The 57671-nt window shown below is 57.9% G+C and carries 45 protein-coding genes (2 of these 45 running past the window's edge); 14 read left to right on the forward strand and 31 right to left on the reverse strand.

Annotated elements, in window-relative coordinates; genetic code table 11:
- Positions 1 to 553, forward strand: the 3' portion of a protein-coding gene (locus RB2501_RS05130) for a solute:sodium symporter family transporter (protein ID WP_015753694.1). It extends 1100 nt beyond the left edge of the window; 553 of the gene's 1653 nt are visible here — the last part of the coding sequence; its start codon lies off the left edge, out of view; the stop codon is at positions 551 to 553.
- Positions 554 to 628: 75 nt separating this feature from the next.
- Here the strand turns inward: RB2501_RS05130 and RB2501_RS05135 are convergent, their stop codons facing one another.
- From RB2501_RS05135 to RB2501_RS05165, 7 genes are all read right to left on the reverse strand, one after another.
- A complete protein-coding gene (locus RB2501_RS05135) occupies positions 629 to 1543 on the reverse strand; it encodes a hypothetical protein (RefSeq protein ID WP_015753695.1) in 915 nt (304 codons plus the stop codon).
- Between the two features lie 24 nt (positions 1544 to 1567).
- Positions 1568 to 3028, reverse strand: a complete 1461-nt coding sequence (locus RB2501_RS05140; protein WP_015753696.1) for a vanadium-dependent haloperoxidase — start codon at positions 3026 to 3028, stop codon at positions 1568 to 1570.
- Positions 3025 to 6291, reverse strand: a complete 3267-nt coding sequence (locus tag RB2501_RS05145) for a VCBS repeat-containing protein (protein ID WP_015753697.1) — start codon at positions 6289 to 6291, stop codon at positions 3025 to 3027. The genes RB2501_RS05140 and RB2501_RS05145 overlap by 4 nt, the downstream gene beginning before the upstream one ends.
- Positions 6284 to 9631, reverse strand: coding sequence for a VCBS repeat-containing protein (locus RB2501_RS05150; protein WP_041327517.1), 3348 nt, complete (start codon positions 9629 to 9631; stop codon positions 6284 to 6286). Before RB2501_RS05150 ends, RB2501_RS05145 begins: the two co-directional genes overlap by 8 nt.
- Before the next feature lie 8 nt (positions 9632 to 9639).
- Entirely contained in the window at positions 9640 to 12930 is a 3291-nt protein-coding gene (locus RB2501_RS05155; RefSeq protein WP_015753699.1) for a VCBS repeat-containing protein, read from the reverse strand.
- A gap of 184 nt (positions 12931 to 13114) precedes the next feature.
- Positions 13115 to 14749, reverse strand: a complete 1635-nt coding sequence (locus RB2501_RS05160; protein WP_015753700.1) for a RagB/SusD family nutrient uptake outer membrane protein — start codon at positions 14747 to 14749, stop codon at positions 13115 to 13117.
- A 19-nt stretch (positions 14750 to 14768) separates the two neighbouring features.
- Positions 14769 to 17894 carry a SusC/RagA family TonB-linked outer membrane protein gene (locus RB2501_RS05165; protein ID WP_015753701.1) on the reverse strand — a complete coding sequence of 1042 codons (3126 nt, stop codon included), beginning with the start codon at positions 17892 to 17894 and terminating at the stop codon, positions 14769 to 14771.
- Between the two features lie 342 nt (positions 17895 to 18236).
- Between RB2501_RS05165 and RB2501_RS05170 the strand changes: the two genes are divergently transcribed.
- From RB2501_RS05170 to RB2501_RS05190, 5 genes are all read left to right on the forward strand, one after another.
- Positions 18237 to 19289 (forward strand): LacI family DNA-binding transcriptional regulator, encoded by a 1053-nt coding sequence (locus tag RB2501_RS05170; RefSeq protein ID WP_015753702.1) that lies wholly within the window; start codon positions 18237 to 18239, stop codon positions 19287 to 19289.
- A gap of 111 nt (positions 19290 to 19400) precedes the next feature.
- Positions 19401 to 20057, forward strand: coding sequence for a beta-phosphoglucomutase (gene pgmB / locus RB2501_RS05175; protein WP_015753703.1), 657 nt, complete (start codon positions 19401 to 19403; stop codon positions 20055 to 20057).
- A 17-nt stretch (positions 20058 to 20074) separates the two neighbouring features.
- Entirely contained in the window at positions 20075 to 22381 is a 2307-nt protein-coding gene (locus RB2501_RS05180) for a glycoside hydrolase family 65 protein (protein WP_015753704.1), read from the forward strand.
- A 3-nt stretch (positions 22382 to 22384) separates the two neighbouring features.
- Positions 22385 to 24274 carry a glycoside hydrolase family 13 protein gene (locus RB2501_RS05185; RefSeq protein WP_238528107.1) on the forward strand — a complete coding sequence of 630 codons (1890 nt, stop codon included), beginning with the start codon at positions 22385 to 22387 and terminating at the stop codon, positions 24272 to 24274.
- A gap of 36 nt (positions 24275 to 24310) precedes the next feature.
- Positions 24311 to 26191: an alpha-amylase family glycosyl hydrolase gene (locus RB2501_RS05190; protein WP_015753706.1), complete on the forward strand. Its 1881-nt coding sequence runs from the start codon at positions 24311 to 24313 to the stop codon at positions 26189 to 26191.
- A 58-nt stretch (positions 26192 to 26249) separates the two neighbouring features.
- Here RB2501_RS05190 and RB2501_RS05195 read toward each other — a convergent pair whose 3' ends face one another.
- Positions 26250 to 26681 (reverse strand): hypothetical protein, encoded by a 432-nt coding sequence (locus RB2501_RS05195; RefSeq protein ID WP_015753707.1) that lies wholly within the window; start codon positions 26679 to 26681, stop codon positions 26250 to 26252.
- A 143-nt stretch (positions 26682 to 26824) separates the two neighbouring features.
- Between RB2501_RS05195 and RB2501_RS05200 the strand changes: the two genes are divergently transcribed.
- Together RB2501_RS05200 and RB2501_RS05205 are read left to right on the forward strand one after the other, a co-directional pair.
- Entirely contained in the window at positions 26825 to 27571 is a 747-nt protein-coding gene (locus tag RB2501_RS05200) for a glycerophosphodiester phosphodiesterase (RefSeq protein WP_015753708.1), read from the forward strand.
- Positions 27571 to 28866 (forward strand): BaiN/RdsA family NAD(P)/FAD-dependent oxidoreductase, encoded by a 1296-nt coding sequence (locus RB2501_RS05205; protein WP_015753709.1) that lies wholly within the window; start codon positions 27571 to 27573, stop codon positions 28864 to 28866. Before RB2501_RS05200 ends, RB2501_RS05205 begins: the two co-directional genes overlap by 1 nt.
- On the opposite strand, the gene RB2501_RS05210 is transcribed toward RB2501_RS05205, so the two are convergent.
- The 3 genes from RB2501_RS05210 to RB2501_RS05220 form a co-directional block, all read right to left on the reverse strand.
- Complete coding sequence (locus RB2501_RS05210) at positions 28848 to 29576, reverse strand: MIP/aquaporin family protein (RefSeq protein ID WP_015753710.1); 729 nt, start codon at positions 29574 to 29576, stop codon at positions 28848 to 28850. The two genes, RB2501_RS05205 and RB2501_RS05210, sit on opposite strands and share 19 nt — an antisense overlap.
- A gap of 9 nt (positions 29577 to 29585) precedes the next feature.
- Positions 29586 to 31085, reverse strand: a complete 1500-nt coding sequence (gene glpK / locus RB2501_RS05215) for a glycerol kinase GlpK (protein WP_015753711.1) — start codon at positions 31083 to 31085, stop codon at positions 29586 to 29588.
- Positions 31086 to 31151: 66 nt separating this feature from the next.
- Positions 31152 to 31694, reverse strand: coding sequence for a TspO/MBR family protein (locus RB2501_RS05220; RefSeq protein WP_015753712.1), 543 nt, complete (start codon positions 31692 to 31694; stop codon positions 31152 to 31154).
- A 10-nt stretch (positions 31695 to 31704) separates the two neighbouring features.
- Between RB2501_RS05220 and RB2501_RS05225 the strand changes: the two genes are divergently transcribed.
- The 4 genes from RB2501_RS05225 (at position 31705) to RB2501_RS05240 (ending at position 35698) form a co-directional block, all read left to right on the forward strand.
- Positions 31705 to 32826: a diphosphomevalonate/mevalonate 3,5-bisphosphate decarboxylase family protein gene (locus RB2501_RS05225; protein WP_015753713.1), complete on the forward strand. Its 1122-nt coding sequence runs from the start codon at positions 31705 to 31707 to the stop codon at positions 32824 to 32826.
- Between the two features lie 35 nt (positions 32827 to 32861).
- Positions 32862 to 33797, forward strand: coding sequence for a mevalonate kinase family protein (locus RB2501_RS05230; protein WP_015753714.1), 936 nt, complete (start codon positions 32862 to 32864; stop codon positions 33795 to 33797).
- A 10-nt stretch (positions 33798 to 33807) separates the two neighbouring features.
- Positions 33808 to 34713 (forward strand): geranylgeranylglycerol-phosphate geranylgeranyltransferase, encoded by a 906-nt coding sequence (locus RB2501_RS05235; protein WP_015753715.1) that lies wholly within the window; start codon positions 33808 to 33810, stop codon positions 34711 to 34713.
- Positions 34714 to 34786: 73 nt separating this feature from the next.
- A complete protein-coding gene (locus RB2501_RS05240; RefSeq protein ID WP_015753716.1) occupies positions 34787 to 35698 on the forward strand; it encodes a pseudouridine synthase in 912 nt (303 codons plus the stop codon).
- Positions 35699 to 35745: 47 nt separating this feature from the next.
- Here RB2501_RS05240 and RB2501_RS05245 read toward each other — a convergent pair whose 3' ends face one another.
- The 15 genes from RB2501_RS05245 to RB2501_RS05315 all read right to left on the reverse strand — a co-directional run bounded on the left by RB2501_RS05245 (position 35746) and on the right by RB2501_RS05315 (position 51772).
- Positions 35746 to 35985 (reverse strand): hypothetical protein, encoded by a 240-nt coding sequence (locus RB2501_RS05245; RefSeq protein WP_015753717.1) that lies wholly within the window; start codon positions 35983 to 35985, stop codon positions 35746 to 35748.
- A 109-nt stretch (positions 35986 to 36094) separates the two neighbouring features.
- Positions 36095 to 37387 carry an argininosuccinate lyase gene (argH, locus tag RB2501_RS05250; protein WP_015753718.1) on the reverse strand — a complete coding sequence of 431 codons (1293 nt, stop codon included), beginning with the start codon at positions 37385 to 37387 and terminating at the stop codon, positions 36095 to 36097.
- A gap of 12 nt (positions 37388 to 37399) precedes the next feature.
- Complete coding sequence (locus RB2501_RS05255) at positions 37400 to 38488, reverse strand: M20 family metallo-hydrolase (protein ID WP_015753719.1); 1089 nt, start codon at positions 38486 to 38488, stop codon at positions 37400 to 37402.
- A complete protein-coding gene (argB, locus tag RB2501_RS05260) occupies positions 38485 to 39264 on the reverse strand; it encodes an acetylglutamate kinase (RefSeq protein WP_015753720.1) in 780 nt (259 codons plus the stop codon). The genes RB2501_RS05255 and argB overlap by 4 nt, the downstream gene beginning before the upstream one ends.
- Before the next feature lie 11 nt (positions 39265 to 39275).
- On the reverse strand, positions 39276 to 40217 hold the full coding sequence (locus RB2501_RS05265; RefSeq protein WP_015753721.1) for a Rossmann-fold NAD(P)-binding domain-containing protein: 942 nt from the start codon (positions 40215 to 40217) through the stop codon (positions 39276 to 39278).
- Complete coding sequence (locus RB2501_RS05270; RefSeq protein WP_015753722.1) at positions 40214 to 41341, reverse strand: aspartate aminotransferase family protein; 1128 nt, start codon at positions 41339 to 41341, stop codon at positions 40214 to 40216. The genes RB2501_RS05265 and RB2501_RS05270 overlap by 4 nt, the downstream gene beginning before the upstream one ends.
- 3 nt (positions 41342 to 41344) lie before the next feature.
- On the reverse strand, positions 41345 to 42139 hold the full coding sequence (gene proC / locus RB2501_RS05275; RefSeq protein ID WP_015753723.1) for a pyrroline-5-carboxylate reductase: 795 nt from the start codon (positions 42137 to 42139) through the stop codon (positions 41345 to 41347).
- A 47-nt stretch (positions 42140 to 42186) separates the two neighbouring features.
- Positions 42187 to 43161, reverse strand: a complete 975-nt coding sequence (gene argC / locus RB2501_RS05280) for an N-acetyl-gamma-glutamyl-phosphate reductase (protein ID WP_015753724.1) — start codon at positions 43159 to 43161, stop codon at positions 42187 to 42189.
- Positions 43158 to 44342, reverse strand: coding sequence for an argininosuccinate synthase (locus tag RB2501_RS05285; RefSeq protein WP_015753725.1), 1185 nt, complete (start codon positions 44340 to 44342; stop codon positions 43158 to 43160). The genes argC and RB2501_RS05285 overlap by 4 nt, the downstream gene beginning before the upstream one ends.
- Entirely contained in the window at positions 44339 to 44956 is a 618-nt protein-coding gene (locus RB2501_RS05290) for a GNAT family N-acetyltransferase (protein ID WP_015753726.1), read from the reverse strand. Before RB2501_RS05290 ends, RB2501_RS05285 begins: the two co-directional genes overlap by 4 nt.
- 194 nt (positions 44957 to 45150) lie before the next feature.
- Complete coding sequence (locus RB2501_RS05295; protein ID WP_015753727.1) at positions 45151 to 46536, reverse strand: mannosyltransferase; 1386 nt, start codon at positions 46534 to 46536, stop codon at positions 45151 to 45153.
- Between the two features lie 142 nt (positions 46537 to 46678).
- Positions 46679 to 48163 carry a cellulose synthase family protein gene (locus RB2501_RS05300; RefSeq protein ID WP_015753728.1) on the reverse strand — a complete coding sequence of 495 codons (1485 nt, stop codon included), beginning with the start codon at positions 48161 to 48163 and terminating at the stop codon, positions 46679 to 46681.
- Positions 48163 to 48906 carry a glycosyltransferase family 2 protein gene (locus RB2501_RS05305; RefSeq protein ID WP_015753729.1) on the reverse strand — a complete coding sequence of 248 codons (744 nt, stop codon included), beginning with the start codon at positions 48904 to 48906 and terminating at the stop codon, positions 48163 to 48165. Before RB2501_RS05305 ends, RB2501_RS05300 begins: the two co-directional genes overlap by 1 nt.
- The gene (locus tag RB2501_RS05310; protein WP_015753730.1) at positions 48896 to 50458 is read right to left on the reverse strand and encodes a 4Fe-4S binding protein; all 1563 of its coding nucleotides are present in this window, start codon (positions 50456 to 50458) and stop codon (positions 48896 to 48898) included. Before RB2501_RS05310 ends, RB2501_RS05305 begins: the two co-directional genes overlap by 11 nt.
- A 12-nt stretch (positions 50459 to 50470) precedes the next feature.
- Positions 50471 to 51772, reverse strand: a complete 1302-nt coding sequence (locus RB2501_RS05315) for an NAD(P)/FAD-dependent oxidoreductase (RefSeq protein WP_015753731.1) — start codon at positions 51770 to 51772, stop codon at positions 50471 to 50473.
- 112 nt (positions 51773 to 51884) lie between these two features.
- On the opposite strand from RB2501_RS05315, the gene RB2501_RS05320 reads away from it, so the two are divergent.
- Together RB2501_RS05320 and RB2501_RS05325 are read left to right on the forward strand one after the other, a co-directional pair.
- The gene (locus RB2501_RS05320; RefSeq protein WP_041327003.1) at positions 51885 to 52886 is read left to right on the forward strand and encodes a glycoside hydrolase family 113; all 1002 of its coding nucleotides are present in this window, start codon (positions 51885 to 51887) and stop codon (positions 52884 to 52886) included.
- A gap of 130 nt (positions 52887 to 53016) precedes the next feature.
- Positions 53017 to 53997 carry an N-acetylmuramoyl-L-alanine amidase family protein gene (locus tag RB2501_RS05325; RefSeq protein WP_238528109.1) on the forward strand — a complete coding sequence of 327 codons (981 nt, stop codon included), beginning with the start codon at positions 53017 to 53019 and terminating at the stop codon, positions 53995 to 53997.
- 43 nt (positions 53998 to 54040) lie between these two features.
- Here the strand turns inward: RB2501_RS05325 and RB2501_RS05330 are convergent, their stop codons facing one another.
- From RB2501_RS05330 to RB2501_RS16435, 5 genes are all read right to left on the reverse strand, one after another.
- Entirely contained in the window at positions 54041 to 54781 is a 741-nt protein-coding gene (locus tag RB2501_RS05330) for a DUF547 domain-containing protein (protein ID WP_015753734.1), read from the reverse strand.
- An 87-nt stretch (positions 54782 to 54868) separates the two neighbouring features.
- Entirely contained in the window at positions 54869 to 55834 is a 966-nt protein-coding gene (gene arsM, locus RB2501_RS05335) for an arsenosugar biosynthesis arsenite methyltransferase ArsM (RefSeq protein ID WP_015753735.1), read from the reverse strand.
- Between the two features lie 154 nt (positions 55835 to 55988).
- Positions 55989 to 56804, reverse strand: a complete 816-nt coding sequence (locus RB2501_RS05340; protein WP_015753736.1) for a purine-nucleoside phosphorylase — start codon at positions 56802 to 56804, stop codon at positions 55989 to 55991.
- Positions 56782 to 57429: a TIGR04282 family arsenosugar biosynthesis glycosyltransferase gene (locus RB2501_RS05345; RefSeq protein ID WP_015753737.1), complete on the reverse strand. Its 648-nt coding sequence runs from the start codon at positions 57427 to 57429 to the stop codon at positions 56782 to 56784. Before RB2501_RS05345 ends, RB2501_RS05340 begins: the two co-directional genes overlap by 23 nt.
- 145 nt (positions 57430 to 57574) lie before the next feature.
- Positions 57575 to 57671, reverse strand: partial view of a hypothetical protein gene (locus RB2501_RS16435; protein WP_262500409.1) — the 3' portion only. It continues 35 nt past the right edge of the window; the window shows 97 of its 132 coding nt (coding positions 36-132); its start codon lies off the right edge, out of view — the gene reads right to left on this strand; the stop codon is at positions 57575 to 57577.

A 57671-nucleotide genomic window follows, 5' to 3' on the forward strand; every position in this document is an offset into this window, starting at 1 on the left:
GGCTTCAGAGGCCACTACGGTGAAGTACGGGAAGATCTTCGGGATTGTGCTGGCCCTGGCCGCCATGCTGGTGGCCCCGGTTATCGAAAAGGCCGGCAGTATCTTTGATTACCTGCAGGAAGTGAACGGGATATACAACATCCCGATCCTGACCATTATCGTCGTGGGGTACCTCACCCAACGCGTACCGGCCATTGCGGCTAAAATCGCCATCTTCCTCGGGTCCGGTCTCTATATCCTGAGCCAGTTCATCATCGGCCCCGGCATGGTGGAAGCTGCCCTCGAGGCGGCCCGGGAATCCGGGATCACGGATGTGACGGCCCTTCGCAAGGTAGAGGCAGAAGCCTATCCGCATTACCTGCATATCATGGCCATCCTCTTCCTGCTGAATGTGGGGATCATGCTGCTGATCGGGAAATTGCGGCCCAAAGCCGAACCCTATGTCCTGGAATATACCAACCAGGTGGAGATTACCCCTTACCGGTATGTGAAGCAGGTCGGGCTTGCGGTGGTCGTTATCGTCATCCTGATCTATATCGCCTTTGCCAAGTAGGCGAAACGCCGTCAACCAAGCGCAGCGACGCCCGTCGGCCCCCCTGGTCATCGCAGGGGTACGGATGCCTGGGGTCTAGGGTCCGGTACCGGATTCCTCCTCGCGGATCGGCAGGTAAATTTCTGCCGTCCAGTTCAGTGCATCCCCGCCCATGTTCGGGTTGTTGAAGAAGACTTCCACCGGTTCGGGAACCACCTCAATACCGTTTTTTTCAGCGTAGTCCATCAAGGCGTACCAGGCCCGGTCCGAGGTGATGTAATTGCCGTGGTAGATGGCCTTCAGCGCCTTTTTCGGATAGAGGCGGTCATAGCTCACCAGCGGCGATTCCGGCAACTGGGTGGAGCGGATGATCGGGAAGCAGAATTCATAGGCCAGGCTGTCGGCCTCCCGGTTCCAGCGGTTTACCACAATCATCGGCGGCCCGTTCAGGGTGACGCCTGCCGTGTTCAGCACGCTGCCCAACAGTTCGTAGTTGTCCATCATCCCGGCGGCCTTCCCGTGCTGGGAAGTCTCCAGGGGGACGTAGGCGTAGAAGGTGGACGGCAGTTCCGCTTCGCCCACAACTTGCACTTCAAAGGCTTCCGTATGTGCCTTCAGGCCTTCGGCGAATTCCCCGATCAGGCGTACTCCCACCCGTTCGATGGTACTGTTTCCAAAGAGTACCTCCCATTTGTTTGCCAGGCTGTGGTCCCGGTCCCGGAGTTTGGCGCTTACCAATGAGGTAGAATCCGTCAGCGGCTGGATTTCCCACTGGCAGATTAGCACGGAATCCCCGGCGCGCAGCTGCTGCCTGAGACTCAACAAATCGTCCTGGGTCACCGGGGCGTCCTCAGCCGCTACGTCCCGGTTCCAGATCTTGATGGACTGGTTGATGGCGCCCGGAAAGGTAGGGGCCTCAAAACGCACGATGTAGTCATAAGGGTATATCAGGAAGTACCCCGCGGCCCCCAGCACGAGCAGGAGGCCTGCTGCCCATAGTATTTTTTTCATGGTTGCTACAAAAATTTCCCTGTATTACTCTTCGTTTGCTGTCGTGTTTGCTGCTGCTGTCGTGTTTGCTGTTGCTGTCGTGTTCGCTGTTGCTGTCGTGTTTGCTGCTGCTGTCGTGTTCGCCGTTCCGCCAGCGGTTGCTGCCATGGCCGTCTGTCGCTGGTTCATCTCCAGTTGGTCCACGACATAGCCGCCAAGGGAACGCCCCTGGTCCAGGCCCACTTCGATTGCCATGCGATAGTGGATTCCGCCGTACATCCTGCTGATCGCGGCTTCGGCAGAGGCCTCGTTGAAGGAATTAAACGAACGGACGGGTAACCCGTAAGGCAGTTCCGTATCGTCGTCAAAAGCAAAATTGTCCCCGAAAATACTGGTCAGGGCTGTGGCTGCCGCGCCGGAGACCACACTGTGACCGCTGGTGTATTCGGGGAAGGGAGGGGTCTGCAGGACCGGCTTCCAGCTGTCGTCGATATGCTGGTTAATGAGCGTTTCCGGGCGGATCAGGTTGCTCCGGTACTTCTCGTCCCAGCAACTGATGAATCCGTCAAACAGGGCGATGGATGTCTTCGTATAGGCGAAAACCGTTTTGTCGAAATCGCTGCCGTCCTTCCGGCAGGCAATCTTGGCAATCCCGATCCAGTGGGCCCCCGGGCTGATCTTCTTCGTGGCGAACATCAGGTGGCCGCGGGTAACGGACACGTAGGGGTTGCAATCCCAGAACCGCGCAATGGCCACCTCCTCGGATTCATCCCCTTTTTCGGTGATGGCATTGCCCACTTCGTAGACCTCCATGAGTTCCCGGTGGAAGTCGGATCCTTCCTCCATGGAGAAAGGTACGGGCGGTGCCGGTTTAAACTGGGCAGCCGAATCGATGACCAGCGTGCGGATTTTGTTCCAATGGGGTTCGATGCCTTCCATATATGCGGGCGGGGTGGGTTGCCAGCGGGACGGTTCGTCCGTGTTTACGGTGAATTTCGACATCGTCCGCGTCTGCTTGTAATTGTCCTTGTCCATCCACTCCGAGATAAAAGCGGCGACTTCCAGGCCGTAGTCCCGGGAGGCCTCAAATTCCTCCTCGTTGATTTCGGACCAACGGGAATACAGACTGTCGCGGAACTCCGTCACCCGTTCTTCCGAGAAGATGAGCTGCCGGCTCAGATCCATATGTGCCACCAGGGCAGCCAGCGGGTAGTTCACCCCGGAACCCGCTTCAGGGGAGGGGATGGGTTCCAGATCGGTGACCTGCCCGGCCAGGGACTTATACGCCGGGTTGTGCAGGGCCATGATTTCATAGGCCGCGATATTCGGGTATACATAAATCCGGCTGGCCACTGGCGGGCTGAAGATATCGTGCACCATGACTTCGGTGACCTTATCCACGGAGGCGTGGTAATCTTCCGGGCTGATGGTAATGGGCTCAGACTCCCCGGAACAGGAGAGCAGCAGGAAGCTCAGGGCCGCTACAATGGCAATATTCGTTTTCATGGGTATGCTATTTTGGTATTTGTCAATTCGTAAACTGCTGCCGGCGCATCGTTGAAGACCACCAGCAGATAGGGTTTCTGGCCCATGCGGATCACCTCCAGCCTCCGCACGGATTGGTGCATGAGGTCCAGGCCGGTCCGGTTGGCCAAAAGTATTTTATTTTCTCCGCCTATCAAGGCCCCCGGGAATGAATCGAGGCGCCCCTGGTAGGGTTTTACCCCGAAGTAGTTGCCGGCTGCCAGGATTTCTTCCCGCCCGTCTCCGTCAAAATCGTGGGGCAGCAATTCCAGGATGGGGGCCACCTGCAGCATCGGTGCAAACGGGACGAACTCAAAGCGGCCGTTTTCATTTCTGAGGAAGCCCGAACGCAATTCGGAAACTTCCAGTACCTCCGCTTCCCGGAGGGCTTCCGGACCAAAGATTTCTTCCACCGACCGGCCTGCAAAATCTCTGTAATTCGGGTATTTCTTCCGGAGCGATACCATTTGGGAAGCCAGCTCATCCAATCCGACCAGCGGGTAATAACGGCCTTCCCTGGCCGTGGCGATCACCGGGTCCGTGCTGCCGGATTGGTCAAAATCCGACAGATAGAGACGCATCGGGAAATTTTCCGGGGCACTGAATTTGGAATTGGTCCCCCAATTCCCCAGTACGTAGTCCGTATCCCCATCCTGGTCCATATCGAACGGGGCGATGGCTTGCCACAACCCCGTAACGCGGGACGCGTCTTCTTCTGTAAACCGACCCTGCCGGTTGGCGTAGAACCGCGGGGCCATCCATTCCCCAACTACGATCAGGTCTGTCTGACCGTCCCCGTTAAAATCCGTCCAAAGGGCATCCGTCACCATGCCCAGGCCTGTCCCGTCAAAATCCGGGGAGGGGTTGAAGAAGCCGTTTTCGTTCAGCAGCAGGTGGGAATCCGGCCGCTTCCCAAACGACCCGGTGACCGACTGGTTGCCGACAAACAGGTCCAGATCCCCGTCCTGATCAAAATCGAAAGGCCGGATGACCGATGAGTTGGCAAAATCCTCTGGAAGGGGTTGCGCCTTGAGGCTGTCGCCCGCTTTCGTATAATACGTGTTGGCGAGGTACTGGGAGGCGCCAAAGTAATCCGATCCCCCGTTGGCCACTACCAGGTCGTTGGCCCCGTCACCGTTGAGGTCCCGGATAACCGCGTAGATGTTTTCCTGTACGCTGTCCCGGGTGGCGGGCGGCATGGCAGAACGGACAAAGGCCGTATCCCGCTGGAGGTAGACCCGGGCGGGCTCCCGCTTGGACCCCCCGAAATAAATATCCTCCCTGCCGTCTCCGTCCAGGTCGCCGGCTGCAACGGCCGGCCCCCGGTCCGCCAGGCTGTAGGGCAGTAGTTTTTCCCGGTTGAAATCCGTATACCGGTCTTCCCGGTGGGTAAAGTCCAGCCCCAGGTTTCCGGCTACCCGACGGAAAAGTGTCTGCTGCGGCTGCCGGTCCGGACTGGAATCGTACCGATAGGGCCGCACCTGCTCCGGGCGGACGGTTAGCGTCTGGTCAAGGCCCGGCTGCAGCAGGGTTTGAAAGGTATTGTCCGGCCAGACGATTTGGAGGGAATCCACCCGGGTGCCCGCCGGAAATCCAAAATGGATGACGGGCTCGGAGGAAGCCTGGAACCCCCGTACCGGGAAGAGCTCCCGATACCGGACCGTACCCCCGGAATAGGCCAGCGCCTTGGTCCCGATCCCGAAGGGGTTGGACGCCCCGTGCTGCAGCCGCAGTTTCAGGAAGTGGTTGTCGCCTCCGCCCCGGTTGACCAACACAGTGGCCTCCTGGTTGATGTTGCTGATTACCAGGTCCAGGTCGCCGTCGTTGTCGAGGTCGGCGGTTGCGGTGGCGCCGGAGAGCGTGGTGTCCCGGCCAATCCAGTCCCCGGACCGGTCGGTAAACCGCAGGTCGCTGCCCCCCTGGAAAATATAGTTGTGGACATTCCCGGAGGGCATCATGTCCAGCGCCTTCTGGTCTACCAGGCGCGTGTTGTCCATTTTGCTGCTGATCTGCTCGTTGGAGATAAACCGGACAAAATCCAGGTCATTCGGGCGTTTGGGGATGCCGTTGGAGATAAACAGGTCCTGGTGGCCATCCAGGTCGTAGTCGGCAAACAGGGCGCTCCAACTCCAGTCCGTGGCCGCCACCCCGCTCATCAGGGCGGTCTCCATAAACCGGCCGTCCGGCTGGTTTACATAGAGCATGTTCCGCGTAAACTGGTAGTAGTAGCCGAAGTCTTCCGTTCGCAATTGCTGGGTTTGCCACTTGTCGTCCCCTTCCGACGACTTCAGGGGGACCTCGTCTTCCGGCAGCATATCGAGGGATATCAGGTCGGGCCGCCCGTCGTTGTTGATGTCCGCCACGTCGCTCCCCATCGAAAAGCGGCTCGTGTGCCCGAAATACGCGCGCAGGCTTTCGGTAAACGTACCATCCCCGTTGTTCAGGTAGAAGTAATCGTCCTCGTGGAAGTCGTTGCCCACGTACAGGTCCGGGTACCCGTCCTGGTTGAAATCGGAGACTGCCAGGCCCAGGCCGTAGCCGTTGATCCCCCCGTAGATGCCCGCCGCCTCGCTGACCTCGGTAAACCGGCCGTTGTCGTTTCGCATCAGTTTGTCGCCCGTGTCGTAGTTCCGCTGATATCGGAGGGAAGCCTTCCCGTAGGAGTCCTGGGTATGGACGGCGTGGTTCAGCAGGTACATGTCCAGGTCGCCGTCCCCGTCGTAATCGAAGAAGGCGGCATTGGAACTGAAGGTGTCAAAATCCAGGCCGTACTCCGATGCCCGTTCGGTAAAGGTGTTGTCCCCGTTGTTGATAAACAATTCGTTGTGGCCGGAGAACCCGTTGATCCCCACCACGGCGCAGACATAGATGTCCAGGAGGCCGTCCGCATTTACGTCGGCCATGACCACCCCGGTGTTCCAGGTGCTGTTGCCGGCTACCCCGGCCGATTCCGTGATATCCCGGAATTTCATATCCCCCTCATTCAGGTACAGGCGGTTGGGCACCTGGTTCCCGGAAAAGTAGATATCCGGCAGGTCGTCCCCGTTGATGTCGCCCACGGCCACGCCTCCCCCATTGTAAAAATAGAGGTAGTCCAGGATGTTCAGTTCGTTGGATTCCTGCAGCCGGTTCACAAAATCGATCCCGGTATCCGACGCCGGCGGGGCGGCAAACTGGTTACCCCCGTCCTGGCAGGATGCCAGAATGATGCCGATACATGCCAATATGCCCGTACGCTTAATCATTGATGGCAAATAATTTGGGTTGGTTTTCATTCAGCGCGGCCAACAGGTAGCGCCTGCCCGAGGCATCCCGGAGGGTGCGGAGGTATTTAACCTCCTCCCGCAGGACAAAGCCACTGGTTTCGTAGGGTTGCCATTCAAAGTCCAGGTCTCCGTTGCCCAGCAATACATTGCCGTACCCCGCGTCGAGACGGGAGAATTGCGGCTTGAATTCAAAATTGTTGCCGGCCATGATCAGGTCCAGGTTCCCGTCCCCGTTCACGTCTTCGCAGCTGATGCCGCAAATGCAGGAAAGTTGCACGCGGTAGGGGAGCGGTTGAATGCGGAACGACCCATTCCCCTCGTTGATTGCGATCACGGATTCCGAAACCCGCGAGGTCTTGACGATGGAACGGCTTACCAGTTCGGGCGGGAAAAGCTCCTGTATGGTCCGGCGCGCATAGACGGAAGCCTTCAAGTTTTCCTTTTTCAGAGAAACCACCTGGGCCGTCAACTCCTTTTTCTGGTGGAGCGGGTAGTCCCCGGATTCCGTAGTCAGGGTTACCACCTGTTCCAGGGTCCCGTTGTTGTCAAAGTCGTTCACCCACATCTTCATGGGTTTCCCGGGTTCCGGCTTGTAGTGCAGGTTCGCCCCCTGGTTGCCCAACACCAGGTCCAGGTCGCCGTCCCCGTCCAGGTCGGCTGCGGCCACCGATCCCCACCAGCCGTCCAGGCTGTCCAGGGAGGTTGGGATCTTGCTGATCCGGCGCCCGTTGTTCCGGTAGATAGCCGGGATGCCCCAGTCCGAAACGGTGACCAGGTCGTCCCGTCCGTCCTGGTCCATATCTGCCCAGACAGCGTCGGTTACCATGCCCGCATCCTTCAGGTCGTTGCCCACCCGTTCGGTAACGTCCCGGAACTGCCCGGTGCCGTCGTTTTCCAGGAAGAGGTGGTCCGGGTTGACCCCATAGACCCCCACCACGGAGCGGGAACCGATAAATACGTCTATATCCCCGTCCCCGTCAAAATCCCGGGGTGCCACCACGGACATATTCTTGGTCCGCGTGGGCAATTCGCCGGGGGCCCGGGTAAACCTGCCGGCCCCGTCGTTCAGGTAGAGCCTGGGGCGATAGCTGCGGTAGCGGTCTGCCTGGTTCCCGCCGGAAGCCACCAGCAGGTCCGGATCGCCGTCCCCGTCCGCGTCAAAAAAGGCTGCAGCCGTGTCTTCCTGGTCGCTGTCTGCTTCAAAGGCTGGGGTGCGCTGCGGGGCCACCCGGCCGTTTCCGCTGTGCAGGTAGAGGGCACCCGGCTGCCCGGATCCCCCGCCCAGGAAGAAATCGTCATTGCCGTCCCCGTCCACGTCGGCCACCGCCAGGGCCGGGCCTTCCTGGGAGAGCTTGCTGTAGATCAGGCCTTCGTGGTCAAAATCGTTATAAGCGTCCTCCCGGTGCGCTTCCACGCGTTCCAGGGGGATTTCGGTCAGGAGGGAAGGTTGGGGCGTCGGTTTCGGCGGTACATAGGTATCCCCCGCTTCCCCATGGTCCAACACCCATTCCCGATCGGCCTCCAGGCCTTCCAGGAGTTGGGTCCGGTCGTCGGGCCAGATGACCCGCAGGGAATCGATGGTGCGGGCGTCCCCCAGGCCGAGCGCCATGACGTAATCGATACTCGACTGGAAGCCCCGGGACGGGACCAGTTCCTGCACCAGCACGTTCTTGCCGGCATACAGCCGCACGGTGGCCCCAATGCCGAATGGGTTTTTTTTCGGCCCCCTGAATCGCAGCCGCACATAGTGGTGGTCCTTTTGGTTATCCGTCTCATTCCGGTAGAGGAAGGCCTGCATGTTGACGTTGTTTATCACCAGGTCCAGGTCGCCGTCGTTGTCCAGGTCGCCGTAGGCCGCGCCGTTGGAGCGGGTGGGGATCTCAAACCCCCAGTCCGCATTCGCATTGTCAAAGGTGATGTCCCCGTTGTTCCGGAAGGCGTAGTTGGGTTGTGGCTTGATGGGCATTTTCTGGATGATCGAATCGATGGATTCCTTCTTGCCGGTCAGTGCCATTTTCTGGATGATCTCATTGGCAAAGAAATCGACAAAATCCAGGTCCGTCAGGTCGTGGTTGATGCCGTTGGTGACAAAAATATCCCGCAGCCCGTCGTTGTCCATATCGAAGAGCAGGCCCGCCCAGCTCCAGTCCGTGGCATCCACCCCGCTGAAGTAGGCCACCTCCGAGAAGGTCCCGTTGCCGTTATTCAGCTGGAGCGTATTCTGGATGTACTGCTGGTAAAAATCCTTGCCGCGTTTCAGGTCGTAGACGTTGTACCCTTCGAATTCCATTACGGACTTCACCCGCTCCTCGGGTTCGGGGAGCATGTCCGTGATAAACACGTCCTGGTAGCCGTCGTTGTTGATGTCGCCGATGTCTATCCCCATGGCCGACAGGCTCAGGTGGCCCGTCCACTCCTTGATCTGCTCGGAGAAGGTGCCGTCCCGGTTGTTGATGTACAGGTAGTCCCGCTCGTAGAAATCATTGGAGACATAGATGTCCGGATACAGGTCCTGGTTGAAATCCGACACCAGCACCCCCAGGCCAAAGCCGATCAGGCTGCCGTAAATCCCGGCTTCCTCGCTGACATCCGTAAAGGTGCCCCCGTCGTTGCGCAACAACATGTCGCCTACGCCCCGGAATATATGCGGCACGCCTTCCCAGTCCTGCGCCCGCACTTCGCGCTGTTCGGCATAGCCCAGGCTGCTGACGGGTATGTTGCTGTTGTTCAGAATATAGGCGTCCAGGTCGCCGTCCTTGTCGTAGTCGAAAAAAGTTGCATGCGTGGAAAACCCGGTTTCCGCCAGGTTGAATTCCGCCGCCCGCTCGGTAAAGGTCAGGTCGCCGTTGTTGATATACAGGTCGTTGTCGTGGTTGTTGCCTTCCATGTTCCCGGCGTTGCTCACGTAGATGTCCAGCAGGCCGTCCGCATTGATGTCGGCCATGGTAACCCCCGTAGACCACGGTTTGTCGCCTCCCACGCCGGCCGTTTCCGTGATGTCCTCAAACCGGAAATCGCCCTTGTTCAGGAAAAGCCGGTTGCGGACCATGTTCCCGGTGAGGAAGATATCCGTAAGGCCGTCGTTATTGATATCCCCGAGGGCCACCCCCCCGCCGTTGTAGAAATTCCGGTACTTGAAGATATTGAAGTCTTTCTGGTTTTCTACCTGGTTCACAAAATCGATCCCCGTACTGTCCGGTGGCATCAGCGTAAACAGCGGAGTGACCGTTGCCGTATCCGCAGCCGCCTCCGGCTGCTTTTCCCCGCAAGCCGCCAGGGCCAGGGCAAACCCAATACAAATTCTGACAGGTATTTTCATAGAAGCGTTCATCTTTTTTGCATCAGGACGGGGGAGGTGTTGTTCCGTCCAATGATATAGGTTTTATCGCCGTTTATCCGAAGGGTATCCACCTTGCGGGCGGCACCGGGGAGCGGCAGGGACCCCTCCCGGGACCAGCTAAATCCACCGGCCCCGTCCCCTTTGAGCACCAGCCCCGGGAGTGCATCCAGGCGCCCCAGTTGCGTGCTGATCTCGAAAAAGTTGCCCACCAGGAGCAGGTCGGGGTGGAGGTCGCCGTCAAAATCGTCCGCGAAAATATCAAAAACCGCCGAGGCCTGGGCTATTTTCGGAAGCGCCCTGGGGGTAAAATTCGCCTCCCCGTCGTTGATAAATACCATACTCCGCAATTCCTCTACCTGCCGGATGCGGGATTGCCCCAGGGCTTCCTCCCCGAACAGGTCTGCCAGGCTGGCCTGCGCAAACCCTTTATAGGTCCTGAATTTCTTGTTTAAAAAGGGCATTTGTTTCCCCAATTCGTCCCGGGAGGCAAAGGGAGTCTCCACCCCGTTGTGGAAATAGGTTACCAGGGGCTCCACCGAGCCGTTTTCGTCGAAATCGTTGCGATAGAGGCGCAGGGGCTCCTCCGGGGATGCCCGGAATTTGCTGTTCAGCCCCCAGTTGCCTGCTACCAGGTCCCGGTCTCCGTCCCCATCGATATCCACAGCCGTGAGACTGTTCCACCAACCCGACGAATGGGACAGTCCCCCTGCTTCCATGCGTTCCCAGTTGCCGTCCCGGCGGGTAAATACGGTTACCGGGGCCCAGTGCCCCGCCAAAGCGAGTTCCTCCCGCCCGTCCCCGTCCAGGTCGGCCACTGCAATGCTGCTTACCGCGCCGACTTCCAGGATTTCAGGCATCCGCTCCACGGTCACGTCCGTAAAGCGTCCGGTCCCGTCATTTTCCAGGAGGTAATGCCGGGGGGGCTCGCCATAGGCGCCGGGGGTGGCGTCTGCCACAATGAGTACGTCCAGGTCACCGTCCCCCTCCAGGTCAAAGGCGGCCATATCCGAGGCATTCAGGGCAATTCCGGCAAATGCGCCCCGGTCCTTAACGGGCGTCCCTTTTTGGTTAAAGTACAGCCGGGGCTGCAGGGGCTCCCCGCCGGTAAATTCATTCCCCCCGCTGGCTACCAAAAGGTCCGGCCAGGTGTCCCCATCGGCATCAAAAAAGAGGTGGGCCGTATCCTCGTTCAGGGCATCTTCCCCGAAAAGCGGATCGAACGCGGACTGGAATTCCCCGTTTTCCGTTTGCAGGAATAACACCGAGGCCTGTCGTTTCGCCCCCCCGATAAAAACATCGTCCCGTCCATCCCGGTTAAAATCGACGGTGGAGACGGAAGGTCCCTGGTTGGAATAGGCAAACGGGATCAACGGTTCCCGGTCAAAATCCAAGGTGGGGTTTTCTCTGTGTACGAATGGAATCAGGCTGTCGGCCTGTTGCCAGGTGCCGGGGTGGCTGGCAGGATCCGCCCACCCGTAATAATTCCCGGAGGCATCCTTTTGTTCCAGGCGGATGGTTTCCCCGGACGGCAGCCCGTGCAGGGTCTGGTATGCGCCGTCCGGCCAGATAACCAAAAGGGAATCCGCCCTGCTTGCAGCCCCGAGTCCAAAGTGGAGTTCCGGGGCAACCGTAGAAAGATAGCCCCGCGTAGGGAAATTTTCCCCTACCTGGACCTGCCCCCCGGAATAAACGGCTACCCGTGCGCCTATCCCCAGCGCGTTGGGGTCCCTGCCGGTAAAGGTGACCCGGAGGGCAGCCCCGCCCTCCCCGGTGTTTTCATAGATTGCGGCAGGCCGGTCCATGTGGTTTACCACCAGGTCCAGGTCGCCATCCCGGTCCAGGTCTGCGTAAACGGAACCGTGGCTGTAAGTGGGCTCCGAGGCCATCCACTGCCCCCCCATATCCTCGAAGCCGAGTTCCCCGGTATTCCGGAATATATAGTTCGGCACCTTTTTGGCAGGGATTTCCCGGGTGAGGGGCATGTCCGCATCCGTCATCCCTGCGTCGATGCGCCGCTGGATATCCTCGTTGGCGATAAAATTCATGTAGTCCATGTCGTTGGTCGCCCCCCGGATACCGTTGCTGATAAACAGGTCTTTGAGCCCGTCGTTGTCGAAATCGGCCAGCAGGGTCCCCCAGGACCATTCCGTGCTGGCCATCCCGCTCAGGAACCCAATTTCGGAAAACCGGCCATCCCCGGTATTTAGTTGGAGCGTATTCTGCATGTACTGGGGGGCAAATCCATTTTTCAGGTATTGCTGGTAAATCGGGTACCCGTATTCCAGGCCGGATGTCTTGTAGGTGACCAGGTCTTCGGGCAGCATATCCAGGGATACAATATCCACATGCCCGTCATTGTTGATGTCCCCGATGTCATTCCCCATGCTGAAATGGGTGGTATGTCCAATGGGCGAGGCGGCCTGCGAGATGATCTCCTGGAAACTGCCGTCGCCGCGGTTCATGTAGAGATAGTCGTTTTCAAAGAAATCGTTGCCCACATAGATATCCGGGAACCCGTCGTTGTTCAGGTCCCCGACGCTCAGGCCCAGCCCGTAACCCGCTTTTCCCTGAAAAATACCCGCCTCCCGGCTTACGTCCACAAAGTTCCCGTCGTCGTTGCGCAGCAGGCGGTCCCCGGCAAGGGCATCGTATCCCTCGCGCTGGGAACCCTTCCCGTACGTCCGGTTGGGGTGTACGGAATGGTTCATCAGGAAGAGGTCCAGGTCGCCGTCCCGGTCGTAATCGAAAAATGCCGCCTGGGTGGCCAGCCCGGAGAAATCCAACCCGTATTCGGCGGCGCGCTCTGCGAATTGCGGTATGCCTTCCTCCGTAAGGCCCTGGTGCACATACAGGAGGTTCCTCCCCCGGAGCGCCCGGTATCCGGATGCCTGGCAGACATAGATGTCCAGCAGGCCGTCCCCGTTGATATCTACATGGGTAACACCCGTTGTCCAGCCATCTGCGTTTTCGATCCCGGCTTCCCGGGTTATCTCCCGGAATTTCAGATTCCCCATATTCAGGTATAAGGCGTCAGGCGCCTGGTTTGCGGTAAAATACAGGTCGGGGAGGTCGTCCCCGTTAAAATCCGCAACGGCTAGCCCCGCCCCATTGTAATAGTACAGGTAATTCAGGATGTTCAGGTCGGGGGATTCCTGTAGCGTGTTGGAAAAGGAAATACCGGATTCCGCCGGCGGGAGTTCCCGGAACAGGTAGACAGGGGCCTCCTGGCAACCGGCCAGTGCAATAAGTGTAAAAAATACGCCACAAATCTTTTTCATAACCTACGGGGGAACAGCTGGCTAAATTACGGATTACGTCCCGAAAGGCCCAGAAACAAAGGGGTTTACCCAGAGATATTAACCTTCTTTTAGTCCTATTAATCTATCGTTAATACTTGGATGGAGGGCATAAAAAAAGGACCGCCTGTTCGGGCGGTCCTTCCTGGATATTAAATCAGTTCCCTTAGTATCCGGGATTCTGTTGCAGGTTCGGGTTTGCCAGCAATTGCGGCAGCGGGATCGGGAAAAGACGGCGTGCGGGGTTGTTGGCCTCGTCGCTGCTTTTGAATTCCCACTGGCGTCCGTATTGGCCAAAGCGGATCATGTCGTTCCGTCTCCAGCCTTCCACGTAGAGCTCGCGTCCCCTTTCGTCCAGCAGATCGCTTTCCGTAACGCTGCCCAGGGGGGTAGCGCCGCGCAGGACGCGCAAGTCATTAACCATGGCAGTAGGGTCGCCTCCTGAACGCATCATGGCCTCAGCCTTCATCAGGTAAGCATCAGCAAACCGCATAACCAGCACGTGCGGCTCAAAGCCACCGCCGAAACGCGGGTTGTACTTCATCACGCGGATACCGGTTTTCTCATCGTTGTTGATCAGGCTGGGAGAGCCGTTGCCGTCTACAAACTCACGGGAAAATACCAGCGGGCTACCCTGGCGATCTTCCAGCGCGTCCCCGTTCAGGGCGTATTGCTGACCGATCAGGAAGCCGTTACCCACATTGGAACCGTCTTCGCGACCGTTGTTATCTGAAGTTCCGGGAGCCCCCGTAAAAGGAACCCCGATATTGGGAACTCCTCCGCGGCGCTCTTCCTGTCCGTCGATCTGGGCGCTCTCCAGGTCAGACTCGTAGCGGTTCTGGTTCGGGTCGCCCTCAAAGAGGTCGTAGAACTCAGCCAGTGTGCTGAACCCGTTCCATCCGCCTCCCCCGAGGCCGGTGGAGTTGTAGTGCAGGCCGTTAAAAATCCGGTTACCGGTGTTGCCGGATGTTACGTACCAGATCGTTTCCGTATCTGCTGAGGATTCAAAAATTTCAAAATAACCCGCCTGGAGTGCGAAGCCGTCGGCTTCAATGGCGTCCACCAGGTTGATTACTTCCTGCATATCCGCGGCTGCAGGCGTTCCGCCGCCGCCGGTCAGCTGGTTTTCGTAGATGTGCCGGTTAAGGAGCACCTTGGCCTTAAGGAGGCGCGCAGCTGCCTTGGAAGCCCGGTCCAGATCGTCGGATTGCGCAGGCGTCGCCGGCAGGCCGGCAATGGCTGCATCCAGATCTGAGAGGATGAAGTTAACAGCCTCTGCCCCGGTAAGCACCGTAGGCACTTCCGAAGAAGGGAGCTGTGTATCCCGGAAAGGTACCTGGCCGTAAAGGTCCAGGATCAGGAACATGGACCAGGCCCTCAGGAATTGCGCCTGGGCGGCTACATCTGCCGGTGCGGCCGTCCGCTCATCCAGGATCTGGGAAGCGAGCAGCTGGTTGGCATTCCACTGGTCGAATGGGGTAATGATGTCGGTTTCTTCGAGGCCCCATTCGTGCTGGTGGAGTTTCCGCCAGCGTCCGTTGTCCCCCCAGTCGGCACCCCGGGTCGGGATGAGTTGTTCGTCGGTGGTGACCACGTTCAGGGCATAGGTGTTTGCCTGGTCGCCGAGTTGGCCGCCAACCTGGTTATAGAGCTGATCCAGGGCCGAGGAGGGATCTTCCAACCCCTGGAACCCCTCGCTGATGAAGGAGTCCGTTTCCTCAATCTCCAGATCCGTACAGGAACTGAGCCCTATAACAGCTAAAAGAGTGAATGTTAGATATTTAATATGATATCCTTTCATGATATACAATTTTTTTTATTTAAAACGAGGCGTTGATGCCAAAGGTTACTGTAAGCGGGTTCGGGAACGCAGCCCAGTCTATACCCCGTACGGGGATTCCGGAACCGAGCGTACCTGTACCAACGGTGACCTCCGGGTCGATTCCGCTGTAATCCGTCCAAAGAGCCAGGTTCTGGCCTGTGAGCGAGAAGCGCATCGTATCAAAGAACCCTTCACCACTCAGAGGCACATTGTACCCAATGGTTGCGTTTTGGAAGCGGACAAAATCGCCTTTTTCCAGGAAACGGGTGGATACGGCTGTTGAAGCCCCACCATTTTCACCGCTTGCAACTACATTCTGGGTCACGTTCCGGGCAGTTACCAACTGGCCGGCGTTAAAGAACGAGTTGGCCGTGTTGTTGTAGACGGAGAATCCGAATTGTCCGGCAAAGAAGGCGCTGAAGTCCCAGTTGCGGTAATTCGCATTCAGGCTCAGACCTGTAGTGATATCCGGCAGGCCGTCCTCCCCGACAAATGACTTGTCGGCATCCGGATCGCCGATGCCGTTGCCGTCGATGTCCACATATTGCGGGTTGCCATCGGAATCAAACCCTGTGAATTCCGCCATGTAGAAGGAAAAGAGGGAAACTCCGGACTCAAAGCGCTGGGCAAAGGCCCCGGACAAGCCCGGACCGTTGATTTCTCCCGTATTGATCGCCCCGGCGAAGTTCTGGATTTCATTCTCGTTGTACGCAATGTTGAACGAGCTGCTGAAATTGAAATCCTCGGACTGAGCAAAGTCGTAGGAGATGGCAAATTCAATACCCTGGTTGACGATTTCCGCATCCACGTTACCAAATTGGAAGGGCTGCGTGGAAGGAGCAGCCGGCGGTGTCTGCAGCAGCAGGTCCCGCGTGGTGCTCTGGTACACGTCGATACTACCATTCAGGCGATCGTTGTTGAAGCCGAAGTCGAGCCCGATGTTGTAGTTAACAGTGGATTCCCATTTCAGGTCGGGCACATCCGTGGCGACGATGGATAGACCGTTCTGGTTAACCGAGGCGTCGTTGTTGATGCCCAGGCCGGCGAACCGCTGGCGCGCCACGAAGTTACCGTAGCCCAGGCCGTCCTGGTTACCCGTGATACCGGCGCTGAGGCGGAGCTTCAGGGTAGAGATGCTCTCCCCGATGAAGTCCTCTTCGCCCATTTGCCAGGCAAAGGCCCCTGACGGGAAATACCCGTACTGGTTTTCTGGTCCGAAGCGGGAAGATCCGTCTGCCCGCATGGTTCCTGTGAACAGGTATTTGCCGGCAATGCTGTAATTGACCCGCCCGAAGAAGGACTGCAGTTCGTCGGTGTTGTCAAATATATCCGCGGTGATGGCCTGGACGCGCTTGTTAAAACCGCCGTCCACAACCTCTCCGGAAACTACGGTCGGAAACAGGCGGTTGACCACCAGGTTCCCCGTATTGGTGCCGTAGTAGAATTGCTGGAAGGAGCCGTCGATTACCGACTGGGCCGCATTCACAGTTGACCGCAGATCTTCACCCATACCATTCAGGTCAGTGGTGCCAAAGCCCCTACCTGCCGAATTGCGACCCTGGGTGCGGAAATCCTGGTAGGCGTAACCCACCAGTGCATCCAGGTTGGAATTGTCGAACTGCTTTGTATAGTTCAGCGTAGCTTCCAGGGTTTTGTTGTCCCGGTCCAGTGTGTTGTAGGTCCCGAATCCGATTCCTTCAATACCCGTAAAGTTCTGCAAGTTCGCATTCAGGGTAGAGGTATTTTCACTGTTTGACGTATCGTAACCCAGGTTCACCTTACCGGAGAGCTCCGGGGTAAACTTGTATTCCAGCGACCCGTTCACCAGGAGCCGGTTGGTATTTGTAATGTTCTGGGTAGAGGCCAGGTAGTTGGCCGGCTGGGTTTGTCCGCCACCGTCGTCAAACGCCGGGCTGGACCCCCAGGTCGGGTTGGCCGAATAGGCCGAGCCAAGGATATCTCCCCGGAAACCGGCACCTGCCGCCAGGGGCGGCTGCTCGCGGTTGACGCGGGAAATCGAGGCCTGGATCCCCAGGATCAGTTTGTCATCCAAAAACCGGTGGTTCAGGTTGAGCCTTCCGGTAATCCGTTCAAATTCGGATTTTTCAACTACCCCGAATTGTTTCTGGTATCCAAATGTAGCCCGGACATTCCCCGAACCGTAGTTCTGGGAGTAGGCCAGGTTGTGGTTGGAAGAAGCAGCCGTACGCATAACGACGTCCTGCCAGTTGGTATCGTTGCCAAAATCCACCAGGTTCCGGTTACCGCCGTAGAGCTCAACCGCGTCCAGGAATTCCTCCCGGTTCAGCAGGTCAAACTGACGTACCGGAGTGGAAACACTCAGGTTGGAACTCCATTCGAACTTCCCGCCAGCCGCTGCGCGGCCGCTTTTGGTGGTGATGATGACCACCCCGTTGGCTCCCCGCGACCCGTAGATGGCGGTTGCCGAAGCGTCCTTCAGGATGCTGATGCTTTCGATATCATTCGGGTTAAGGAAGTTCAGCGGGTTCCCCACGTCGCTTCCACCGTTCCCCGTATCACCCGAGGCGTCCGTATTCTGTCCGAAAAGCGGTACACCGTCCACTACGAAGAGCGGATTGTTGTTGGCACGTACCGAGTTCGCCCCCCGGATGTTCACCTGGATACCCGCTCCCGGTTCCCCGCTCGTCTGGGAGATATTCACCCCGGCGGTTTTACCCTGGATCAGTTGTTCCGGCGAGGCGATGACCCCGCTGTTAAAGTCTTCCGAGGTCACTGCTGTTACAGAACCGGTCGCATCCTTAACGGTGGTCTGACCGTATCCGATAATCACGACTTCGTCCAGCGCCTGGGCGTCTTCCTCCATCGTAACATTGATGGAAGACCGGCCATTGACCGGGACTTCCTGCGTGGCATAGCCAATGTAGCTAAACACGAGAACGGCATCGCCGGGGACGCCGTCCAGGGTATAGTTCCCGTCAAAATCCGTTTGCGTACCAGTGGTTGTTCCCTGAACCACAACACTGGCCCCAGGCAGGGGTCCGGTGGCGTCGGAAACGGTACCTGATACTTCTTGGGCCTGAGCCGCGCCGAAGCATAGGAATGCCCCTACGAGCATCAAGCTCTTCAGTAACGTAATCTTCATAGATAGTGGATTTTTAAGTTTAGTTAATTCAATTCAGAGGGTTAAAATATGTAAAAAAATCGTTAATAGCCCTAAAACACTAGGTGCGACATCTCCGAAAACGGTTTCGTGTTAATAACTTTAACAAAATGCGAATGCAATAAAAATCGGTCGGTCTAATTCCACATCCCGCATTGTGAGGCTGTATGTTTTGGGAATGCGCCATCAAATATACAATTTTTTACATCCGTTTACAATTCATTAATAAACCTTAAAGGTTTGCGTGTATCGGGAGGGTGGTTGGAGTTTGACGCGGGAGAATAATTCCTTACCTTGACCTGTTGTCCGCAGTGATCGATTCCAGTGAAACCAAAACTCACCTTAAAAGATATTGCCCGGGAACTGGATGTATCCATTTCCACAGTTTCCAAAGCGCTGAAGAACAGCGAGGAAATCAGTACGGATACCAAGGAGAAAATCCAGGCTTTTGCCAGGCTGTACAATTACAAGCCGAACAATATCGCTATCAGCCTCAAAAACAAGCGTACCAAAAATATCGGGGTGATCATCCCGGACATCGTCCACCATTTCTTTACGACCGTTTTCCGGGGGATTGAAAAATACGCGAACCAGCGGGGGTACAACGTAATCGTCTGCATCTCGGACGAATCCTTTGACCGGGAGGTCATCAATATGGAATTGCTGGCCAATGGCAGCATCGACGGCTTTATCATGGCGCTTTCAGCGGAAACCCAGAAGCGGCAGGACTTCAACCACCTGCGGGAGGTCACCGAACAGGGCATCCCCCTGGTGCTCTTTGACCGGGTTACCGATCAGATTGCCTGCGATAAGGTGATTATCGACGATGAGGCGGCCGGCAGGGATGCCACCCGGAGACTCCTGGAAAGCGGCCGCAGGCGGGTTGCCCTGTTCACCACCCAAAGTTATCTGAACGTAAGCGCCAAACGGGAAGTGGGTTACAGGAAAGCCCTGGAGGCTGCCGGGCTTCAGGTAGACCCTGAACTCATCCTGCGCCTCCCGTACCAGTATGAAGAGGAACAGGCAAGCGAAGCATTTTTCAAAAGCCGGAAATTCGACGCCGTACTTTGCGTGAATGAGATTTTCGCCATCCGCGGGATGCGCCTGGCCATCAAGCTCGGGTTGCGGGTTCCGGAGGACGTGGCGTTTATCGGTTTTACGGACGGCATCCTCTCCCGCTATTCCACCCCGAGCCTGACCACTGTGGATCAGCGGGGCGAAGCCATGGGCGAGCGGGCAGCGGAAATGCTGATTCAAAAGGTGGAGGACCGTTTTGACGAGGCGGACCCGACCCAGTTCCGGACGGAGGTGATCCCTGTCCAACTCATCGAACGGGAATCGGCAGTTTTGGGAAAGCCGACAAAAGCCGACGGATAGCCACCCGGTTTCCGATTCCGTATTCGTACTGCGGGAGAACGGAATTCCTTTTCTATATTTGGCACGCGACCCCGGGATTCGTCGCCAAACCTTTAAATACCGGAAGCTTCCATGAGAGGATTTATATTTGACCTGGACGGCGTTATTGTAGACACCGCAAAATACCATTACCTGGCCTGGAAGCACCTGGCCGACGAGCTCGGAATAACTTTTACAGAGGAAGACAACGAACGGTTCAAAGGGGTGAGCCGCAAGCGCTGCCTGGAGATCCTGCTCGAAATGGGCGGCATGGAGGTTTCCGGGGAACAGTTCAACCGCTGGCTGCACGAGAAAAACGAAGACTACCTTTCCCATATCAGCAAAATGGACGCCTCGGAGATTCTGCCGGATGTTCCCAGGGTGCTCGATTATCTGCGCGATCGCAACATCCCGATGGCCCTGGGGTCTGCCAGCAAGAATGCGCGTCCCATACTGGAAAAAGTCGGTTTGTTATCGTATTTTAATACCATTGTCGACGGGAATGAGGTGGTGAAGGCAAAGCCGGACCCCCAGGTTTTCCTGCTCGCGGCGGAACGCCTCGGCGTCTCCCCGAATCAGTGCGTCGTTTTTGAGGATGCACTGGCGGGAATCGAAGCTGCAAATAAAGCCGGGATGCAAAGCATCGGGATCGGGGATCCGGACATCCTTACGGAGGCGGACGCAGTTTTCAGGGATTTTACCGAGATCGACGTCGACTATTTACGCGGCCTGTTGGCCGGGAGCCAATAACCAAACAAAGGAAACACATGAATCAGGATTATATCGTACCCGACCCGTGGTCCATCATCGAAGACGGCTATGAGCCGGATCGGGTAAAATCGTCTGAGAGCCTTTTCAGCCTTGGCAATGGCGCCATGGGCCAAAGGGCGAATTTTGAAGAAACCTACAGCGGCCCCACCTTCCAGGGCAGTTACATCGGCGGGGTCTACTACCCCGATAAAACCCGTGTCGGCTGGTGGAAAAACGGGTATCCCGAATATTTTGCCAAGGTGCTGAATGCCCCGAATTGGATCGGGATCGATATCCACATTGACGGGGAGCCACTGGACCTGGCGGCCTGCAGCAAAGTGGAAAATTTCCGGAGGGAACTCAACATGCAGGAAGGCGTCTACTACCGGAGCTTTGAGGCGGAACTCCCCGGCGGGACCCGGATTGCGGTAAAAGTCACCCGGTTCCTTTCAATGGAAATCGACGAGGTCGGGGCGATCCGCTATGCCATCCAACCGCTCAACCGGAATGCGGCTATTAGCTTTGAGCCCTACCTGGACGGGGGCATCACCAACGAGGATACCAACTGGGACGACCCCTTCTGGGAGGTCACCTCGGTGGAATCCGAAGGTGCGCGCGCCTACATCGGCGCCCATACGCTGAAGACCCATTTCGATACCTGCACCTTTATGCACGCCGTATTGGAACGGGACGGGAAAGCCGTGGACGGCGACCGGCAGGAAGTCCGGGGGGAAAAACGGATTGGCCACCGCTATACGGCCGATGCTGAAAAAGGCCAGGAACTGGTACTCTACAAATTCGGCGGGTATGCCGCCGACCTGAATCACCCTAAAGGTTCGCTGCGCAAAGCCGCAGACAAAGCCCTGGACCAGGCCCTGTCCCTCGGTTTCGACGGCCTGAAAAAAGCCCAGCAGGATGCCTGGGCGCGCATCTGGGAAATGAGCGATATCACCATCGAGGGGGACGTCCGGGCCCAGCAGGGAATCCGGTTCAATATCCTGCACCTGAACCAGACCTACACGGGGCGCAATTCGCGACTGAATATCGGCCCGAAAGGATTTACGGGGGAGAAGTACGGCGGCAGTACCTATTGGGATACCGAGGCGTACTGTATCCCGTTTTACATGGCCACCAAGGACCAGCAGGTGGCCCGTCAACTCCTCAAGTACCGGTACAACCACCTGGAAAAGGCCATCGAGAATGCGGAAAAACTGGGCTTCTCAAACGGGGCGGCCCTGTACCCCATGGTGACCATGAACGGGGAAGAGTGCCACAACGAATGGGAGATCACCTTTGAGGAGATCCACCGGAACAGCGCCATTGCCTTTGCCATCTTTAATTATTTCCGGTACACGGGAGATTACAGCTACATCCCGGAAATGGGCCTGGAAGTCCTGATCGGGATTGCCCGGTTCTGGTACCAGCGAGCCACGTTCTCAAAAGCGAAGAACAAATATGTGATCCTCGGCGTCACCGGCCCGAACGAATACGAGAACAACGTCAACAACAACTGGTACACGAATTACTCGGCCCGGTGGTGCATCCGCTATGCCATCGAACAACTCGGGAAGGTAAAAGACGGCTATCCGGAGGACTATGACCGGGTGGTGGGTCTGACGAAGCTGAACCCCCAGGAAGTCTCCGCCTGGAAGAAAGTAGCCGACAACCTCTATTTTCCATACAGCGAGGAGCACCGGGTGTACCTGCAGCAGGACGGGTTCCTGGACAAGGAGCTGATCACGGTGGAGAACCTGGACCGGAAAGAACGTCCCATCAACCAGAAATGGAGTTGGGACCGGATCCTGAGGTCGCCCTACATCAAGCAGGCCGATACGCTCCAGGGCTTTTATTTTTTCGAATCGGATTTCAGCCTGGACCAGCTCGAGCGGCACTTTGACTTCTACGAGCCCTTCACGGTCCACGAGTCTTCCCTTTCGCCCTGCGTGCACTCCATACAGGCAGCCCGGCTCGGGCGGATGGAACAGGCGTATACATTTTACCTGAGGACTTCCCGCCTGGATCTGGACGACTACAACAAGGAAGTCCACGAAGGGTTGCACATCACTTCCATGGCGGGTACCTGGATGAGTATTGTGGAAGGCTTTGGCGGGATGCGGATTGTGGATGATAAATTGTCTTTTTCCCCGAGGATCCCCAAGGAGTGGAAATCCTACTCCTTCAAGATCAATTTCCGGCACCGGATCATCCACGTCACCGTGGCTCCCGGGCAAACCCGGTTTGAACTCGACGGCAAGGAAGAAATGTCGATTCGCGTGAACGGCAAGCGGGTGGTGCTGACCCCCGGGCAGACCACAACCGTCTGAGCCGTGAAGCGATGCGGAACGGCCGGCCGCCTTACGCTGGCCTTACTAATGCTGATGCTGATGAGCAGTCCCCGGCACGCCGCCGCCCAGATTCGCGTTGAGCCTCCCAACTGGTGGGCAGGAATGCAGTCCGATACCCTGCAACTCCTGATCCACGGCCCCGGGCTGGCCGCCGCAACCGCCCGGGTGGATTACCCGGGGCTGCAACTTGCCGGCACGCATCCGGGGGATAGTCCGAACTACCTTTTCCTGGACCTGGTCCTGGGGCCGGACCTCCCGTCGGGGACGGCCCGCATCCGCCTGGAGGCCCCCGGCTCTCCGCCTTTGGATCTTGAATACCCCTTCCTGGCCCGGGAGCGCCCTGCCGGTACCTACAAGGGGTTTGGCCCTGAGGACGTCGTCTACCTGATCACCCCGGACCGTTTCGCCAACGGCGACCCGCTGAACGACTCGGTGGCCGGGATGCGCGAAACCCGTGTGGATCGCGCGGATGATTACGCCCGCCACGGAGGGGATATCCGGGGGATTATCGGGCACCTGGACTATCTTTCGGAGATGGGCTTTACGGCTATCTGGCCCAGCCCGCTCCTGACCAACGATATGGAGCGGACTTCCTATCACGGGTATGCGATTACGGACCTGTACGAGGTAGACCCGCGATTCGGGACCCTGGAAGACTACCGGGAACTGGCCGACGCGGCGCGACAGCGCGGCATGAAACTCATCATGGACCAGGTGGTGAACCATATCGGGGTATCCCACTGGTGGATGGATGACCTGCCCTTCGGGAACTGGATCCACGGCCAGGCGGCCTGGGAGAAGGGCGAACCGCCCCGGGTGACGAACCATCGGCGGACCGTCAACCAGGACCCCTATGCCGCAGCCGCCGACCGCCAGCTTATGGACCGCGGCTGGTTTGTGCCTTCCATGCCCGACCTGAACCAGGACAACCCGATCCTCGCCAGGTACCTGATCCAGAATAGTATCTGGTGGATCGAGACCCTGGGGCTCGGGGGTATCCGTCAGGACACCTACCCGTACCCGGAAAAGCACTTTATGGCCCGCTGGGCAGGAGCCATCATGGCGGAGTACCCGAACTTCAATATCGTTGGGGAGGAATGGAGCTACAACCCGCTGCTGGTGGGCTACTGGCAGGACGGCGCCAACAACCGGGACGGGTATCGCTCGCACCTGAGGAGCACCATGGATTTCCCGCTACAGCGCGCCCTGGTGGAAGCCCTGCGCGCGGAGGAAGGATGGGATACCGGGCTGAACCAACTCTACGAAGCCCTGGCAAACGATTTTCACTACGCCCGGCCGGCCGACCTGCTTTTCTTTGGCGACAACCACGACATGGACCGGCTCTTTACGCAGCTGGGGCGGGATATCCGGTTGACGGAAATGGCCCTGGCCTTTATCCTGACAGCGCCCCGAACCCCCCAGGTTTACTACGGGACGGAAATCCTGATGGACAATTCGGAGAAGCCCGGCGACCACGGGAGGATTCGTTCGGATTTTCCCGGGGGATGGGAGGGGGATGCGGTGAATGCATTTACGGGCGAGGGGCTTTCGCCGGCCCAGCTTGGGATGCAGGAAAGCCTGCGCAAACTGCTGCAATACCGGAAGGACAGCCGGGCCATTCAGGCCGGAGAAACCACCCATTTTGCCCCGGAGGACGGGGTGTACCTGATGGCCCGTGTCCTGGGGGATGAAACGGTGGTACTCGTGATAAACAAAAACGAGGGCCCCGTGCTGCTGGATACCGGGCGTTTTGGCGAACTCGGCCTTGGGGGCGAACAACTGCGGAACGTCCTTACCGGGGCCGGTATACTCTGGGCCGATTCCGTATCTTTACCGCGTAGGGGCGCCTACGTGTTTACCACCCGCCAATAACAAGCGCGGGGCCTCGGGTGCCGCCAACACACTGCCATGAAATCGATCCTTTCCGTCATCCTGTCTTCGCTTCTTCTGGCCTCCTGCGGTCAGGAGCGGCACGCCGATGGCGGGCCAAAAGATATCACTGCCATGAAGAAACCACACAAAGCGGTTGTCTACCAGGTTTTCACCCGTTTGTTCGGGAATACCCAAACCACCAACAAACCCTGGGGGACGCTGGAAGAGAATGGGGTGGGCAAGTTTGCGGACTTTACCCCGGAAGCCCTCAGGGCCATCCGGGACTTGGGGGTGACCCATATCTGGTACACGGGCGTGCCCCACCACGCCCTGGTCACGGATTACTCGGACTACGGCATCTCCCCGGACGACCCGGATGTAATCAAAGGACGGGCGGGGTCCCCGTACGCAGTAAAGGATTATTACAACGTGAACCCGGACCTGGCCACCGACCCGGCCAACCGCCTGGAGGAGTTTCGTGCCCTGGTCCGCCGGACCCATAAGGCGGGCATGCAGGTCATTATCGACATCGTGCCAAACCACGTGGCCCGGAATTACGAAGGGGCCACCACGCCCGAGGGTTCGCAGCCGTTTGGGGCGGATGACGACACCTCTGTAGCCTACCGCCCGGACAACGATTTCTACTACATCCCCGGGGAAGCCTTCCGGGTACCCGAATGGCGGGATGGTTACCAGCCGCTCGGGGGGCAACCGCACCCATTGGCAGACGGCCGCTATGAGGAAGACCCGGCACGGTGGACCGGCAACGGCTCCCGCCTGGCCCAGCCCGATATGAACGACTGGTATGAAACGATCAAGGTAAATTACGGGGTATCCCCGGATGGGGCCTATGCCTTCGACACGCTGCCGGGGGAGTATGCGGAAAGGGATGTCGCCGCCCACCAGGCCTTTTGGGAAGGGCGGGAAGTACCCCCGAGCTGGCAGAAGTTCCGGGACATCGCCCTGTTCTGGATCGGGCTGGGCGTGGACGGCTTCCGCTACGACATGGCCGAGATGGTCCCGGTTGAATTCTGGAGCTATCTGAATTCCGGCATCAAGGCGGCCAACCCGGAGGCTTTTCTCATGGCAGAGGTTTACAACCCGGGGCTTTACCGCGAATACATCCATAAGGGGAAGATGGACTACCTCTACGACAAGGTGGAGCTCTACGACAGCCTGAAGCACATAATGAAGGGATACGGCTGGACGGACCACATCCCGGTGGTCCTTCGCGGACAAACGGACATTGAACACCACCTGCTGCACTTCCTGGAAAACCACGATGAGCAGCGAATCGCCTCCCCGGAATTTGCCGGGGACGCCAGGCTCGGCATGCCGGCCATGGTGGTCTCGGCCACCCTGACCACTTCGCCGACCATGGTGTATTTTGGCCAGGAGGTCGGGGAGCCGGGGGCTGAGGATGCCGGGTTTGGCAAACCCTCCCGCACTTCCATCTTTGATTATATCGGGGTGCCCCACCACCAGCGCTGGATGAATGGCGGGGCCTTTGACGGGGGCGCATCCACCGATTCGGAAAAAGCGCTCCGCGACTTCTACAGCCGCCTGCTCAATTTCACGGTCGGCAGCCGTGCCCTCATGGGGGCATATGCCGACATCCATTACTACAACAAAGAACACACCCCGGGCTACGACCACCGGGTGTATTCCTTCGTTCGCTGGGAAGGGTCCGACCGGCTGGTAATCGTCAGCAATTTTGAGAAGGACCGTTCCTACGCATTCGATCTGCGGCTCCCCGGGGAGCTGATCCGGGAGTGGGGGTTATCCGACGGGACCTATCCGCTGCAGGAAATGTTGTACGGGAACAAGAGTTCGCAGTTAAAAGTGGCAGGTGCGGCAGGGACGGTAGCCCTGGAACTCGACCCGCTGGAATCGCTGATCCTCCGGTTGCCGGAATAAAAAAACCGGCCGGGGATCCCCGGCCGGTCTGCATTTTCCGGGAGTGCAAGCCCGGGCCTCAGGCTGCCTCTTTTCCGGCAGTTGCCTTGTAAACCAGGGCGATAATGACCCCGATAATCGCGTAATAGACGATGTCCAGGACGGCTTCTACCGCGTGGCCGGTGCCGTCCATTATTTTGGACGTGCCGTACATCACCAGGCCCATTCCGACACCGACAAAAAAGCCGATCCAGGCCCCGAACTGGAACCCGCCTCCCGCGCTGTGGTGTCCCCGGGCCCACTTCCCATAGAGCGTACTCATGGCCAGCGCCCCGGCCAGGTTCCCCAGAAGGATCATCAGCATGCTCATCTCCTCTTCACTTTTCATCGCATCCGTAAGGGCGTGCTCCTCAAAAAAACTCATTGTGGCGATTCCCCAGATCAGGTATCCGAGAATAAACATGGCCACCGTTGCGGCAAGCGTTGCCAGCAGATTTTGTTTTGAAAACATGTTTGTAAGGTTAATTGGTTAATAGTGAGTACAATATAGGTATTCTTTCGATTGGCACAGCCAGGGGGTGATGATTTTGGTTGCCGGCACATAGGGCGGGTCGGCAGGAGTTCGTATTTTTATCGGGTTAAAAAATTTGAGCTATGCGATATTTTTGGGCCCTGATCCTGACCCTGATGATGAATGCATGTATATCTACCGGAAACAAGCCCCTGGTCATCGGCCACCGGGGCGCCATGGGATATGAGACGGAAAACTCCATCGCGTCCGTCCAGAAAGCGCTCGACCTGGGGGTCGACATGATCGAAATTGACGTCTTCCGGATCAAAAGCGGGGAGATTGCCGTTTTCCACGACGAAACCGTGGACGAGCTGACCAACGGCGGAGGCCGTATTGAAGAATACAATGCATTCGACCTGCGCCAGCTGATCCTCGAGGGCCGCCACCGGATACCGTTGCTGCAGGACGTCCTGAAAACGATCAAGGCACAGGTTCCCCTCAATATCGAACTCAAGGGTGCCGGCACTTCCGACCGGGTCAACTTTATTACGGACTACTACATCCGGGAAATGGGTTGGACGGCCGACCAGTTCCTGATTTCCAGTTTTAACTGGGACGAACTGCGCGAATTCCGGCGGATCGACCCGGAGGCGCGCATAGCCGTACTAACGGACGGGGACCCCCTGGAGGCGCTGGAGGTAGCCCGGGAGCTCGGGGCCGAGGCGATCAACCCGCATGCCGGGTCGCTGACCCCGGAGAATACTGCAGCCATGAAGGAGGCAGGGTTCAGGGTGTACGCCTGGACGGTCAATGACCGGGCCCGTTTTGATGCCCTGGCAGAAATGGGCGTGGACGGGGTATTTACCGACTATCCGGACCGGATGCAATAATGTACGACCTGCTGGTTATAGGGGGCGGTGCCGCCGGGTTTTACGGGGCCATCCATGCAGCGCGGCGGGAGCCCGGGATGCGCATTGCCATCCTGGAACAAAACAAGGAATTCCTTTCCAAGGTACGAATCTCCGGAGGGGGGCGGTGCAATGTGACGCACCGGCCTCTGGAACCGGCTGTCCTCGCCGGCAATTACCCCCGTGGGAACAAGGAATTGATCGGACCTTTCCACACCCATGCCAGCCGGGAGGTAATGGCCTTTTTTGAATCCCTGGGAATCCCGCTCAAGACGGAAGGGGACGGCCGGGTTTTTCCGCAAAGCGATCAATCGGAAAGTGTAATTTCTGCCCTGCTGGAAGAGGCGCGGAAACTGGGAATCCGGATGGAGACGCGTTGCCGGGTCACGGGGATAGCGGAAGCGCCCGAAGGCTCCGGATGGTCGGTGGCCACCGGGAGCGGGGATTTCCAAAGTCGTTACCTGTTGGTGGCGCCTGGGGGCAGCCGGCCGGTATGGGCCCTGCTGGCAGGCCTGGGCCTGCGAATCATCCCGCCCGTACCTTCCCTGTTTACGTTCCGTATCGACGATACAAGGCTCAACGGGCTACAGGGAATTTCTGCCCCCGGTCAAGTGGCAGTCCTCCCGCCCGGCGGAGACGAGGCGCCGGTTGCACAGACTAATTACAGAAAAGCGGCGCGGAAGGGCGAGTTACAAGCCGAAGGCCCGATTTTGATAACCCACTGGGGGCTGAGCGGTCCGGCTGTCCTGAAGCTTTCGGCCTGGGGTGCCCGGTTGTTTGCCGCTACCGGCTATCGGTTCCGGATTCGGGTGAACTGGATGCCGGAATACCACAAGGGTTCCCTGCCGGATTTCCTGGAACAGGTGCGGCAGGCAGACGGACCCCGACTGGTATCCCGTAGCCGCGCTTCGGGACTTCCATCCCGGCTTTGGGCGCGGCTGGTGGAAGCGGCGGGCATCCCGGCAGACCGCCGATGGGCAGAGCTGTCCCGACCCGGGCTTCACCGGTTGGCTGCCCAGTTGACGGATTCTGAATTTGCCGTGGATGGAAAAAGCACCTTCAAGGAAGAATTTGTAACCGCAGGGGGCGTTTCCCGGAAGGAGATCGATTTCAGGACTTTTGAATGCCGCAAACTACCCGGTATGTACCTGGCTGGCGAGGTCCTGGACGTGGATGCGGTCACCGGGGGGTTTAATTTCCAGAATGCGTGGACCGGTGCCTTTCTCGCGGCATCGGCCATTGCCGGGGCAACAGCATCTCAGGCGAGGACCAAATAGGCTGCAGCCGCGAGCAGCCCGCCGAGCAAGGGTCCGAGGATGGGTACCCAGCTATACCCCCAGTGGTCCGTCCTTCGGTTGCGGATGGGCACCAGGCTGTGGATGATGCGCGGGCCCAGGTCGCGGGCCGGGTTGATGGCATATCCGGTGGTCCCGCCCAGGCTCAGGCCGATACCCCAAACCAGCAGGGCCACGGGAAGGGCCCCCAGGGAACCCAGCCCGATCACCGTTTCCGGCTCGCTTAAGGAGGCATCCGTAAAGTAGAGGACGGTAAAAACCAGGACAAAGGTCCCCACAGCTTCGCAGAGCAGGTTGATGGGTTTGTTCATGATGGCAGGTTCCGTGCTGAATACCGCGAGTTTCAGGCTGCTGTCCGCCGTTTGGGCGAAGTGGTCCTTGTGCATTACCCAGACCAGGAAGGCTCCCAGCATGGCCCCGAGCAGCTGGGCTAGCAGGTAGGGGGGGACATCTTCCCAGGGGAATTCCCCGGCGGCAGCCAACCCTACCGTTACGGCCGGGTTGATATGCGCCCCGCTGTACGGGCTGGCCACGACCACTCCTACAAAAACGGCAAAAGCCCATCCCGTGGTAATCACCATCCAGCCGCCTCCATTCCCCTTCGTGCCTTCGAGGACCACATTGGCAACTACCCCGCACCCGAGGAGGATCAATAAGAATGTGCCGATAAATTCTGCTGTAAACGGTGTCATGGTAGGTGGTTATTGGTTGTCTTTGGACCAGAATTCAATGGCGCGAATAGCGCGTTGCCATCCGCGGATCCCGGCTTCAATGGGTGCCCGGTCTGCGGTGGGGAAAAACCGGCGGTCGGTTTGCCAGATAGACTGGATGGCCCGGGGGTTTTCCCAGTAGCCCACGGCCAGCCCGGCCAGGAACGCGGCACCCATTACGGTGGTTTCCACGATTTTGGGGCGGACCGTTTCGGCATCCAGCACGTCCGCCTGGAACTGCATCATCAGGTTGTTTACCGTGGCACCCCCGTCTACCCGCAGTTCCCGAATGGGTATCCCCGAATCCTTTTCCATGGCCTTGAGGATATCCATCGTCTGATAGGCAATCGATTCCAGGGCGGCCCGTGCCACATGCGCATCGGTACTCCCGCGGGTAAGGCCAAAAATCGAACCGCGGGCCTGCTGGTTCCAGTGCGGTGCCCCCAGCCCGGCAAATGCCGGGACCAGGTAGACGCCCCCCGTATCCGGTACGCTGGTGGCAAGCGCTTCGACATCCGAAGATTTTTTAATGATATTCAACCCGTCCCGAAGCCATTGTACCACGGCCCCGCCAATGAATATGCTGCCCTCCAGCATGTAGGTGGTTTCCCCGTTCAGCGTCCAGGCCACCGAGGTCAATAAGTTGTTTTCGGAAACGATGGGTTTGTCCCCGATGTTCATCAGCATAAAACACCCGGTGCCGTACGTGTTTTTGACCATCCCCTTGCGGGTACACATCTGCCCGAAAAGCGCGGCCTGCTGGTCGCCGGCAATGCCGGAAATCGGGATGCCTGCTTTGAGGAAGGATTCGTCGGTCACCCCGTACTTTTCGCTCGATTCGCGTACATCCGGCAGCAGGGCTTCCGGGATTCCGAGCAATTCGGTGAGTTCCGGGTCCCACGCCATGGTGTGGATGTTGAAGAGCATCGTCCGGCAGGCATTGGTGACGTCGGTAATATGCAACTCGCCCCCGGTCATGTTCCAGATCAGCCAGGAGTCGATTGTCCCCATGAGCAGCTCCCCGTTCTCCGCCCGTTTCCTGGCACCTTTTACATGGTCGAGAATCCAGCGCGCCTTGGTTCCTGAAAAGTAGGAATCGATGACCAGCCCGGTTTTCTCCCGCACCATACGCTGGTGGCCTGCGGCTTTCAATTCGTCGCAGTAATCCGAGGTGCGCTTGTCCTGCCAGACGATAGCCGGATGGATGGGTTTGCCGCTGGCTTTCTCCCAGATCACCACCGTTTCCCGTTGGTTGGTGATGCCGATGGCCGCAATCTGTCCGGGCTTGAGCCCTTTCCGGGCCAGGGCCTCCGAAGCCATCCCGGACTGGACAGCCCAGATTTCCTCCGCGTCGTGTTCCACCCAACCCGGTTTCGGGAAATGTTGGGCGAATTCCTTCTGGGCAGTGGAAACGATCTCTCCTTTGTGGTTGAAAACGATGGCGCGGCAACTGGTGGTGCCCTGGTCCAGGGCGAGGATGTATTTCTCCATGGCAGGCGGTGGTGTTTCGCTTAGTTTGTTTGTCCTAAAATAGGGGAATTCTTCCTGACGGCATAATCAGTTCAATTGGACGATACGCAGGTTCAGGTAGGCGGCGAATAGGATCCACACCAGGTAGGGGACCAGCAACCAGGCTGCCGTTTTGCTGACCACGCGGAACCATTTGATGGTGAGGATCAGCAGGACCACCAGGGAGCTGATGATCGCGAGTGCCCATACCGGTTCGCGCAGGCCGAAAAATACGAGGCTCCAGGATCCGTTGAGCAGGAGCTGTATCCCGAAATGGTAGAGGGCCGTTTTCACCCACAGGTGGTGGAAGCCGCGAGACCATACGATCCCGGCGGAGATCCCCATCAGTATATACAAGACGGTCCAGATGGGTCCGAACCAGGCGTCGGGCGGTGTAATGGCGGGTTTGGCCAGGGTCGGGTACCAGGATTGCACGGAGGTTTGGGTGGCAAATGAAGCGAGGGCCCCAATCAGTAGGCATATGCCGAGGGATCCCAGCAGCCGCGTGTATTTCTTGTGACCGTGGTGCATTTCCCCAAGGTAGGAAATTTTGCCTTGCTGCTCCGGGCCAAATAGGGCTATATTTGCCAAAAATCCATCGATGGTTTACCAGGAATTCCAGTGTAAAGGGCCCTTAGGCCCCCTCCCTGCCGGGGAAGTTGGCTGGCAGGCGCCGAGCAACATCGCCCTGGTCAAGTATTGGGGAAAGCGGGACGGCCAGCTCCCGACAAACCCGTCGGTGAGTTTTACCCTGGAGGCGTGCCGGACCTCTACCCGGATTGCCTATTCCCCCCTGGAGCAATCGGTAAAGGGCCCCCGTTTCCGGGTGTTCCTGGACGGGTTTCCGGCCCCCGATTTTGAACCGAAAATCCGACAGTTCCTGGAAAGGGCCCTGCCCTATGCGCCTTTCCTCTCGGGGTTGCACCTCGAGATCCGAACGGAAAACAGTTTTCCCCACAGCAGTGGAATTGCCTCCTCGGCCAGCGGGATGGCGGCCCTGGCCTTGTGCCTGGTAAGCCTGGAGGAACAGTTATTGCCCGGGACAGACCCCGGGTATGCCCGGCGTAAAGCCTCCTTCCTGGCCCGGTTGGGTTCCGGTTCGGCTGCCCGGAGTACGGCCGGGGGCCTGATTTTATGGGGCGAGCAGGAGGGTATCCCCGAAAGCACTGACCTCCTTGGGGTACCTTACCCAGGGGAGGTTCACGAAGTATTCCATACGTATCACGACACGATATTGCTGGTGGACAAGGGGCAGAAAACCGTGAGCAGTTCGGTAGGACACGGCCTGATGGACGGGCACCCCTTTGCCGCTGAGCGTTTTGAGCAGGCGCGACGCCACCTCGAGAAGCTCGGTGGGATATTCGCTTCGGGCGACCTGGAAGCCTTCGCCAACCTCGTGGAATCCGAGGCGCTTTCCCTGCACGCGATGATGCTGACCAGCACGCCTTCCTTTATTCTGATGAAACCCGGGACCCTCGAGATCATCGAAAAAATCAGGGATTATCGCCGGGAAACGGGCCACCCCGTATGCTTTACCCTGGACGCAGGGGCCAATGTCCACGTCCTCTACCCGGAGGCCTCGGCCGGCCCGGTTTACAGCTTCATCCGGGAGGAATTGCTGGAGCACTGTGTATCCGGCCAGCACATCTGCGACCGGGTGGGATCCGGGCCGCAACCAATAAAAAATGCACCGGATCGTACGTCCGACAAGGGAATCGGGTAAAGTTTTGTATTTTTGTATCACGTTACCGGCAATTCATGAAAGGACCGCTTTTTTACTCCAAAATCCTGTTATTCGGCGAATACGGGATCATCAAGGACTCCAGGGGCCTTTCCATTCCCTACAATTTCTTTAAAGGAGCCCTCAAAACAGCCGACCCCCTGAAGGGTGCGGCCAGGGAATCCAATGAAAACCTCCGGCGGTTTGCAACCTACCTGGAAACCGTGAGCCGGGAATTCCCCGACACGGGTTTTGACCTGGACCGGTTGCGGGACGATCTGGATGCGGGCCTGTACTTTGACAGTTCCATCCCCCAGGGGTACGGGGTGGGGAGCAGCGGGGCGCTGGTGGCCGCCATCTACGACCGCTACGCCCGGAACAAAGTAACCATCCTGGAAAACCTGACACGGGAGAAACTCCTGGACCTCAAAGGAATTTTCGGGCGGATGGAATCCTTTTTCCACGGGAAGTCTTCCGGCCTCGACCCGCTGAACAGCTACCTGAGCCTGCCGATCCTGATCAATTCCAGGGACCATATCGAATCGACGAGCATCCCCTCCCAGAACCCGGGTGGCAAAGGAGCCGTCTTCCTGCTAGACAGCGGCAGCGTGGGCGAAACGGCCCCCATGGTCCAGATTTTCATGGAAAAAATGAAACACGAAGGTTTCCGGAGCGTAATCCGGGACGAGTTCGTCCGGTACACGGATGCCTGTGTGGAAGATTTTATCAGCGGGAATGTCAAATCGCTCTTCGGAAACATCAAGAAACTCTCCCACGTGGTCCTGGACCACTTCAAACCAATGATCCCCCAGGAATTCCACCAGTTGTGGAAGCAGGGGATTGAGACAAATGCCTACTACCTGAAACTTTGCGGTTCAGGGGGAGGCGGTTACATCCTGGGCTTTACGGAAGACCTGGATAAAGCCAAAAAAGCCCTGAAAGGACACCGCCTCGAGGTCGTCTACAACTTCTAAACCAGCCGGCATGCTCAGCCGCAAGCAACGCTATTTCCTGGTAAAGGCCCTGAGCCTTTTTTCCATCGTTCGCGGGTACAATATCCTGGTGATTGTGCTGGCGCAATACCTGGCGGCCATTTACATCATGGCGCCGGAGTTGCCGCTCCGCCAGGTGGTCCTGGACGGGAACCTGCTGGTCATTGTACTCTGTTCCGCCCTGGTCATTGCCGGAGGCTATATCATCAATAGTTTTTACGACTCGGAGAAGGACCTGATCAACAAGCCACACAAAAGCATGCTCGACCGCCTGGTCAGCCAGCGCGTCAAGATCTATGCGTATTTCACCCTGAATTTTGCAGCGGTCCTGCTCGGCAGCTACGTGTCTTTCCGGGCTGCCCTCTTTTTTGCGGCCTATATATTCGGTATCTGGCTTTATTCGCACCGCCTGAAAAAAATTGCCTTCCTCGGGAATTTTGTCTCGGCCACACTGGCCATTGCCCCTTTTTTCGCCGTTTTCGTGTATTACAAGAATTTTGAAACCGTCATCTTTGTCCACGCCCTCTTCCTCTTCCTGCTCATCCTGAGCCGGGAACTCATCAAGGATATGGAGAACCTGGCCGGCGACCTGGCGCAGAATTACCGCACCATTGCCGTGCGATACGGCACGGTGGCTTCCAAACGGTATATCAGCCTGTTGGTATTGCTCACTTTTGTGCCTTCCTACCTGCTGATCCGCTACTTTGATGTGGGGTATATGTATCTTTACTTTATAGCGAGCAGCCTGCTGCTCGTCCTCTTTTTGTTCCTGTTGTGGCGCTCCCATAGCAAAAAGCACTACGTCTGGCTGCACAACATCCTGAAATTCATCATCGTGTCCGGGGTTTTCGGCATTCTGCTCATCGATGTGGATCTCGTACTGAACCGCATTATGTAACACCCCCCCGCATTATGTAACACCCCCCCGTGGCGGAAGGGAGGCTATTTTGTACCTTTGAAAAAAATATTCCATGGATAAATCCGACGGGAAAAAAAGCGGGGGTTCTTCGGGCCGGCAAGGCGGTAACTCAGGCCGTAAATCGTCCGGCAGGCAGGGTGGAAACGGCGATCGCCGCGCCTCGGGCAGGCAGGGCGGCAACTACCGGAAAAAGAGCTTTTCCAGGGGGAATGCCCCGATTAGAAAGGCCGCCCCGCGGCGGACCGGGACCCCGGGCCTCATACGCCTCAACAAATACATTGCCAATGCCGGGATTTGCTCCCGCAGGGAGGCGGACACCTATATTGCGGCGGGCAATGTGACGGTCAACGGGAAAACGATCACCGAGATGGGCTATAAGGTTCAGCCTACCGATGAGGTTCGGTTTGACGGCCGGTTGCTGCAGCGTGAAAGGAAGGAATACGTGCTGTTGAACAAGCCCCGGAATTTTATCACTACCACCCGGGACGAAAAAGGACGACGCACCGTCATGGAGCTGATTTCCCGCGCCTCAAACGCCCGGCTGGTCCCCGTGGGTCGGCTGGACCGGAATACCACCGGGCTGTTGCTTTTCACCAATGACGGCGAGCTCGCCAAGAAACTCACCCACCCGAAGCACGGGGTGCGGAAAATCTACCACGTGGAACTGGACAAGACCTTTAAATCGGCCGACCTGGGAAAACTTCGGGAAGGCCTCGAGCTGGAGGACGGGCGCATCGAAGTGGATGAGGCGAGCTACATTGACGGGGCCTCGAAAAAGGAGGTGGGCGTGGAGCTCCACAGCGGGCGCAACCGGATTGTGCGCCGGATTTTTGAACACCTCGGCTACCAGGTGGTGAAGCTGGACCGGGTAGTCCTGGCGGGCCTCACCAAAAAGGACCTGCCGCGGGGACATTGGCGGCACCTTACCGAACAGGAGGTGATCAACCTGCGAATGATCCAATAAAAAAGCCCGGGGGATACCCGGGCTGGTTTTTTGGGAAGGAGTGCTGATCAATTGTCGTCGGTAGCGTCTTCCACGGCATCTTCGACGTCTTCTGCAGCGCCTTCCATTTCTTCGCCGACACTTTCGGCCCCCTCTTCAATTTCTTCACCGGCTTCTTCCATGGTGTCTTCGGCGTCATCCGCCATTTGTTCTATGTTGTCTTCCATGTCATCCGCCTTTTTGGTGTCCCGGCAACTCCAGGCCGAAATGGCTACCAGAAGCACCAGCATATACAGTATACGTTTCATGTTTTTCAGTTTTTAGTTGTTATAGTTTTACGTGTATGCTTCCAATATACAACCTCTCAGCCGGCCAATCGGTTGGTATTGAAAGAATTTCGCCCGGTATCGATGGGAATCAGGCCGGGTCCGCGCAGGCCTGCGCCATTTTATCCGCTATCCGGTCCAGGCAGAGGTTGCCCAGGCTGCCCGCATGCGTGTGGGCCGCCCCTTTGACGGGGGAAAAAGAACCGTCTGCAATGGCGGCTGCCATATCGCGGTAGGCATCCCGGAACGGTACGCCCTCCAGGACGCGCTGGTTCAGGGTATCCACACTGTAGAGGTAGTCGTATTTCGGGTCGTCCAGGATGTCTTCCCGCACCTGAATTTCCCCGAGGCTCGTATGGGCCATTTCCAGGCAGGATTTCAGGTTTTCCACAGCCGGCAACAGGAGGTCCTTGGTCAGTTGCAGGTCCCGGTGGTAACCGCTGGGCAAATTGGTGGTAAGCAGGCCCAGTTGGCCGGGGACGGCCTGGAGGAGGTTGCATTTTCCGCGGATCAGTTCAAAAATATCCGGGTTCTTCTTATGCGGCATGATGCTGCTCCCGGTAGTCAATTTATCCGGGAAGGATACAAAACCGAAGTTCTGGCTCATGTACAGGCAGATGTCCATGGCCAGTTTGCCCAGGGTGGCAGCCACCGCAGCCAGGGCGGTGGCGGCTGTCCGCTCCACCTTGCCGCGGCCCATCTGTGCCGCCACGACATTGTATTTCATGGTTTCGAACCCGAGTGCTTCCGTAGTGAATTCCCGGTCGATGGGAAAGGAACTCCCGTAGCCGGCAGCACTTCCCAGCGGATTCTGGTCGGCCACCCGCCGGGCTGCCTCCAGCAGGTAGACGTCGTCTATAAGGCTTTCGGCATATGCCGAAAACCAAAGTCCGAATGAAGAAGGCATGGCCACCTGCAGGTGCGTATACCCGGGCAGGGGGACGGCCTGGTGTTTTTCGGCCAGTTCGAGGAGCCGGTCAAAGAGCATGCGGACCTGGTGTTGTACATCGGACAGGGCATCTTTCAGGTACAACTGGAGGGCGACCAACACCTGGTCGTTCCTGGAGCGGGCCGTGTGGATTTTCTTGCCGGTATCCCCCAGTTTCTCAGTTAGCAGGTATTCAATCTTGGAGTGCATGTCCTCAAATCCCGCCTCGATCGTAAATCGCCCGGCGGCTTCCTCGTCCATTAAAGCGTCGATTTCCCGCACCAGGTCGGCGGTTTCCGCCTCGGTCAGCAACCCGATCTTGCCGAGCATCCGCGCATGCGCCCGGGAAGCCTGCAGGTCGTACTTCACCAGGAGTAAATCCAGTTCGCGGTCGTTGCCCACGGTAAACAGGTCGGTCTTTTCGTCCGGGCTGCTGCCCTTATCCCATAATTTCATGGTCGTATTTTTTTAGGAATTTTTGTTCGTACCCGTCAGGAACTCGTCCAAAATGCGGATATAGAGGTCAATCCCCTGTTCGATTTCTTCGACAAATATAAATTCGTCCGCCGAGTGGGACCTCCGGCTGTCACCCGGGCCCAATTTCAGGGAGGGGCAGCTCAGGGCCGCCTGGTCCGATAGGGTGGGGGACCCGTAGGTATTTCGCCCCAGCCCGATTCCCGCCCGGACGAGCGGGTGGTCGGCCGCGATGGAGGAAGAGTTTAGCCGCAGCGAGCGCGCCTTTAGCTTGCAGGGCGCTTCGGCCAGCAGCAAATCTTGGATTTCCCGGTTCGTGTAGCAATCGTTTACGCGGACGTCAATCACCAGGTCCACCTTGGCGGGAACCACATTGTGCTGGGTCCCGGCGTTGATTTGGGTAACGGTCAGTTTCACTTCCCCCAGTACTTCGGATACCTTCTCAAAGCGATAATTGCGGAACCAGTCCAGTACCGGGATACAGTTGTAGATGGAATTGTCGTCGTTTGGATGGGCCGCGTGCGAGGGCGTTCCATGGACCTCCGCGTCAAAGATCACCAGGCCCTTCTCGGCAATGGCCAGGTCCATCAAAGTGGGTTCCCCCACGATGGCCACATCTATGGGCGGCAGGATTTCCAGCATGCTGTTCAGGCCATTTGGACCCGAATTTTCCTCCTCGGCGGAAGCCACCAGAACGATATTGTGCGAAAGACCTTTTTGCGGATACCAGTAGGCAAAGGCCGCCATCAGGGAAACCAGGCAGCCCCCGGCATCGTTACTGCCCAGGCCGTACAGCTTCCCGTTGGAAACGGTTGCCTGGTAGGGGTCGCGGGTATAGGCGCTGTTGGGTCGTACCGTGTCGTGGTGGGAATTGAGCAGTAGCAGCGGTTTTCCCTCCTGGTAGTCCTTGTTAAAGGCGTAGATATTGTTGCCCTGTCGTTTATACGGGATTTTCTCCCGGGCGAGCCATTCGGCAATCCGCATGGCGGTCTGTTCCTCCTCCCCGGAAAAGGATGGGGTGGCGATGAGTTCTTTTAACAGGCCGATGGCCCGTTCGGTCAGTTCGCTGGTCGTCTTTGTCATAATGTGATTTCTGTTTGGATGGCGTGTCCCGGCGTGAGCATTTCGGGCGCCCCGATGAATACCTGGTCTACTCCTTTTTCCAATGCCTGGAAACAATTGTGCAGCTTGGGCAGCATGCCCGCAGCCACCTTTCCTTTCGCCCGCAGGTCGGCATAGGCCGCCGCGTCGATCCTGGGGATGACACTTCCAGGGTCCGAAACATCCCGGAGCACCCCGGCTTTTTCAAAGCAATACAGGAGCCGCGTAGTGAATTTATCACTCATGGCAACAGCCAGTTCGGAGGCGATGGTGTCCGCATTTGTATTGAGCAGTTGGCCCCGGCCGTCATGGGTCAGGGCGCAAAATGCCGGGACGATGCCGGCCGCGAGCAAATTGGCAATCCCCGGGGCGTTCACCGATGCGATATCCCCGACAAACCCGTAGTCGATTTCCCCGGCGGGGCGTTTCAGCGCCCGGATCAGGCCGGCATCCGCACCGCTGACCCCCAGGGCATTGCAACCCAGAGACTGGAGCCTTGCCACCAGGGTTTTGTTTGCCCAGCCCGCATAGACCATTACAGCCACTTCCAGGCTGTCGGCATCCGTAATCCGGCGCCCGTCCACAACCCGCGGTTCCACCCCGAGCCGGCGGCTCAACGCCGTGGCTCGCTGGCCGCCCCCGTGTACGAGGATTTTATGCCCTTCCAGGGAGGCGAAGGCCGAGGTAAAGGATTCCACCAACCCGGGCTCCTCCAGGAAGGCGCCGCCAATTTTAACTACGGACAAAACAGGTTTCATCGCAGGGCAATTTAAGAATTCGACTGGATGAGGTGTGCCAGGGCCAGTTGTGCCGACAGGGTCCGGTTGGCCGCCTGCTGCAGAACCAGGCTCCGGCCCCCGTCCAGCGCGTCATCGGCTACAACCACGTTGCGCCTTACCGGGAGGCAATGCATGAGCTGCGCCTCCCCGAGCTTTTTTGCGGTCATCATCCAGGCCGGGTCCTGGCTGAGGATGGCTCCGTAATCCGAATAGCTGCTCCAGTTCTTTACATACACGAAATCGGCGCCCTCCAGCGCTTTCTCCTGGTTGTATTCGGGTGACAGGCCCCCGGTGAATTCCGGGGCCAGTTCATACCCTTCCGGATGGGTGATGGTCAGGTCCACCGGCAGGGCCTGCATCATTTTCGCAAACGAATTCGGGACGGCCTGGGGCAGTGCCCGGGGGTGCGGAGCCCAGCTCAACACCACTTTGGGCCGGTCCTTCTCCCGGAATTGTTCTATGGTGAGGGCGTCGGCCAGGGCTTGCAGGGGGTGGGCCGTGGCGCTCTCCATATTCAGCACGGGAATCCCGGCATGTTGTACAAAGCCCTGCAGGACCATTTCCGCGTAATCCGCCTCCCGGTCTTTCAGGCCGGCAAAAGCGCGGATGCCGATCAGGTCTGCATACTGGGCCACCACGGGGGCCGCTTCCCGGATATGTTCGGCAGTCCCCTGGTCCATGACGGTACCATCCGTATATTCCAAGCTCCAGCCTTCGCTTCCGAAATTCATGACCATCACCTCCATCCCGAGGAGCTGTGCGGCCTTTTGGGTGCTCAGCCGGGTACGCAGGCTGTTGTTGAAAAACAGCAGGCAGAGTGTTTTGCCCCGGCCCAGGTGCGCGAGCAAATCCGGCTCGGCCCGCAGCCTGTTGCCCAGGTGGAGCCAGTCTGCCAGTTCCGTGATATCGTCGGTCGTACAAAAGTGCTTCATGCCAGTTCCTTTTTTAAAGCCGCGAAAAGCAGGTCCAGTTCTTCGGGCTGTACGTTCAGTGCGGGCAAAATCCGCAATAAATTTTTGTTTTTGGCGCTTCCGGTAAAAATCCGGTGCTCGAATATCAGCTTTTTCCTGAGGTCTGCCACCTCAAAATCAAAGCGCAGCCCCAGCATCAGCCCCTTCCCCTTTACCTCGCGAATTTCGGGGATTTCGCCGGCGCGTTCCCGGAAATACGCTTCCATCCCCCGGGCGTGGGCCAGCAGGTCCTCGCTTTCGATTACCTCGAGGACGGCAGTCACCGCAGCGCAAGCCAGGTGGTTTCCCCCAAAGGTAGTACCCAGCAGGCCATGGGATGCCCGGATGTCCTCCCGGATCAGAATCCCGCCTACCGGAAAGCCGTTCCCCATCCCTTTTGCCATGCTGATGATGCCGGGCCGGGCCCCGCTATGCTGATAGGCAAAGAATTTCCCGCTCCGCCCAAAACCGCACTGCACCTCGTCGGCAATCAGGACGGCCCCGTGCGAATCACAGAGGCGCGAAGCGGCCCCGTAGAATTCCGGGCTGGTGCTGTCCAGGCCGCCAACCCCCTGTATCCCTTCGAGGATCACGGCGCAGACGCCTCCCTTTTCCAATTCGTGTTCCAGCAGGTCCGTGCGGTTCAACGGGAGGAAGACCACCTCGTGGTTTGCATTCAGCGGGGCGACGATGCCCGGGTTGTCTGTTGCTGCCACGGCCGCAGAGGTTCGGCCGTGGAAGCTGTTGTGAAATGCAATCACCCGGGAATGCCCCGTATGGAAGGACGCGAGTTTGAGGGCATTTTCATTGGCCTCCGCCCCGGAATTGCAAAGGAACAACCGATAATCGCCGCAGCCCGAAAGCGACCCGAGCCGGTCTGCCAGACGTTGCTGCAATGGGTTCTGCACCGAATTGCTGTAAAAGCCTATTTTTTGCAATTGCCTGCCGATACGCTCTACATAGCGCGGATGCGAATGGCCGATGGATATCACGGCGTGCCCCCCGTAGAGGTCCAGGTATTTTTGGCCGTTGTTATCGGTCAGCCAACTGCCCAGGGCTTCGATCGGGGTAATGTCGTAGAGCGGGTATACGTCGAATAGTTCCATGGGTCAGCCTTTGCGGATTTGCGAGATCTTGTCAAAAGAGGCGACGACCCCCCGGATCAGCGAGGAGCTCAGCCCCTGGTGTTCCATTTCGTTGAGGCCTTCAATCGTACAACCCATCGGGGTGGTGACCCGGTCGATCTCTTCTTCGGGATGGCTGCCGGATTCGATGAGGAGTTCCGCCGCCCCGTGGCAGGTATGCATGGCGAGTTCCTGGGCTTCCCGGGCGTCGAACCCGAGTTGGATGGCCCCCTGGGTGGTGGCGCGGATCAGGCGCATCCAGAAGGCGATCCCGCTGGCGCAGATCACCGTGGCTGCCTGCATGCGGTTTTCAGGGATTACCATGGTATGTCCCATCCGGTTAAAGATGGCCGAGGCGAGTTCCAGGCGCTTGCCTCCCTTTTCATTCGCGCAGAGGCAGGTCATGGACCGTCCCACTGAAATCGCTGTGTTCGGCATGGCCCGGATAATATGCCGGTCCGCGCCAAGGATGGATTCAATTCGTTCGATCCCGAAGCCGGTGATGGTTGAGATTACCACATGGTTTTCGTGCAACAGGTCTTTGATGGATTCGAGGATGGGTCCAAAGTGCCCCGGTTGTACGGCAAAAATGAGGATGTCCGCTGCCGCTACCGCCTCGCGGTTGTCGCTGGTCAGGGTGACATTCCCATAAGCTTCCAGTTCCCTGATGGCGGACAGGTTGCGCCGGGTGAGATACATGCTGGTGGCCCCTCCGCTGTGCAGGATGCCCCTGGCGATGGATACCCCCAGGTTGCCGGCGCCGATGATTGCAATTTTCATCTGTTTCTTGGTTAGGCGTGAATATTAGTTATTCGTTGGCTGAACGGTTAAAAGATGCTGCCTTTCAGGTTCAGCCCGGAATTTTCCGGTATCCCGAAGAGCAGGTTCATATTTTGAACGGCCTGTCCCGAGGCTCCCTTGAGCAGGTTGTCAATGGCGGAGCTCACCAACAGCACATCCTCGTGTTTGTGCAGGTGGAGGTGGGCAAAATTCGTGTTGACCACCTGTTTGAGCTGCAGGGGCTCATCGGAGACTACCGTGAACGGGGCTTCGTCGTAATACTCCAGGAACATCCGTTCCGCTTCGGCCAGGGATCCGTTAAAAGGCGTATAGGCGGTGGCGAATATCCCCCGGGTAAAATCTCCCCGCATGGGCAAAAAGAGCAGGTCGCCGCTGTCCGCATCCAGGGCGTGCAGGCTCTGCCGGATTTCCCCGAGGTGCTGGTGCGTAAAGGGCTTGTACCAGGAGACGTTGTTGTTCCGCCAGCTGAAATGCGTGGTGGGTGATAGCCCCACCCCGGCCCCTGTGCTGCCGGTTACGGCATTGACGTGGACCGTCTCCCGGAGGACGCCGGCCCGGGCCAGGGGCAAGAGGGCCAGCTGGATGGCCGTCGCAAAACAACCCGGATTGGCAATATGCCGGGCCTCGCGGATGGCCTCCCGGTTCAGTTCGGGCAGCCCGTAGACAAATTCGCGCCCGCCGAATTGGGCGTCTTCCTTCAGCCGGAAATCGTTGCTCAGGTCGATGACCCGGGTGCGGTCTGAAAACGCGTGCTGTTTCAAGAATTCACTGGAATTCCCATGCCCCAGGCAGAGGAATACCACATCCACCCCGGGGTCTGCCGTTCCGGTAAACAACAGGTCCGTTACCCCGAGCAGGTCCGGGTGGGCGCTGCTCAGCGGTTTTCCGGCCCGTGTGGTACTGTACACAAAGGCGAGTTCCGCCTCCGGGTGGTGCAACAGCAGCCTGATCAATTCCCCGCCCGTATAGCCCGAGCCGCCGATGATGCCTGCCGAAATCATTTTTCCTGGATTTTCCGGGCAATCTTCCCGGGATTCGACAGGATTTTGATAAAGCCCTTGGCTTCCGCTGCAGTCCAGCCCTTGTTCATCTCCCCGTAGCTCCCGAAGGAGGCGTTCATCAGGTCGTTATCCGACTCGATGCCGCGGAGTTCAAAACGATAGGGGTGGAGCGTCACAAAGACCTCTCCGCTCACGTGCCGCTGGGTATCTGCCAGGAAGACTTCCAGGTTGCGCATCACCTCGTCCAGATATTGCCCTTCGTGCAGCAGCATGCCGTAGAAGTTGGCCAGTTGCTCCTTCTGGAATTGTTGCCATTTGCTCAGCGTGTGTTTTTCCAACAGGTGGTGTGCCTTGATGGTAATCAGCGCGGAGGCTGCTTCGAAACCAACGCGTCCCTTGATGCCGATAATCGTATCGCCCACGTGGATGTCCCGGCCGATGGCATAGGCGGAGGCGATGGATTCCAGCAACCGGATATTTTCAACAGGCGTACCGGGCTTCCCGTCGACAGCGGTCAGTTCCCCCTTTTCAAACGTCAGCGAAATATTCCGGGGTTGGGTTTCGGAGAGTTGGCTCGGATAGGCGGCTTCCGGCAGGGCCTCGCGTGACCCCAGGGTTTCCACGCCCCCCACCGAGGTGCCCCACAGGCCCTGGTTGATGGAGTATTTGGCCTTTTCCCAGCTATAGGTGATCCCGTTTTCCTGCAGGTAGGCAATCTCCGCTTCCCGGGAGAGCTGCTGGTCCCGGATGGGGGTGATGATTTCGATTTCGGGGGCGATCACCTGGAATATCAGGTCGAAGCGCACCTGATCGTTCCCGGCCCCCGTACTGCCGTGGGCAATATGCGTGGCCCCCACGCCCCGGGCGTATTCAACGATTTCCAGGGCCTGGACGATCCGCTCGGCACTCACGGACAACGGGTAGGTATTGTTCCGGAGCACATTGCCGAAAATAAGGTATTTCACCACGCGGTCGTAAAAGGACTGTACGGCATCGATAGCCGTGTAGGTGGAGGCGCCCAGTTCCAGGGCCCGCTCCTCGATCCCCGCCAGTTGCTCCTTGTCGAACCCGCCGGTATTCACCGTTACGGCGTGGACTTCATAGCCCTCCTTATGGGAAAGCATATGGGCGCAGTAGGACGTATCCAGGCCGCCGCTGTATGCCAATACAAGTTTTTTCATCCGTTTTTCTTTTTGAGGAAGAGCGTCTCCTTGATGCTTCTGAGCCGCTCAAATGATTTCTTATCGATTTTCTTTTCCTTTTCCCGGGATTTGTCTTCCGGGTCGTAGAGCATGCCGGTACACAGGCACATCCGCCTTTCGGTCCGCGTCAGGATATCGAAGTTCTTGCAGGTCTGGCACCCTTTCCAGAACTCCGGATCGTCCGTCAGTTCCGAAAAAGTCACGGGGCGGTACCCCAGTTCGTAATTCATTTTCATGACCGCCAGGCCCGTGGTGATCCCAAAGATCTTGGCATCCGGGAATTTTTTTCGCGACAGGTCAAAAATCGCCTTTTTGATCTTTTTTGCCAGCCCCTGGTTCCGGTAGTCCGGGTGGACGATTAGCCCGGAGTTGGCCACGTATTTCTGGTGGCCCCAGACTTCGATGTAACAGAATCCGGCAAACCGGTCCCCGTCCAGGGCAATCACCGCATTCCCGTTGAGCAGGCGCTTGATGATGTATTCGGGCGTTCGCTTGGCAATGCCGGTTCCGCGCACCCGGGCCGATTCCGCAATCGTGTCGCAGATGACCTGGGCGTATTTTACATGGGAGGCATTAGCAATCGTAATATTCATTGCCAGTTGGGTTAATTAAAAAATATGGAGAAAATGGACTGAGAAAACGGAAATGGACACACCTAATTCCAAAACTGAAGCACACCCTTACGGGCGACGGCGAAAATCGCGTCGGTACGGGACCCCGGTAAAATTGGGGAGAAAGAAGATAGTTGCGTACTGCTTCATGGTCGAAACAAATGTACAAATATTATTTACTCATCGGATTTAGTTGCCGAAAAATTGAGAAATGAAACAAAATCCTTTCGGTATTTTACAATTTCGTAAAGCAAAAAGCCGATTACCGCTATATATTCAATGAGCAGTACCGCCGTGGACTCGGAAACCGTTGGCCCGGAATAAGCCGTATAGGAGAGGATAACCAATGCGGACCAAAGGATCATATACCGCATCCGGGTAAACAGGCTGAGCAACAGCGGGAAAGTGAGGTACCAGGGGTGTACCACGGCGGAGGCCAGGTAATAGACCGTTACTACCGCCAGCGCCCCGGTAAACCAGGAACGCCCCTCGCGCATTTTCGGATGGAGGCAGACCAGCAGGGCGGTGGCTGCCGTCACCCAGGGGACATAGCTGCCATACGTTTCAATGAATTCCCAGGGCTTCGCCCCCCGGGTGACGGCCAGGTGTTCGGCCAGGTTGTAGATCCCGGCGTTGAATTCAAAGTTGGAGAACCAGAGCCGCAGTGTCTGAAGGTAGTGGTCCGGGAATTCCGGGAAGTACAACGGGTAGCAGAGGGCCGCCAGGGCGGCGGCAGTAAGTGCGTAAAACCCGGTGGCCCGGCGCAGCCCCAGCAGGGGGAGGAACAGGGGCAGCAGCATGAGCGGCATGAGTTTCACCCCGATGGACAGGGCGTAAGGCACGGCCCCCCAGGCCCAGCCGTAGCGGATCGTAAGGAAAACGGCCAGGATAAAGAAGAAGAGCATCACCCCTTCAAAGTGCAGGTTGCCGGTAAACTCCACGATTACCAGGGGGTTCAGGAAGAACCAGAATATCAGGTGGGGCGCCTGGTTGAGGTGCCGCAGCAAGCGCCTCCCAAAATACAGGATGCCCAGGTCTGCCAGGACCACCAACAGCCGCAACCCGACTACGGCACCCGTTATCGATTCGCCTCCCAGCCAGCGCGCCAGCCCGAAAAAATACTGGTTAACCGGCGGGTAGTTGCTGAAATTCCGGGCGCTGAGCCCGCCCATCCCCTCATGGAGTTCGGCGGCTCCCGACACGGGGACGGTAGCCTGCTCCATCCATTGGTCCGGGGTGAGCAGGTAGGGGTTGAACCCCTCGGCCATCAGGCCGCCGTCCCAAAGAAACCGATAGAAATCCTGGGAGAGGTTCGGGATGGCCAGAAGGAAAACGAGCCGGAAAAGCACGCCCGCTGCAACCAGGAAGCGGAAATTCCACTTTTCAAACTGGATGAGCTTGTAGCAAAGGAAGAACAGGGCGGCGTAAAGCGCGAGCAATTTAACCGAATCGGGTCGCTGCAGGTCATAGGCGAAAGCCGCGTAGAACCCCATGCTCAACAGGAGCATCAGGATGGGGATCCGGTGCAGATTCCAGAAGGTAACCAGGGCCCGGGTGGTCATGTTCTTTTGGTTTGGCCCCGTAAATATCTAAAAATATTCAGGATATCATAGGCCGGTTCGCCACCACATGAAGGCTGTGGAAATAAAAATGCCGCCCGGAGACGCGACTCCGGACGGCATGGTGTTTTTTATCGACGATCCCTTAGGCTTTAGACAGCAGGGAGTTGAAGAAAACAAACCCGAAGCCAAGGAACAGCATGAAGTGGAACGGGAACAGCCCAAAGTCGTTCAGGGGGATGGCGCTGTACATCCCGAACAGGAAATACAGCATGAGTGCAAACTCCAGGATCATGTTCGGAGATAGCTTTTTGGCCAGGTACTTATTCCCCTTCCAGCTATCGGTGAGGTTGTTGATGTTGAACTTCGGGGTCCGCACGAATTCGGACCGCTTGCCCATGTGTCCTTCCAGCACCGCCACGGTATTGTGGAGGGAGAAGCCCAGGGCCACGGAGAAAAAGGTAAAGAACAGCTTGATGTAGTCCACAAAGTTGTCGAAACTGCTCCCCTGTATACTCTTATAGGTAAACCAGTAGCAGACAAACAGGATAATCGTGCTGACGATAAAGAAACTCGTCACTTCAAAGATCCAGTCCAGGTGGCCGAAGGTGTTTTTGATATACAGCATCGGGATGCTCAGCAGGGCAACGATAAAGACGCAGAGGAACATGGAACTGTTCAGCAGGTGCATCACGCCGTGGAATTTGGTCTTGAAGGGGATGTTTTTGGCCTTTACGACATTCCAGACGGTCTTGCGGAAGTTTTCCGCCCCGCCTTTGTTCCAGCGGAATTGCTGGGAGCGGGCCGCGCTGATGACCACCGGCAATTCGGCCGGGGTCTCCACGTCTTCCAGGTATTTGAACTTCCAGTTCTTGAGTTGGGCCCGGTAGCTGAGGTCCAGGTCCTCGGTAAGCGTGTCGCCTTCCCAGTTCCCCGCATCCAGGATGCATTCCTTCCGCCAGATTCCGGCTGTGCCGTTGAAGTTGATAAAGTGCCCCTTGGAGTTCCGGCCTACCTGCTCCAGGGTAAAGTGGGCATCCAGGGCAAACGCCTGAATTTTCGTCAGCGTGGAATAATCCCGGTTGATATGGCCCCAGCGGGTCTGCACCACGCCGATTTCCTCGTCCTTGAAGTAGATGACGGTTTTCTTGAGCCAGTCGGCATCGGGCAGGAAATCCGCGTCGAAGATGGCAATGAAATCGCCCTTGGCGATTTTAAGCCCTTCTTTCAGCGCACCGGCCTTGAAGCCCTCCCGGTTCTCACGCCGGATGTGCTGGATGTCCAGGCCCTGCTTCTGCAGTTCTTCGATCATCGCTGCGGTCTGTTCCACCGAATCGTCCGTGGAGTCGTCCAGTACCTGGATCTCGAGTTTGCTCTTGGGGTATTCAATCCGCGCGATGTTCTCCAGAAGCCGCTCCACCACGTATTCCTCGTTGTAGATGGGTAGCTGGATGGTCACATAGGGGATTTCCTTCGGGTCGAGCAGGTTAAATTTGGGAGCTTCTTTGTTCCGGCGCTTAAAGCCCAGGTAATTGAGCAGGAGGTTCAGTTGGGACAGGCTGTAGAAAAAGATCAGCAGCAGCGCCAGGCTGTAAATGGCAATAATAAAATACGCAATTGTAATTCCCATTATCGAATACTGTATTTAAAGATCCAACCCAAAATTTTAACGCCGGCAAATATACTACCTTTTACGGTGCCGGACACCTTGGAGACCCCAATTCTTTTTTTATAACGAACTGGCACCTCGATATATGCGAGTTTGTGCCTGATGGCTTTCAGCTGCATTTCCACGGTCCAGCCATACGTTTTATCCTCCATCTTCAACCGCTTGAAGGCCTCGTACCGGATCGCCCGGAAGGGCCCCAGGTCGGTAAACCGGGCGCCGAATAAAAGCCGCATTAGAAACGTGGCCAGCCAATTTCCAAAGACCTGTTGCGGCGTCATCGACCCGGGTTCCCGAAGCGCCTTGCTGCGGGCCCCGATCACCAGGTCGTATCGATCCTCCAGGATCGGCGCAACCACTTTCGGGAGTTCCTCCGGGTAATCGGAATAGTCGCCATCCATAAATACGACGATGTCGGGAGGTTTGGATGTTTCCCCCAGGTAATTCATTCCTTTCAGGCAGGCGTACCCATAGCCTTTTCGCGGTTCGTGCAAGACTGTGGCCCCGTGTTTGCGGGCCACGGCAGCCGTGTCGTCCGTGGAGCCGTTGTCCACGACAATTTTTTCAGAAACCCCTTCCGGGACATCATCCAGCACCTTGCCGATGGAGCCGGCTTCGTTCTGGGCGGGGATGATCAGGCTGATTTTGGGAGTCAGTGGCGTGGAGGCTGTTGCCTGGCGGGGCACGGATTGCGGATTATTTTTCATTGAGCAGTTGCATCAAATCCACATCGTTGCCCAGGAGCACTTCCCGGGAGTTGATCCGACCTTCCCGAGGACCGTTTTCGAGTTTCAGCACCCCGCGCGGGCAAACCGCCGAACAGATGCCGCAGCCCACGCAGCTGGCGCGGACGATATTCTCGCCCTTTTGGGCATAGGCGCGGACGTCGATCCCCATTTCGCAATAGGCCGAACAGTTCCCGCAGGAAATGCACTGCCCGCCGTTGGTAGTGATCCGAAACCGGGAGAACAACCGTTGCTGGATCCCCAGGATCGCTGCCATCGGGCAACCGAATCGGCACCAGACCCGGCTGCCGAAGATCGGGTAGAAACCGGTGCCGATCACCCCCGAAAAAATACTTCCGATCAGGAAGCTGTAGGTGGTCCGCAGGGTTTCGGATTTAAACAGGAAGACATGGCGGGAGTCGCTGAGCCAGTGGAAGGCCAGCAGCCCCAGGATAATGACAAAATAGGCGACGGCCCCGTAACGGGCGTCTTTTTTCAACTCGTTTCGACGAAAGGCCATCACCCAGGCAAAGACGGCGGTCAGCAGCACGCCCACCCCGGTGAGGAATTGCCCGCGGCTCAGCCAGTATTTGGAATTGTCCGGCCCCAGGTAGGAATAGATCACCGCCGTGGTCATCAATATCACAAATACCAAAACGCTGTGGATCACCCACCGCTCCACCTTCCAGGCAAAGAGGCTTTTGTCGCTCAGGTGGCGGAAGGGGTCGCCGGCCGTTTCCGCCAACCCCCCGCAGCCGCAGACCCAGGAGCAGTACCACCGCTTGCCGTAGAAATAAGTGAGCACCGGGGTGATCACCAGGATGGAAAGCACCCCGAAGATCAGCATGGCCAGGCCGATGTTGCCGGCACTGATAAACCCGTTGACGCGGTACCTTTCGAAGTTGTAGTAGTTGAGCGGCCAGATATTCTTCAGGTCGTAATACGGTAGGTCGCCGTTGAGGCGGGCCATGATCTCGGGAATCAAAAAGGCGAACGCCAGTTGGAAGAACATGACGCTTACCGTCCGGAGGATCTCATAGCGGTTGTGCCGGTATTTCCAGATGAATTTGATGCCGAAAGCCAGGATTGCCAGGGTATAGAGGGCCCCGTAGACAAACCACTGGCTGGCGGGGTTGCCACTCAGGGCGCGGCTCAGGGTGTCGAACAGGGCCACGAGCCCGCGGTTCGGCCCGTCGGATACCAGCCCGAGGTACTCCGGGTAAAAGTACAGCACAATATAGAACCCCGTGAGCAGGATGCCCAGGCCCCAGGCCCAGATACCGCGTCCCGAGATCGATTTAAACCAGACCCCGTCATTCTTGATGCCCGCCGATTGCCCGGCATAGGCAGACCAGCTGAACCAGACAACCCCCAAAGCGATGGCAGCCAGGGAGGCGGTGAGCCAGGCGGCGGTATGCGGGAAGGAGACTCCCAGGGTGGCCAACAACAGGATAAAGAGCCCGGAAAAACCCAGCAACACAGCCAGGCGCTGGGAAATATTCAGGGCTTTGGGCGGCCCGGCGGCCAGGGACATGGATTGCATATATCAGGCATTTACAGGTTCGTGTTCTTTGAAGGCGCGGGTGATAAGCGGGTGGTAATCCCGGTGGAATTCCGGGTCAAAACAGGCTACCCGGAGGTCCCGAACCACCGCGTCAATGCTGCGTTGTTCCGTCAGCCAGGCATCGAACACCTCGTGGCGCATCCGCATTCCGAAGGTGTTCGCCCCCAGCAATTGACGGGTTTTCGAATCATAGGCCAGGGTCAGGCAAATTTTCTTTTCGGGGTGCCTCCAGTGAAAATGCAGTTCCCGGGGACCCCGGTTCTTCCCGCTCATCACCCAGCCGTAGGTCTGGTATTCAATGTCCAGGAATTTTGCGGAATTGAACCAGTGCCCGGGCTTGTATTCCCGGCGGTTGCCGCAGATGGTCTGGGCGACTGCCTCGCCCATCATCCGCCCGGTGTACCAGACCGCCTCCACAGGCCGCCGATTGCCGATAGGTTCCCGCTGTTCCGCGCAGTCCCCGATGGCATAGATATCCGCATGGTTCGTTTCCAGGAAGCGGTTTACCAGAACCCCTTTTCCGGTTTCGATGCCGCTCCCGTCCAGGAACCCGATATTCGGGGTCACCCCGGCGGTGAGGCCGACTAGGTCGCAGTCGATGGTTTCCCCTTTGTCCGTGGTAACCGCCCGTGCCCTCCCGGTGTCGTCGGCGAGGATTTCGACCAGGTTGGTCCCCAGGCGCAGGTCGATGTGGTGCTCCCGGATATGTTCGTTGATCATCGCAGATTCCCCCGCCGGCAGCACCCCGCTCCAAAAGCTGTTTTCCCGCACCAGGAAGGTCACCGGGATATCGCGGGTGCGCAGCATCTCGGCGAGCTCAATCCCGATCAGCCCCCCGCCCACGATAATGGCCCGTTTGCAGGTGCGGTTGTCCGGGGCATTGGCCTCCAGGTTGTCTAGGTCCTGTTTTGAATAGAGGCCCTGCACCCCGGGGAGGTCCTGGCCGGGCCAGCCGAATTTATTGGGTTTCGACCCCGTGGCCAGGATCAGTTTGTCGTAGCGGATGGACGCTCCTTCGCTGAGTCGGACCGTTTTGGCAGCGGGATCCACGGATTCCACCCAGGCATTGACCAGGTCAATCCGGTTCTTTTTCCAGAAGCTGTCCTCGTAGGGCTTGGTCTGCTCGTAGGTCAGGTGGCCCATATAGATGTACATCAGGGCCGTCCGGGAGAAGAAATGGTCGGTTTCGGCCGATATCACGGTTATTGAGTGGTCGGCAGCCTTGCGGATGAACCTGGCGGCCGTAATCCCTGAAATACCGTTGCCGATGATGACGATGTGCATGGGTACAGGTGTGGTTTGGGCAATTGGTCGGGTTGAAGTTACGAACTTAACAAATGCAGCTGAAGCAAGCGCCTGTTATTCCTTATCTTTAGCAGTCGGCAATTCGCAAATTATGAGGTGTATTGGATGGATATTAGGGGTGTTCCTGTTGTGCGCGTGCAGCGGGAAGCAGATTGAAAAAATCAATGGAGTTAGCTTTGTGGGCTCCCCGGAGCGTGCGAGCCAGGCCCATGTGGACGCCATCGTTTCCATAAACGCGGATTACGCCTCCGTCATGCCCTATGGGTTTATCCGGGAACCCGATACCCCGGAAATCATCTTCGATACGGACCGCCAGTGGTTTGGGGAAACCCGCATGGGGGCCAGGCAATATGTGGAATTGTTGCACGCCAACGGCATCCGGGTGATGATCAAGCCGCACCTCTGGATCTGGAGGGGGATGTTTACCGGCGATATGAAAATGGAAACCGAGGCAGACTGGCAGCGGCTCGAGGCATCCTACCGGGAATTCATCCTCAACTACGCCGATCTCGCCCGGGAAACGGGGGCCGATATGTTTTGTATCGGCACGGAACTCGAAGAATTTGTCAAGGCCCGACCGGCTTTTTGGGAAGGCCTGATCGCGGACATCCGGGAGCGCTATCGGGGGAAACTCACCTATGCCGCCAATTGGGACGAATACACGCGGACACCTTTTTGGGAAGACCTGGACTATATCGGGATCGACGCGTATTTCCCACTTTCCGAATCCCGGGACCCGGGGCTCGAGGAGATGCGCGCGGGCTGGCAGAAATGGAAAACGGAGATCCGGGAGCTCTCCCTGGAACTCGACCGCCCGGTGCTCTTCACGGAATACGGCTACCGGAGTATGGACTATACGGCCAAAAAACCCTGGTTGGTAGACCGGAATGACGAGCGCGTCAACCTGGGGGCCCAGGCGGAAGCCCAGCGGGCCCTGTTCGAGGAATTCTGGAGGGAACCCTGGTTTGCAGGCGGTTTTGTCTGGAAGTGGTTCCTCCACCATCCGGTCTCAGGCGGGCCGGGGGACAACCGTTTTACCCCCCAGAACAAGCCGGCGGAAAAAGTCCTGCGCGAGTACTACGGCCGGTTCTGACAGCGGCCCGAAACGGTTAGCCTGGAGGATGGCCCCGCCAGCCGCCGGAAAATTCCCCTTGCATTTCGGCAGCATTTTTGATAATCTTTGTAAAACGCTTTTGAGGATGAGGGGTCCGTTTCTTGGTTTTATGGCAGGTATCTCATGGCTGGTCGGGCTGCCGTCCCATGCCCAGGACACGCTGCAGGTCGTGGCCGAACCCGGCGACGGCATCTTTTCCCTTTTGCGCAAGCACGGGGCCGATCCCGCCCGGCACATCGAGGATTTTATCGCGCTGAACGAACCCCGCCTCGGCGAGGGTGCCAGCCTGTACGAAGGGACTACCTACCTGATCCCCATACCATCCCCGGAAGAGGAGGCGGCTGAAGTCCCCACGTTTGCGCGATACGATATTTTCGGGGAACAATACGCCGAGGTCCCGCCGGAGAGCTCCCGCCTGGAAGGGGCTGTATTCTACCTGGTATCCGGCCACGGCGGCCCGGACCCCGGGGCGATGACCAAGTACAACGGCAAGCTGATTTCCGAGGACGAATACGCTTATGACGTAACCCTGCGCCTGGCGCGGAAGCTCCTGGCCCACGGCGCAACGGTGCATATCATCATCCGCGACCCGGACGACGGCATCCGGGACGCCCGCGTTTTGGAAATGGATACGGACGAAGTGGCCCTCCCGGACCAGGCCATCCCGCTCAACCAGCTGGCGCGGCTGAAACAGCGCGTGGAGGCGGTGAACAACCTCTATCTCGAGAACCGCGGGAAGCACCAGCGCCTGATTGTTACCCATGTGGACAGCCGGAGCAAAGGGCAGAATATCGACGTGTTCTTCTACCACCACAACAAGAGCCGTAGCGGCAAGAAACTTGCCGAGCACATCCACAAGACCTTCCAGGAAAAATACGCGTATTACCAGCCGGGCCGGACCTATACAGGCACCTTTGAAGACCGGAGCACGCTCTACCTGGTAAAAAACACCCTGCCGGCAACCGCGTTTATCGAGATTGGCAATATCCGCAACACCCGCGACCAGCGCCGGATTCTGGACCCGGACAACCGGCAGGCTTTGGCCAACTGGATATGCGAGGGAATCCTGGCCGATTACGAGGACCGCTAGGTGGCTTCCCCGGCCCTGAGGGCAAATCGGGAAAACCGGAAAATCAGGGCCGGTTCAGGGACCAGTCGTAGGCCAGGTATCCGATTTTTGCACCTTCGGGAAGCGGTTCTTCCAGATACTGGTTCAGGTAGGCCACCAGGCTGCCGTGCGATTCCGTAAAATCCTCTTTGTACCATTTGAATATTTTTGACAGCTCGGCTTTGTCCCCGCCGATCGCATTCCGGCCGGGGTCGTTGATAAATTCCCGTGCGGCCCGGTCCAGCTGGGACTCCATCTTATCCGCCGTAAAAGCAAAGGGTTGCAATACCGGGCAGGACGTAGAGGCACAATTGATGGCAAAATGGATCCGGGGCTCCCCCATCTTCCGGAGGATGTCGTGTTCGATGTTGTTGAGGTTGTAGGCCACCCCCCCGATGTTGAGGATGTTCTGCCCCCAGGGGTTCCCGATCCGCATGATGCTCTCAATGGGGAAATGATCCAGGATGAGCCGGATGGTGGCCGCATTGTAGAGGTTGATGTAGTAGGCCAGTTTTTCCTCACGACTCCAGGCGCCGGCGGGCGGGGTTTTTTCCAGGGTACTTATGTAGCTGTCGAGAACTTCCCGGTCCCGGGCAAAACCGTTGTAGTTTACCGTGCCGTTCGGATAAACATGCTGGCCGACCAGTTTGTTCCACGCTTCGTGTCCGGGCGGGTCCGGGTATCCGGGGGCCCCGGTGGCCGGGCGGCCGGAAACAAAAGTTATGGCCAGGGCCAGGATGGGCAGGAACAGGAGTACGCGTTTCATTTTATTGCGGGTTTAATTTATCTACGCAAGAGTGGCGCCAAAGGTTCAGTGGGGCCGGGTCTTCCCAGGCGGATGCGGTCCGATGGGTCAGCAACAGCCACCGCCGGTATAGTGCCAGGTGCTATCGCTCACGTGGATTTCCGCATTTTCAAGGGCCAGTGCAGCGGCGGTTTTATCGCAAACAGCCAGCGGCTGGTTTTGCACAAGCACATGGCCCTTCCCGTCGTCGTATACTTTTTGGTTGCCATAATATATGGCGGTTTTTCCCGTAAATACGCAGGGGCCGTCTTCGGGCATGGGATCCTTGATGGCGGCCACTTCGATAGATTCGATCGGGATCAGCCGGTCTACCGGATAGTGGTTCGGGCTCAGGACCCGGTACAGTCGCCGTGCCCGAACCTCGATGGTGCCAAAGCCGGCATTCGTCAGTACGCGTATATAATCGTATACAGGGATGCTCCCACTAAGGCAGAGTGCCCGGAGGCGGTCGTCGTTGCGAAGGGTTTGGCTCAGGGGTGTATCGCAAACCGGGTCGCTCATAACCAAACGGCCTCGGGGTTTCAGCACGCGGTACATCTCGGCAACAGCTAACCGCAGATCTTCCTCTTTGAAGATATTGAACAGGCAATTCTGGGCGGCCACATCAACGGATTCGTCGGCCACCGGCAGGTTCAGGGCATCCCCTTTCACCAGTTCCACAAAGCGGGGGTCAAACCAGGAATTTTCAGCCGCTGCTACCTGGAAATTGGCGCGGGAGGCCTCCAGCATTTCATCGACCACATCCACCCCGATCACCCCGCCCGGCTGTCGGGCAAAATAGGCAAACTGGAGGAGTTCCATCCCCCCGCCGACACCCACATAGAGGATTTTGGGATTGCCCGCGAGGTCTTTGGCATTGACGGTACTCCCGCAACCGTAATTCATTTCCTGCATGATTTTCGGCACAGTCAGGCCGGGGAGTTGCCAGATGGGGTTTGTTGTGCAGCACAGGCCCACATCCGGGGTCAGGGCAGCTTCACGGTACAATTCGTTGGTCGCTTTCAAATAGCTCATAGGAAGGGGGTTTGCCGACTGCGGAAAAGCAGGTGTGCATATCCGAACCGGGTTTCGTATTTCTGTCTTGGTAGCAATCCCCGGTATTTCCTTACAAGGGCTCGATGCTATTCTGTGCCTGGCGTACAAAAAAGATGCTATCCGTCCCCGCCGTTTAAATTTCCCGGATCAGTTCTTTCATGATCCGTACCAGGCCGGGTTCGGCCCGGGCGGCAACGGCCAGGATCTCCGTAACATTAACGGGCTCCAGGTTGTCCGGGTCTCCCAAATCGGTGATCACGGAAATGGCGGCTACCGGCAGTTTCAGGTGGTTGGCCACAATGACCTCGGGCACGGTGCTCATCCCCACGGCATCTGCCCCCAGGCGGCCCAGCATGCGGTATTCGGCCCGCGTTTCGAGCTGGGGCCCGAAAACGGCGGCATACACCCCTTCCCGCAAGACGCAATCAGTACCTTTGGCAATCTCCCGGATCCGACCCTGCATCTCCCGGTCGTATGGGCAGCTCATATCGACAAACCGCTCCCCGAAATCCGCGACGTTTTTAAAGGCCAGGGGGGAACCTCCCTGCAGGTTGATATGGTCGGTGATCAGCATCAAGTCGCCCTTCTGGAAATCCAGGTTGACGGCCCCTGCCGCATTTGAGATCAGGAGTTTGCGGATACCCAGCCGCTCCATGACCCGGATCGGGTAGGTGATGTCGAAAAAGTCATAGCCCTCGTACAGGTGGAACCGCCCCTGCATCACCACCACCTTTTTTCCGTGGATGGTTCCGCAAAACAGTTTCCCGCTGTGAAACTCCACCGTGGCGAGCGGGAAATTCGGGATGTTGTGGTAATGGGCAACGCGGGAGTCTTCCAGTTCATCGGCCATCCGGCCAAGGCCGCTGCCGAGCACAATGCCGATTTCCGGGTTGTCGAAGCCCCGGTCCTTCAGGTAGGCTACGGATTTATCGAGTTGTTTTTCCGTCATTGGTAGCGTGATCTTTTAAAAAGGGTTCAAAGGCGGGGATGCCGGCAATGTCTTCGTAGTAATCCACATCGTTTCGGAAATCGAGCAGGTGCGGCCGGATTTTCCCAAGGGCATCCATCGTGTTGGGCAATACGGTGTCCGTCCCCCAGGCCATACCGCGGAAGAGTTGGGGCATCGGCCCGGTCAGGCCCATCAGATAGTAGCCGCCGTCCGTGGCAGGCCCGATGACCACGGGAGCATCCTGCAGCGCGTCAAAGGCGCGTGAGAGGTCGCCGGTGCCCAGGTCGTACAGGTCGCTGCCAATGAGTACCACCCGTTGGTACCCGGCGTCAAATGCGGTGCGGAAGGCGTGTTCCATACGCGCGCCCAGGTCCGGGCCCTCCTGGAGCCGGGGTTTAAAAACCGCGGGGTCCCAGAGTTTGCCGTCGCCCAGGTATTCACTGTAATAGACGAATTTATCGGTGTCCGGCAGGCCGGTGCACACGGCGGCCGTATGCCGGAGGAGGAAGGTATAGATACGCAATGCGGCGTCGTCCCCGACCGTTGCAGCCAGTCGGGTCTTACATTTGCCCCGTTCGGGGTTGCGGGTAAATACAAGCAGCGCCTGTTCGGAGTTTCGGGACACCAGCCATTCGATTTTTTACTGCTTCCCTACGGGGGAGCAGTTATTTTAAGCGAATCAAATATACTGGTTATTCTTTGGGAAAATGAAGTCTTCCCGGTTGAATTCTTCCCGAAAAGGACCACCTTCGCCGGGGGTCCGGGTTGCCTTATTCCGGCATCCAGCGGTAGGCGTAGGCCATCATCGCAAGGATGTAGAGCCAGAAGAGGATCGGCGTGCGGTTTCGGTAGAGGAACGTCCCAAAC

The sequence above is a fragment of the Robiginitalea biformata HTCC2501 genome (genome assembly GCF_000024125.1).
In the GTDB taxonomy this organism is placed as follows: domain Bacteria; phylum Bacteroidota; class Bacteroidia; order Flavobacteriales; family Flavobacteriaceae; genus Robiginitalea; species Robiginitalea biformata.

Bases quoted from the DNA above. Each gene is read 5' to 3' on its own strand.
- RB2501_RS05135 (WP_015753695.1), bottom strand. From the start codon at position 1,543: ATGAAAAAAATACTATGGGCAGCAGGCCTCCTGCTCGTGCTGGGGGCC.
- RB2501_RS05140 (WP_015753696.1), bottom strand. From the start codon at position 3,028: ATGAAAACGAATATTGCCATTGTAGCGGCCCTGAGCTTCCTGCTGCTC.
- RB2501_RS05145 (WP_015753697.1), bottom strand. From the start codon at position 6,291: ATGATTAAGCGTACGGGCATATTGGCATGTATCGGCATCATTCTGGCA.
- RB2501_RS05150 (WP_041327517.1), bottom strand. From the start codon at position 9,631: ATGAAAATACCTGTCAGAATTTGTATTGGGTTTGCCCTGGCCCTGGCG.
- RB2501_RS05155 (WP_015753699.1), bottom strand. From the start codon at position 12,930: ATGAAAAAGATTTGTGGCGTATTTTTTACACTTATTGCACTGGCCGGT.
- RB2501_RS05160 (WP_015753700.1), bottom strand. From the start codon at position 14,749: ATGAAAGGATATCATATTAAATATCTAACATTCACTCTTTTAGCTGTT.
- RB2501_RS05165 (WP_015753701.1), bottom strand. From the start codon at position 17,894: ATGAAGATTACGTTACTGAAGAGCTTGATGCTCGTAGGGGCATTCCTA.
- pgmB (WP_015753703.1), top strand. From the start codon at position 19,401: ATGAGAGGATTTATATTTGACCTGGACGGCGTTATTGTAGACACCGCA.
- RB2501_RS05180 (WP_015753704.1), top strand. From the start codon at position 20,075: ATGAATCAGGATTATATCGTACCCGACCCGTGGTCCATCATCGAAGAC.
- RB2501_RS05190 (WP_015753706.1), top strand. From the start codon at position 24,311: ATGAAATCGATCCTTTCCGTCATCCTGTCTTCGCTTCTTCTGGCCTCC.
- RB2501_RS05195 (WP_015753707.1), bottom strand. From the start codon at position 26,681: ATGTTTTCAAAACAAAATCTGCTGGCAACGCTTGCCGCAACGGTGGCC.
- RB2501_RS05200 (WP_015753708.1), top strand. From the start codon at position 26,825: ATGCGATATTTTTGGGCCCTGATCCTGACCCTGATGATGAATGCATGT.
- RB2501_RS05205 (WP_015753709.1), top strand. From the start codon at position 27,571: ATGTACGACCTGCTGGTTATAGGGGGCGGTGCCGCCGGGTTTTACGGG.
- RB2501_RS05210 (WP_015753710.1), bottom strand. From the start codon at position 29,576: ATGACACCGTTTACAGCAGAATTTATCGGCACATTCTTATTGATCCTC.
- glpK (WP_015753711.1), bottom strand. From the start codon at position 31,085: ATGGAGAAATACATCCTCGCCCTGGACCAGGGCACCACCAGTTGCCGC.
- RB2501_RS05225 (WP_015753713.1), top strand. From the start codon at position 31,705: ATGGTTTACCAGGAATTCCAGTGTAAAGGGCCCTTAGGCCCCCTCCCT.
- RB2501_RS05230 (WP_015753714.1), top strand. From the start codon at position 32,862: ATGAAAGGACCGCTTTTTTACTCCAAAATCCTGTTATTCGGCGAATAC.
- RB2501_RS05235 (WP_015753715.1), top strand. From the start codon at position 33,808: ATGCTCAGCCGCAAGCAACGCTATTTCCTGGTAAAGGCCCTGAGCCTT.
- RB2501_RS05240 (WP_015753716.1), top strand. From the start codon at position 34,787: ATGGATAAATCCGACGGGAAAAAAAGCGGGGGTTCTTCGGGCCGGCAA.
- RB2501_RS05245 (WP_015753717.1), bottom strand. From the start codon at position 35,985: ATGAAACGTATACTGTATATGCTGGTGCTTCTGGTAGCCATTTCGGCC.
- argH (WP_015753718.1), bottom strand. From the start codon at position 37,387: ATGAAATTATGGGATAAGGGCAGCAGCCCGGACGAAAAGACCGACCTG.
- RB2501_RS05255 (WP_015753719.1), bottom strand. From the start codon at position 38,488: ATGACAAAGACGACCAGCGAACTGACCGAACGGGCCATCGGCCTGTTA.
- argB (WP_015753720.1), bottom strand. From the start codon at position 39,264: ATGAAACCTGTTTTGTCCGTAGTTAAAATTGGCGGCGCCTTCCTGGAG.
- RB2501_RS05265 (WP_015753721.1), bottom strand. From the start codon at position 40,217: ATGAAGCACTTTTGTACGACCGACGATATCACGGAACTGGCAGACTGG.
- RB2501_RS05270 (WP_015753722.1), bottom strand. From the start codon at position 41,341: ATGGAACTATTCGACGTATACCCGCTCTACGACATTACCCCGATCGAA.
- proC (WP_015753723.1), bottom strand. From the start codon at position 42,139: ATGAAAATTGCAATCATCGGCGCCGGCAACCTGGGGGTATCCATCGCC.
- argC (WP_015753724.1), bottom strand. From the start codon at position 43,161: ATGATTTCGGCAGGCATCATCGGCGGCTCGGGCTATACGGGCGGGGAA.
- RB2501_RS05285 (WP_015753725.1), bottom strand. From the start codon at position 44,342: ATGAAAAAACTTGTATTGGCATACAGCGGCGGCCTGGATACGTCCTAC.
- RB2501_RS05290 (WP_015753726.1), bottom strand. From the start codon at position 44,956: ATGAATATTACGATTGCTAATGCCTCCCATGTAAAATACGCCCAGGTC.
- RB2501_RS05295 (WP_015753727.1), bottom strand. From the start codon at position 46,536: ATGACCACCCGGGCCCTGGTTACCTTCTGGAATCTGCACCGGATCCCC.
- RB2501_RS05300 (WP_015753728.1), bottom strand. From the start codon at position 48,163: ATGGGAATTACAATTGCGTATTTTATTATTGCCATTTACAGCCTGGCG.
- RB2501_RS05305 (WP_015753729.1), bottom strand. From the start codon at position 48,906: ATGAAAAATAATCCGCAATCCGTGCCCCGCCAGGCAACAGCCTCCACG.
- RB2501_RS05310 (WP_015753730.1), bottom strand. From the start codon at position 50,458: ATGTCCCTGGCCGCCGGGCCGCCCAAAGCCCTGAATATTTCCCAGCGC.
- RB2501_RS05315 (WP_015753731.1), bottom strand. From the start codon at position 51,772: ATGCACATCGTCATCATCGGCAACGGTATTTCAGGGATTACGGCCGCC.
- RB2501_RS05320 (WP_041327003.1), top strand. From the start codon at position 51,885: ATGAGGTGTATTGGATGGATATTAGGGGTGTTCCTGTTGTGCGCGTGC.
- RB2501_RS05325 (WP_238528109.1), top strand. From the start codon at position 53,017: ATGGCAGGTATCTCATGGCTGGTCGGGCTGCCGTCCCATGCCCAGGAC.
- RB2501_RS05330 (WP_015753734.1), bottom strand. From the start codon at position 54,781: ATGAAACGCGTACTCCTGTTCCTGCCCATCCTGGCCCTGGCCATAACT.
- arsM (WP_015753735.1), bottom strand. From the start codon at position 55,834: ATGAGCTATTTGAAAGCGACCAACGAATTGTACCGTGAAGCTGCCCTG.
- RB2501_RS05340 (WP_015753736.1), bottom strand. From the start codon at position 56,804: ATGACGGAAAAACAACTCGATAAATCCGTAGCCTACCTGAAGGACCGG.